The 55,828-nt window shown below is 70.5% G+C and carries 50 protein-coding genes (1 of these 50 cut by a window edge); 20 read left to right on the top strand and 30 right to left on the bottom strand.

The window, feature by feature from the left end:
* Positions 1-1,080: the 5' portion of a hypothetical protein gene (locus tag ACWC1K_RS11465; protein WP_450830442.1), read on the bottom strand. Its footprint begins 546 nt before the window's first position; 1,080 of the gene's 1,626 nt are visible here — the first part of the coding sequence; its start codon is at positions 1,078-1,080; its stop codon lies beyond the left edge, outside the window.
* Between the two features lie 190 nt (positions 1,081-1,270).
* The gene (locus tag ACWC1K_RS11460) at positions 1,271-2,656 is read right to left on the bottom strand and encodes a transcriptional regulator (RefSeq protein WP_450830441.1); all 1,386 of its coding nucleotides are present in this window, start codon (positions 2,654-2,656) and stop codon (positions 1,271-1,273) included.
* A 266-nt stretch (positions 2,657-2,922) separates the two neighbouring features.
* Here ACWC1K_RS11460 and ACWC1K_RS11455 point away from each other — a divergent pair, with 266 nt between their 5' ends.
* The 3 genes from ACWC1K_RS11455 (at position 2,923) to ACWC1K_RS11445 (ending at position 6,050) form a co-directional block, all read left to right on the top strand.
* Positions 2,923-3,576, top strand: coding sequence for a bifunctional DNA primase/polymerase (locus ACWC1K_RS11455; RefSeq protein ID WP_351478019.1), 654 nt, complete (start codon positions 2,923-2,925; stop codon positions 3,574-3,576).
* A 108-nt stretch (positions 3,577-3,684) separates the two neighbouring features.
* On the top strand, positions 3,685-4,458 hold the full coding sequence (locus tag ACWC1K_RS11450) for an ABC transporter ATP-binding protein (protein WP_450830439.1): 774 nt from the start codon (positions 3,685-3,687) through the stop codon (positions 4,456-4,458).
* Entirely contained in the window at positions 4,455-6,050 is a 1,596-nt protein-coding gene (locus ACWC1K_RS11445) for a transporter (protein ID WP_450830438.1), read from the top strand. The genes ACWC1K_RS11450 and ACWC1K_RS11445 overlap by 4 nt, the downstream gene beginning before the upstream one ends.
* Positions 6,051-6,224: 174 nt before the next feature.
* Here ACWC1K_RS11445 and ACWC1K_RS11440 read toward each other — a convergent pair whose 3' ends face one another.
* Entirely contained in the window at positions 6,225-7,100 is an 876-nt protein-coding gene (locus ACWC1K_RS11440) for an alpha/beta fold hydrolase (protein ID WP_450830437.1), read from the bottom strand.
* 602 nt (positions 7,101-7,702) lie between these two features.
* Positions 7,703-8,395 carry a metal-dependent transcriptional regulator gene (locus tag ACWC1K_RS11435; RefSeq protein ID WP_030941023.1) on the bottom strand — a complete coding sequence of 231 codons (693 nt, stop codon included), beginning with the start codon at positions 8,393-8,395 and terminating at the stop codon, positions 7,703-7,705.
* A gap of 225 nt (positions 8,396-8,620) precedes the next feature.
* Between ACWC1K_RS11435 and ACWC1K_RS11430 the strand changes: the two genes are divergently transcribed.
* Positions 8,621-9,376, top strand: a complete 756-nt coding sequence (locus ACWC1K_RS11430; protein ID WP_450830436.1) for an SIS domain-containing protein — start codon at positions 8,621-8,623, stop codon at positions 9,374-9,376.
* Between the two features lie 195 nt (positions 9,377-9,571).
* Here ACWC1K_RS11430 and ACWC1K_RS11425 read toward each other — a convergent pair whose 3' ends face one another.
* Positions 9,572-10,978, bottom strand: a complete 1,407-nt coding sequence (locus tag ACWC1K_RS11425) for a PAS domain-containing protein (protein ID WP_450830434.1) — start codon at positions 10,976-10,978, stop codon at positions 9,572-9,574.
* 135 nt (positions 10,979-11,113) lie between these two features.
* Positions 11,114-11,941 carry a GNAT family N-acetyltransferase gene (locus tag ACWC1K_RS11420; RefSeq protein ID WP_450830433.1) on the bottom strand — a complete coding sequence of 276 codons (828 nt, stop codon included), beginning with the start codon at positions 11,939-11,941 and terminating at the stop codon, positions 11,114-11,116.
* A 543-nt stretch (positions 11,942-12,484) separates the two neighbouring features.
* Here ACWC1K_RS11420 and ACWC1K_RS11415 point away from each other — a divergent pair.
* The gene (locus ACWC1K_RS11415; RefSeq protein ID WP_450830432.1) at positions 12,485-13,513 is read left to right on the top strand and encodes an isopenicillin N synthase family dioxygenase; all 1,029 of its coding nucleotides are present in this window, start codon (positions 12,485-12,487) and stop codon (positions 13,511-13,513) included.
* Positions 13,514-13,620: 107 nt separating this feature from the next.
* On the opposite strand, the gene ACWC1K_RS11410 is transcribed toward ACWC1K_RS11415, so the two are convergent.
* Entirely contained in the window at positions 13,621-14,721 is a 1,101-nt protein-coding gene (locus ACWC1K_RS11410) for a citrate synthase 2 (protein ID WP_450830430.1), read from the bottom strand.
* A 305-nt stretch (positions 14,722-15,026) separates the two neighbouring features.
* Here ACWC1K_RS11410 and pdxH point away from each other — a divergent pair, with 305 nt between their 5' ends.
* Positions 15,027-15,695: a pyridoxamine 5'-phosphate oxidase gene (pdxH, locus tag ACWC1K_RS11405; protein ID WP_450830429.1), complete on the top strand. Its 669-nt coding sequence runs from the start codon at positions 15,027-15,029 to the stop codon at positions 15,693-15,695.
* Here pdxH and ACWC1K_RS11400 read toward each other — a convergent pair.
* From ACWC1K_RS11400 to ACWC1K_RS11365, 8 genes are all read right to left on the bottom strand, one after another.
* Positions 15,685-16,308 (bottom strand): TetR/AcrR family transcriptional regulator, encoded by a 624-nt coding sequence (locus tag ACWC1K_RS11400; RefSeq protein ID WP_450830428.1) that lies wholly within the window; start codon positions 16,306-16,308, stop codon positions 15,685-15,687. The genes pdxH and ACWC1K_RS11400 overlap by 11 nt on opposite strands.
* Positions 16,296-17,030: an enoyl-CoA hydratase family protein gene (locus ACWC1K_RS11395; RefSeq protein ID WP_450830426.1), complete on the bottom strand. Its 735-nt coding sequence runs from the start codon at positions 17,028-17,030 to the stop codon at positions 16,296-16,298. The genes ACWC1K_RS11400 and ACWC1K_RS11395 overlap by 13 nt, the downstream gene beginning before the upstream one ends.
* A complete protein-coding gene (locus tag ACWC1K_RS11390) occupies positions 17,027-18,604 on the bottom strand; it encodes a 4-coumarate--CoA ligase family protein (RefSeq protein WP_450830424.1) in 1,578 nt (525 codons plus the stop codon). Before ACWC1K_RS11390 ends, ACWC1K_RS11395 begins: the two co-directional genes overlap by 4 nt.
* 26 nt (positions 18,605-18,630) lie before the next feature.
* On the bottom strand, positions 18,631-19,767 hold the full coding sequence (locus ACWC1K_RS11385) for an acyl-CoA dehydrogenase family protein (protein WP_450830423.1): 1,137 nt from the start codon (positions 19,765-19,767) through the stop codon (positions 18,631-18,633).
* Positions 19,768-19,849: 82 nt separating this feature from the next.
* Positions 19,850-21,703 (bottom strand): ATP-binding protein, encoded by a 1,854-nt coding sequence (locus ACWC1K_RS11380; protein ID WP_450830421.1) that lies wholly within the window; start codon positions 21,701-21,703, stop codon positions 19,850-19,852.
* A gap of 5 nt (positions 21,704-21,708) precedes the next feature.
* A complete protein-coding gene (locus tag ACWC1K_RS11375; protein WP_450830419.1) occupies positions 21,709-23,307 on the bottom strand; it encodes an acyl-CoA carboxylase subunit beta in 1,599 nt (532 codons plus the stop codon).
* The gene (locus ACWC1K_RS11370) at positions 23,304-24,995 is read right to left on the bottom strand and encodes an acyclic terpene utilization AtuA family protein (protein WP_450830418.1); all 1,692 of its coding nucleotides are present in this window, start codon (positions 24,993-24,995) and stop codon (positions 23,304-23,306) included. Before ACWC1K_RS11370 ends, ACWC1K_RS11375 begins: the two co-directional genes overlap by 4 nt.
* Complete coding sequence (locus ACWC1K_RS11365) at positions 24,992-25,789, bottom strand: TIGR03084 family metal-binding protein (protein WP_450830417.1); 798 nt, start codon at positions 25,787-25,789, stop codon at positions 24,992-24,994. Before ACWC1K_RS11365 ends, ACWC1K_RS11370 begins: the two co-directional genes overlap by 4 nt.
* Positions 25,790-25,893: 104 nt before the next feature.
* On the opposite strand from ACWC1K_RS11365, the gene ACWC1K_RS11360 reads away from it, so the two are divergent.
* The 3 genes from ACWC1K_RS11360 to ACWC1K_RS11350 are packed head-to-tail and all read left to right on the top strand — an operon-like array spanning position 25,894 to position 27,375.
* The gene (locus tag ACWC1K_RS11360; RefSeq protein WP_450830416.1) at positions 25,894-26,754 is read left to right on the top strand and encodes a helix-turn-helix domain-containing protein; all 861 of its coding nucleotides are present in this window, start codon (positions 25,894-25,896) and stop codon (positions 26,752-26,754) included.
* On the top strand, positions 26,732-26,929 hold the full coding sequence (locus ACWC1K_RS11355; protein ID WP_450830414.1) for a DUF397 domain-containing protein: 198 nt from the start codon (positions 26,732-26,734) through the stop codon (positions 26,927-26,929). The genes ACWC1K_RS11360 and ACWC1K_RS11355 overlap by 23 nt, the downstream gene beginning before the upstream one ends.
* Positions 26,930-26,976: 47 nt before the next feature.
* Positions 26,977-27,375, top strand: coding sequence for a DUF6234 family protein (locus tag ACWC1K_RS11350; RefSeq protein WP_450830413.1), 399 nt, complete (start codon positions 26,977-26,979; stop codon positions 27,373-27,375).
* Positions 27,376-27,440: 65 nt separating this feature from the next.
* Here ACWC1K_RS11350 and ACWC1K_RS11345 read toward each other — a convergent pair whose 3' ends face one another.
* From ACWC1K_RS11345 to ACWC1K_RS11330, 4 genes are all read right to left on the bottom strand, one after another.
* Positions 27,441-27,701 (bottom strand): hypothetical protein, encoded by a 261-nt coding sequence (locus ACWC1K_RS11345; RefSeq protein WP_450830411.1) that lies wholly within the window; start codon positions 27,699-27,701, stop codon positions 27,441-27,443.
* On the bottom strand, positions 27,698-28,060 hold the full coding sequence (locus tag ACWC1K_RS11340) for a DUF6247 family protein (RefSeq protein WP_450830409.1): 363 nt from the start codon (positions 28,058-28,060) through the stop codon (positions 27,698-27,700). The genes ACWC1K_RS11345 and ACWC1K_RS11340 overlap by 4 nt, the downstream gene beginning before the upstream one ends.
* An 87-nt stretch (positions 28,061-28,147) precedes the next feature.
* Complete coding sequence (locus tag ACWC1K_RS11335; RefSeq protein WP_450830407.1) at positions 28,148-29,077, bottom strand: EamA family transporter; 930 nt, start codon at positions 29,075-29,077, stop codon at positions 28,148-28,150.
* Positions 29,078-29,267: 190 nt separating this feature from the next.
* Entirely contained in the window at positions 29,268-32,228 is a 2,961-nt protein-coding gene (locus ACWC1K_RS11330; RefSeq protein ID WP_450830406.1) for an FAD-binding and (Fe-S)-binding domain-containing protein, read from the bottom strand.
* 161 nt (positions 32,229-32,389) lie between these two features.
* On the opposite strand from ACWC1K_RS11330, the gene serC reads away from it, so the two are divergent.
* On the top strand, positions 32,390-33,508 hold the full coding sequence (gene serC, locus ACWC1K_RS11325; RefSeq protein WP_450830404.1) for a phosphoserine transaminase: 1,119 nt from the start codon (positions 32,390-32,392) through the stop codon (positions 33,506-33,508).
* Between the two features lie 84 nt (positions 33,509-33,592).
* Positions 33,593-34,075 carry a hypothetical protein gene (locus ACWC1K_RS11320; RefSeq protein ID WP_450830402.1) on the top strand — a complete coding sequence of 161 codons (483 nt, stop codon included), beginning with the start codon at positions 33,593-33,595 and terminating at the stop codon, positions 34,073-34,075.
* A gap of 86 nt (positions 34,076-34,161) precedes the next feature.
* On the opposite strand, the gene ACWC1K_RS11315 is transcribed toward ACWC1K_RS11320, so the two are convergent.
* The 3 genes from ACWC1K_RS11315 to ACWC1K_RS11305 form a co-directional block, all read right to left on the bottom strand.
* Positions 34,162-35,757, bottom strand: a complete 1,596-nt coding sequence (locus ACWC1K_RS11315) for an alpha/beta hydrolase (protein WP_450830401.1) — start codon at positions 35,755-35,757, stop codon at positions 34,162-34,164.
* Between the two features lie 214 nt (positions 35,758-35,971).
* On the bottom strand, positions 35,972-37,480 hold the full coding sequence (locus ACWC1K_RS11310) for a cellulase family glycosylhydrolase (RefSeq protein WP_450830400.1): 1,509 nt from the start codon (positions 37,478-37,480) through the stop codon (positions 35,972-35,974).
* Positions 37,481-37,592: 112 nt separating this feature from the next.
* Positions 37,593-38,576: a WD40 repeat domain-containing protein gene (locus ACWC1K_RS11305; RefSeq protein WP_450830398.1), complete on the bottom strand. Its 984-nt coding sequence runs from the start codon at positions 38,574-38,576 to the stop codon at positions 37,593-37,595.
* Positions 38,577-38,715: 139 nt separating this feature from the next.
* Here ACWC1K_RS11305 and ACWC1K_RS11300 point away from each other — a divergent pair, with 139 nt between their 5' ends.
* The 3 genes from ACWC1K_RS11300 (at position 38,716) to ACWC1K_RS11290 (ending at position 40,780) form a co-directional block, all read left to right on the top strand.
* Positions 38,716-39,390, top strand: a complete 675-nt coding sequence (locus tag ACWC1K_RS11300) for an SGNH/GDSL hydrolase family protein (RefSeq protein WP_450830396.1) — start codon at positions 38,716-38,718, stop codon at positions 39,388-39,390.
* A 116-nt stretch (positions 39,391-39,506) separates the two neighbouring features.
* A complete protein-coding gene (locus tag ACWC1K_RS11295; RefSeq protein ID WP_450830394.1) occupies positions 39,507-40,094 on the top strand; it encodes a Uma2 family endonuclease in 588 nt (195 codons plus the stop codon).
* Between the two features lie 80 nt (positions 40,095-40,174).
* Positions 40,175-40,780, top strand: coding sequence for a DinB family protein (locus tag ACWC1K_RS11290; RefSeq protein WP_450830392.1), 606 nt, complete (start codon positions 40,175-40,177; stop codon positions 40,778-40,780).
* A gap of 7 nt (positions 40,781-40,787) precedes the next feature.
* Here the strand turns inward: ACWC1K_RS11290 and ACWC1K_RS11285 are convergent, their stop codons facing one another.
* Both ACWC1K_RS11285 and ACWC1K_RS11280 read right to left on the bottom strand, forming a co-directional pair.
* Positions 40,788-41,660 carry a DUF2637 domain-containing protein gene (locus ACWC1K_RS11285; protein ID WP_450830390.1) on the bottom strand — a complete coding sequence of 291 codons (873 nt, stop codon included), beginning with the start codon at positions 41,658-41,660 and terminating at the stop codon, positions 40,788-40,790.
* 15 nt (positions 41,661-41,675) lie between these two features.
* A complete protein-coding gene (locus tag ACWC1K_RS11280) occupies positions 41,676-41,879 on the bottom strand; it encodes a hypothetical protein (RefSeq protein ID WP_344399661.1) in 204 nt (67 codons plus the stop codon).
* Between the two features lie 277 nt (positions 41,880-42,156).
* Here ACWC1K_RS11280 and ACWC1K_RS11275 point away from each other — a divergent pair, with 277 nt between their 5' ends.
* A complete protein-coding gene (locus ACWC1K_RS11275) occupies positions 42,157-43,149 on the top strand; it encodes an aldo/keto reductase (RefSeq protein WP_450830388.1) in 993 nt (330 codons plus the stop codon).
* 209 nt (positions 43,150-43,358) lie between these two features.
* Here ACWC1K_RS11275 and thpR read toward each other — a convergent pair whose 3' ends face one another.
* Positions 43,359-43,931, bottom strand: a complete 573-nt coding sequence (gene thpR, locus ACWC1K_RS11270; RefSeq protein WP_450830387.1) for an RNA 2',3'-cyclic phosphodiesterase — start codon at positions 43,929-43,931, stop codon at positions 43,359-43,361.
* A gap of 110 nt (positions 43,932-44,041) precedes the next feature.
* Here thpR and ACWC1K_RS11265 point away from each other — a divergent pair, with 110 nt between their 5' ends.
* Entirely contained in the window at positions 44,042-44,629 is a 588-nt protein-coding gene (locus ACWC1K_RS11265) for a Uma2 family endonuclease (protein WP_450830385.1), read from the top strand.
* A 14-nt stretch (positions 44,630-44,643) separates the two neighbouring features.
* Here ACWC1K_RS11265 and ACWC1K_RS11260 read toward each other — a convergent pair whose 3' ends face one another.
* Both ACWC1K_RS11260 and ACWC1K_RS11255 read right to left on the bottom strand, forming a co-directional pair.
* Positions 44,644-46,002, bottom strand: a complete 1,359-nt coding sequence (locus tag ACWC1K_RS11260) for an MFS transporter (RefSeq protein ID WP_450830383.1) — start codon at positions 46,000-46,002, stop codon at positions 44,644-44,646.
* Positions 46,003-46,053: 51 nt separating this feature from the next.
* On the bottom strand, positions 46,054-46,491 hold the full coding sequence (locus ACWC1K_RS11255; protein WP_030941110.1) for a MarR family winged helix-turn-helix transcriptional regulator: 438 nt from the start codon (positions 46,489-46,491) through the stop codon (positions 46,054-46,056).
* A gap of 154 nt (positions 46,492-46,645) precedes the next feature.
* Between ACWC1K_RS11255 and ACWC1K_RS11250 the strand changes: the two genes are divergently transcribed.
* Positions 46,646-46,828, top strand: a complete 183-nt coding sequence (locus tag ACWC1K_RS11250; protein WP_115907461.1) for a ribbon-helix-helix protein, CopG family — start codon at positions 46,646-46,648, stop codon at positions 46,826-46,828.
* Here ACWC1K_RS11250 and ACWC1K_RS11245 read toward each other — a convergent pair.
* Positions 46,821-48,272, bottom strand: a complete 1,452-nt coding sequence (locus ACWC1K_RS11245) for an NCS2 family permease (RefSeq protein ID WP_450830382.1) — start codon at positions 48,270-48,272, stop codon at positions 46,821-46,823. The genes ACWC1K_RS11250 and ACWC1K_RS11245 overlap by 8 nt on opposite strands.
* Positions 48,273-48,383: 111 nt before the next feature.
* Between ACWC1K_RS11245 and ACWC1K_RS11240 the strand changes: the two genes are divergently transcribed.
* Both ACWC1K_RS11240 and ACWC1K_RS11235 read left to right on the top strand, forming a co-directional pair.
* Positions 48,384-48,665 carry a DUF2530 domain-containing protein gene (locus tag ACWC1K_RS11240; protein WP_450830381.1) on the top strand — a complete coding sequence of 94 codons (282 nt, stop codon included), beginning with the start codon at positions 48,384-48,386 and terminating at the stop codon, positions 48,663-48,665.
* Between the two features lie 95 nt (positions 48,666-48,760).
* Positions 48,761-51,154, top strand: coding sequence for an HAD-IC family P-type ATPase (locus ACWC1K_RS11235; RefSeq protein ID WP_450830379.1), 2,394 nt, complete (start codon positions 48,761-48,763; stop codon positions 51,152-51,154).
* A 27-nt stretch (positions 51,155-51,181) separates the two neighbouring features.
* Here ACWC1K_RS11235 and ACWC1K_RS11230 read toward each other — a convergent pair whose 3' ends face one another.
* Complete coding sequence (locus ACWC1K_RS11230; protein WP_450830378.1) at positions 51,182-52,066, bottom strand: hypothetical protein; 885 nt, start codon at positions 52,064-52,066, stop codon at positions 51,182-51,184.
* Between the two features lie 176 nt (positions 52,067-52,242).
* Here ACWC1K_RS11230 and ACWC1K_RS11225 point away from each other — a divergent pair, with 176 nt between their 5' ends.
* Entirely contained in the window at positions 52,243-52,473 is a 231-nt protein-coding gene (locus tag ACWC1K_RS11225; protein ID WP_450830377.1) for a DUF7683 domain-containing protein, read from the top strand.
* Between the two features lie 13 nt (positions 52,474-52,486).
* Here ACWC1K_RS11225 and ACWC1K_RS11220 read toward each other — a convergent pair whose 3' ends face one another.
* Entirely contained in the window at positions 52,487-55,645 is a 3,159-nt protein-coding gene (locus ACWC1K_RS11220; RefSeq protein ID WP_450830375.1) for a sacsin N-terminal ATP-binding-like domain-containing protein, read from the bottom strand.
* Between the last annotated feature and the right edge of the window lie 183 nt (positions 55,646-55,828).

The raw sequence follows: 55,828 nt of genomic DNA, 5'->3' as shown, positions 1-55,828 counted from the left end.
CAGCGCGCCGGCGCCGATGCCGAGCACGACGATGCCGACACCGATCGCGGCGATGAGCGGCACCCGTGAGCGGCTGCGGCCGCTGCTGCCGCCGTCGCCGGGCGGGGCGTACGCGGCCTGCGGGGGCGGCGGCGGCTGCTGGAAGCGCGGCATCTGCTGCGTGGCCTGAGCGGGGCTCTCGGCGCCCGGCCCACTGCGGAAGAGGCTGTCGAACTCGGCCGGCGGCTGCCGGTCCCCGCCCTGCGGCATGCCGTACGGCGCCTGCCCGGTCACGGGCGGTATGTACTGGGTGGCCTGGGAGTCGGGCCCGGCCGCGTGCGGCGCATGCCCCAGGAACTGGGTCGCCTCGGAGAGGGATCCACCGCCCACCTCGGGCGGCAACGCGCCCGGCGTGACGGGCGGAATGTACTGCGTCGCCCCTTCACTGTCGGAAACAGCGGTGACGGACGGTATGTACTGAGTGGCCCCCTCGTCCACAGCGGGCGGAAGAGGCGCACCACCGGGGACAGCGGGAGGCAGCGGCGCGGCCGGTCCTCCCTGAGCGGCGGGCGGCAGCGGGGCGTTCGCCGGGGGCTGCGAGGCGGCGGGCTGCCCGCCGTACGACGGGGCCGGGGCGCCCTGCGGGGGCAGCGCTCCGGACGCGGGCGCACCCCACTGGTCGGGGGGCGGCGACTGCTGCTGGTCGGGCGCTCCCCATGCCTGGGCCGGCGCCGTCGGCCAGCCCTGGCCCGGCGGCTGGGCCGGGCTCTGCTGCTGGTCGGGACCCCACGGCGTCCCCCAGGCCTGACCGCCGGGCGGGGCCGGGGCCTGCGGGCCGCCGTACGAGCCGGGCTGCTGACCGTCGTACGAGCCGGTCTGCTGACCGCCGTACGAGCCCGCCTGCGGGCCGTTGTACGGGCCTGACTGCTGCCCGGCGGGGTTGCCGGCAGGCGGTCCGCCGTAGGGGCCGGGCTGCGGGCCGGCCGGAGCCTGGGCCCCCAGCATGCCCGGCAGCAGGGGCTCGCCGCCGTCGGAGGGCAGCACGATGCCTTCGCGCGCTTCGCGCGGCGAGGGCTCCTCGCCCTGTCCACTCTGCGTCACCGGGACTCCTACGAATGGGGGACCTTCGGAATCGTCGGCTCACGCTACCGGGTCCCCCGAGCCGGGTGCCACGCAGCTCAGGGCGCAACCTCCTTCCCTGTGACAGCAGTAACAAAACCGCTCTACAGACCGCTGTATCTGTCACCCATTCCAACCGCCCCCACACGGCAACCGGCTGTTTCCCGCTGGTTCATGCAGCGGCCTGCAGATCGAGCCGCGCCCCGAACTCCCGCACCACCGGCTCGTCCCGGTACGGCTCAAGGCGTTGCTGGAAGTCCTCCAGGTAGTCGGCGCCCCGGTTGGAGCGCAGGGACTCCAGGAGTTCCACGGCCTTCAGTCCCGTGTTGCACGCCTGCTCGATCTCCCGCTGCTGCACCTGCGCGGTGGCCAGCAGCACATACCCGATGGCCCGCCTGCGCGCCTTGGTCTCGGGGAGCCCGGCCAGGGACTCCTGCGCGCGCCGCGCCGCCGCCTCGGCCTGCCCGAGGTCCCGGTGGCAGTGCGCCAACTCGTCGGCCAGATACGCCTCGTCGAAGTGCGTGATCCACGCCGGGTCGTCCCCGGAGGCGGCATCGGCGGACTCCAGCGCCGTGACCGCCCGCCCGGACGCCACCTGGGCCGCCCGCGCATCGCCCAGCAACGCGTGCCCGCGCGCCTCCGCCGCATAGAACATCGCCTCCGCGCGCGGTGTCACGCGCCCACGCGCCCCCTCCTGCGCCGCCCGCGCCAACTGCGCGATCTCCCGCGGGTTTCCGAGCTGCGCGGCGAGGTGGCTCATGGAGGCGGCGAGGACGTACCCGCCGTAACCGCGGTCCCCCGCGGCCTGGGCGAGCCGCAGCGCCTGGATGTAGTACCGCTGGGCCAGGCCCGGTTGCCCGGTGTCGACGGCCATGTAGCCCGCGAGCTCGGTCAGCCGGGCCACCGCGGCGAACAGGTCACGGCCGACGGCCTCCCGGTACGACCCCGCCAGCAGCCCCGAGACGACACTGTTGAGGTAGTGCACGACCACCGGGCGCACATGCCCGCTGCCGTACTGATGGTCCAGGTCCACCAGCGCCTGTGTCATCGCGCGCACCGCCGCCACGTCGGACTGTCCCACCCGCGGTCCCGCCGAGCGCGACACCTGCGAGTCGGGCGAGGAGATCAGCCAGTCCCGGCTCGGCTCGACCAGCGCGGACGCGGCGACGGACGAACCGGACAGGAAGTCCCGGCGCCCCACGTCACTGCGCCACAGCTCGCAGACCTGCTCGATGGCTCCCAGTACCGTCGGCGAGAACTGGAGCCCGACACCCGAGGCGAGGTTCTTCCCGTTGGCCATGCCGATCTCGTCGATCGTGACCGTACGGCCCAGCTTGCGGCCGAGCGCCTCCGCGATGATCGCCGGGGCACGCCCGCGCGGCTGCTGCCCGCGCAGCCATCGGGCCACGGACGTCTTGTCGTAGCGCAGGTCGAGGCCGTGCTCGGCGCCGCACATGTTGACCCGACGGGCGAGCCCGGCGTTCGAGCACCCCGCCTCCTGGATGAGCGCCTGCAACCGTTCGTTCGGCTGTCGCGCGACGAGAGGCCTTGCGGCCATGGCGTACCCCCTGGGAACAATTCCCTGAAGCGAAAAGATCCGGCCGTGAAGATCAATGCCCCGCCGACAGACGTAAAATGCGAGGCTTGCGCGGATTGCCGGGGTAAAGGCGTAAGCCGACCCCAGACGTGGCTACCCAGCTCACGCCGAGGTTCCTCCCGCGCGCCCCCACACATGCATCCATGCGCCCCAGATACGGAATCAATGCTCCTCCCCCGCGCGCGCTACCCCCGTAACTCCAGGTGGATGCGGGAGTTGAGTTCACCGTGGAAGAGACGATCGCCGGCCCCGAAGCCGCTCAGATTCCGAAGCAGCGCGGGGAATCGCTGCAGGAGACCGCCGTCCGCTACGCCGAGGAGCGCCACTGGGACGTCTTCCCCGGCACCTGGCTGGAAGCCGTCGACGGAGTGTGGCACTGCTCCTGCGGCGACACCGCGTGCGCCGCACGCGGCGCGCATCCGGCGGACGACGACTGGGAGGCGCTGGCCACGGGCAGTGCGACCGTCGCCCGCCGGATGTGGCAGAAGCATCCGACGGCGTCGATCCTGCTGCCGACGGGCCGCACCTTCGACGCGATCGAGGTCGCCGAGACCGCGGGGTTCCTCGCGCTGGCGCGCATGGAGCGCATGGAGTTGACGCTCGGTCCTGTGACGTTGACGCCGGATCGCCGGATGCACTTCTTCGTGCTGCCCGGGGCGGCGGTGAAGATGCCCGAACTGGTGCGGAAGTTGGGCTGGTCGCCCTCTTCTCTGGATCTCGTTGCCCTTGGGGAGGGTGCGTATGTGGCTGCGCCGCCTACGCGGTACGGGGCGCGGGGGGCCGTTCAGTGGGCCTGTCGGCCCACGCCCGCCAATCGGTGGCTGCCGGATGCGGAGGAACTGATCTCTCCGCTTGCCTATGCGTGTGGGCGGGATCGGTAGTTCGGCGGGTGCGGGTTGTGCATGGCTGGTCGCGCCCACGCGGCGGAGCCGCAGATCAGCACAGCCCCGCGCCCCTATAGGGCGGCTGCGGCGCCGTAGGGTTGATCCATGACGTCAGCCGCCGTGCGCGTACAGGGACTGTGGAAGCGGTTCGGGCAGCAAGTTGCCGTTGCCGGGATCGATCTGGAGTTGCCCGCGGGGAAGTTCATCGGGCTCGTCGGGCCGAACGGAGCGGGGAAGACCACGACCCTCTCCATGGTGACCGGATTGCTGCGACCCGATCAGGGGAGCGTCGAGGTCGTCGGGCACGACGTGTGGCGGGATCCGGTGGCGGTGAAGGCGCGGATCGGGGTGCTGCCGGAGGGGCTGCGGCTCTTCGAGCGGCTGTCGGGGCGTGAACTGCTCGCGTACAGCGGGCGGTTGCGCGGGCTGCCCGGGGCCGAGGTCGACAAGCGGGCCACACAGCTTCTCGACGTGCTCGACCTGGCCGGCGCCCAGCACAAGCTGGTCGTCGACTACTCGACCGGCATGCGCAAGAAGATCGGCCTCGCCGCCGCGCTGCTCCACAACCCCGAAGTGCTCTTCCTGGACGAGCCGTTCGAGGGCGTCGACCCGGTGTCCGCCCAGACCATCCGCGGGGTCCTGGAGCGGTACACGGCGTCGGGGGCCACCGTCGTCTTCTCCTCCCACGTCATGGAGCTCGTCGAGTCCCTGTGCGACTGGGTGGCCGTGATGGCCGCCGGGCGCATCCGCGCCCACGGCACGCTCGCCGAGGTGCGCGGGGAGGCGGCCTCGTTGCAGCAGGCTTTCCTCGAACTCGTCGGCGCGGGCGGCCGCGACAGCGGGGCGAACCTGGACTGGCTGGGCGGCGGCGCACGATGACGGGCGAAGTCAACCTCACTGCCGTCTTCGTACGGCTGAAGCTGTCGCTGCTGCGCAACGGGCTCAGGCAGTCCGGCGGACGGCGGGCCGCCTATGTCGTCTCGGCCGTCGTCGTGGTGCTGTTCGGGGCGCTGCAACTGCTCGGGCTGATCGCGCTGCACGGCAACGCGCACGCCCTGCCCGTGGTCGCGCTGCTGGTCGCCGTACTGGCGCTCGGCTGGGCGGTGATGCCTCTGTTCTTCCCCAGCGGCGACGAGACGCTCGACCCGACCCGGCTGGTGATGCTGCCGCTGCGGCCACGGCCCCTGGTGCGGGCGCTGCTGGCGGCCTCGCTGGTGGGCATCGGGCCGCTGTTCACGCTGCTTCTGCTGGCCGGCTCGGTGATCGCGGTCGCGCACGGCGGTGCGGCGTACGCCGTCGGTGTCCTCGCCGTCGTCCTCGGGCTGCTGGTGTGCGTGGCCCTGGCGCGGGCCGTCGCGGCTGCCAACATCCGCCTGTTGACCAGCCGCAAGGGCCGCGACCTGGCGGTGCTGAGCGGCCTGGTCATCGCGATCGGCGCGCAGCTGGTCAACTTCGGGGCGCAGCACCTGGGTTCCTCGGGGCTCTCGCAGCTCGACCCGGTGGCGGACGTCCTGAAGTGGGTGCCGCCCGCGTCGGCCATCGGCGCGGTGGACTCGGTGAGCGACGGCTCGTACGGTGTCGCCTCCCTCCAACTCGCCCTGAGCCTTGCCGCGTTGATACTGCTGCTCGCCGTGTGGTCACGCCATCTGACCCGGCTGATGACCTCGCCCGACGGCTCCACCCTCCAGGCCGCCGAACCCGCCGCCCGTGAACGGACCACCGGCGGTCTCGCCCGCCTCCTGCCGGCCGGCCGCACCGGCACGGTCATGGAACGCAGCCTGCGCTACATCTGGCGCGACCCCAAGACCAAGGCGGCCTGGGTGACCTCGCTCGCGATCGGCCTGATCGTGCCCGTGTTCAACGCCCTTCAGGGCACCGGCTCGATCTACTTCGCGTGCTTCGCCGCCGGGATGCTCGGCATCCAGATGTACAACCAGTTCGGGCAGGACACCTCCGCGTTCTGGATGGTCGCCACAACCATCTCCTCCGCACATGACGCCTACGTCGAACTGCGCGGGCGGGCCCTGGCCCTGCTGGTGATCACCCTGCCGTACGCCACCCTCGTGACCGTCCTGACCACCGCGATGCTCGGCGACTGGCCCAGCCTGCCCGAGGTGCTCGGCCTGTCCTTCGCGCTGCTCGGCGCGATGCTGGCGACCGGCGCATGGACATCCGCCCGTTTCCCGTACTCCATCCCCCAGGAGGGCTACAAGAACGTGGCCCCCGGCCAGGCCGGCCTCGCCTGGATCTCCATCTTCGGCGGCATGGTGTCGGCGGCCCTGCTGTCCGCCCCCGTCATCGCCGCGACGATCTGGGCCAACGTGGCCAAGGACGGCGACCAGTGGAGCTGGCTCCTGCTGCCGGCGGGCGCGGCATACGGAGCGGGCATCACCCTGGCGGGCCTACGCCTGGCGGCCCCACGGACAGCAGCCCGCCTCCCGGAGATCCTGACAGCGGTGAGCAAGGGCTGACGGCCCTTGCTGACCCGCCTGACGGCGCCCTTCTGACGCGGGGGCCTGCACCGTGCTAAGGGGCGCGGGGCTGTATCGATATGCGGCTCCGCCGCGTGGGCGCGACAAGCCACATCCGGCCCGCACCCGCCAACGACGGGAACCCCCCGAGCCATGAGGCGCCCCGGCCCAGCCTCACGCAGTGGTGCGCACCGCATCCAGGAACGGTTCGACCGCAGCCCGCCAAGCCGCCGGCTGGTCATAGTGCACAAGATGCCCCGCGTCAGCCACCTCCGCATACTCACCGAGAGGCAACACCCGCACCATCTCCTGCGCCTCGGCCCGCCCCAGCTCCCCGTCGAGGCCGCGCACAACCAGCGCGGGACACTGCACCTGCGCAAGCTCCTCCCAGTGCGCGTCGTACACCCAGGTCTCCCGGGAGCGCAGCATCTGCTCGTAGTCGAAGACGGGCCGCCAGCCGTCGGGCGACTCGTGCATCACCTCGGCGTAGAACTCCCCCCGCGCCGGATTCGGCCGCTCCACCCACGGATCGTCCTCGCCGAACCACTTGCGCACATCGGCGAGCGTGGCGAAGGGAACGGGCCAGGCCTTGAACCAGTCGGCCCACTCGCGCTGCGAGGCGGCCCCGAGCGCGGAGGCCCGCATATCGCAGATGATCAGGCCCCGGACCAGTTCGGGGCGCTTGGCGGCGAGCTGCCAGGCCGTCAGCGCACCCATCGCGTGGCCGATGAGAACGGCCGGGGCGAGGCCCAGCTGCTCGAGCGCGGCCTCGGCGTCCTCGACGTACGCCTCACGGGTGAAGGAGGCCTGCGGGGGCTTCTCGCTCTGCCCGTGGCCGCGCTGGTCGAGGGCGACGGCGCGCTGCCGGCCGGAGAGCCAGCGGGCGGTGGACGCCCAGTGCGAGGCGCGGCCCATCAGGCCGTGCAGTAACAGCACGCCCGGGGTGTTCTCGGGCGCGGGTTGCCCCGGGTCGGTCTTGGGAGGGTCGCCGAACTCCCAGGCCGCGAGGCGTAGGCCGCCCGCCCCGGTCACGTCGATGCGTTGCGCCATCGTCCTGGCACCCCCCTAGCTCCGCTCGGACCGCCTCGCTCCCGCTCGAGCCGGCCGGTCCTGTGAACCGTGTCCTGCCGTGCCGTGCAGCTGCCTTTTCGTGTGAGCTCAGTTCCTGTGCGCTTGGTTGTTATGCGCTTGGTTCTCGTGCGCCCGGTGCTGGTGCGCCCACTCCTGAAGCGCACATTCCGCGTGACGCGTCACCGAAGACTATCGAATGGGTATTCGAAAATGCTGTGTCTGCGGGCAACACCCCTCGTACGAGTGACCTCGCCCGAGGAATGATCGCCGCCGCCGAGGGGAGATCTTCAGCGGGAGGCGGACCGCTCGGGGAAAACGGTCCGAAGGGGATGACCCTGAGAGCTCGGGGCTCCGGGTCAGCACAGGGGAGGACAGGCCCCGGCGCCACACGGCGCCGGGGCCCTCCACACGTCTGCGGCACATCCTCCCGGCCCCCTCAGGTCATATGCCTCACGCGACAGCCTCGCACGCGAAACGCCCGAGCGCTGCGATTTCGACGCACCGGATCCAGGCGCCGAAGACATCGACGACCGGCCCGCAGGACGCCTCAAACTCCCCTGGAACAGGGGAAGTTGACGGTTTCAGCGCTTGGCGACGAACACGTGGGAGGCGACATCCGCCTCCAGCTCGGCCGCCTCACCGCCACTGCCCACCAGCACACCGCCCGCCGACTCCGTCACACTCACCACGGAACCGGGCTGCACACCCGCCCGCCGCAGTGTGTACATCAGCTGCGCGTCCGTCTGGATCGGCTCACCGATACGGCGCACCACGACCGTCTTGCCGTCCGCGCCCGGGTCGAGATCGGCCAGCGACACCATGCCCTCGTCCAGGAACGGGTCCGCGCCGTCCTTCTCGCCCAGCTCCTCCAGACCCGGGATCGGGTTGCCGTACGGCGACTCCGTCGGGTGCCGCAGCAGCTCCAGCACGCGCCGCTCCACGGCCTCGCTCATCACGTGCTCCCAGCGGCAGGCCTCCGCGTGCACCTGCTCCCACTCCAGGCCGATCACATCGACCAGCAGACACTCGGCGAGCCGGTGCTTGCGCATCACGCGCGTGGCGAGCCGGCGGCCCTCGTCCGTGAGCTCCAGATGACGGTCCGTCGCGACGGACACCAGGCCGTCCCGCTCCATCCGCGCCACCGTCTGGCTGACGGTCGGCCCGCTCTGGTCCAGCCGCTCGGCGATCCGGGCGCGCATGGGGACCACACCTTCCTCCTCCAGCTCGAGGATGGTGCGGAGATACATCTCCGTGGTGTCGATCAGTCCGGACATACGTGCCCCTCGATGAGATCTGCCGGAAGCACGACAGCTTCACGGCGCGTGCGCTGGCCCTGGCTTCAATTCTGACGCATACCACTGACAACCGTGCCTCGCCGTTGGAACCACGGCGTTACGCCCCGGCACTCACCCCCCGTATTGACACGGCACTGGTCCAGACCGCACGGTGATCCGCGACACATCCGCGCCCGGCCCCCACACCGCCCCGGAAGGACCCGCATGAGCGACGGCAAACTGGCCGACCAGTTCTTCGACGCCGCGATCGACCTCCTGCAACGGGTCCGGGACGAGGAGGCACAGTCCATCACGGCGGCCGGCGCCCTGCTCGCCGACACCGTCACCGGCGGCGGCCGGCTCTTCGCCTTCGGCGCCGGTCACTCCTCCCTCGCCGCCCAGGACGTCGTCTACCGCGCGGGCGGACTCGCCCTGATGAACCTGCTCGCCGTACCGGGCGTCGTCGGCGTCGACGTGATGCCGGCCACGCTGGGCTCCGCCCTGGAGCGCGTCGACGGCCTCGCGACCGCCGTCCTCGACTCCTCGCCGCTCCGCGCCGGCGACGCCCTGGTGATCATCTCCCTCTCCGGCCGCAACGCCCTCCCCGTCGAAATGGCCATCCACGCCCGCGAGCTCGGCGTGAAGGTCATCGGCGTGACCTCAGTGGCGTACACGACCGAGACCCGGTCCCGGCACAGCTCCGGCACCTATCTGCGCGACCACTGCGACATCGTCCTCGACTCCAAGATCCCGATCGGCGACGCCACCCTCACCCTCGACACCATCCCCGCCCCCTTCGCCCCGGCCTCCACGGTCGTCACCAGCGCACTCCTCCAGGCCGTCATGGCCACGGCAGCGGGCGCCCTCGCCGAGCGGGGCATCGAGCCGCCACTGCTGCGGTCCGGCAACGTGGACGGCGGCCACGAGTGGAACAGCCGCGTGATGCAGGAGTACGGGGACCGGATCTTCTACCAGCAGTAGCGAGCACCCCGCGTCGCCGGCCTGCGGGCAACCGTCCCCACCCCGGCCTGCGGGCAGCATCACCGCCCCAGCCTGCGGGCATGCGTGCCGCCTGGGGCGGCTCCCGACCCAAAGAGAGGCGGCACCCCGCAAGCGCGGGCGAGCGAAACCCACCCCCGCTCACCCCACCGCCGTGCCCCGCCAAGCAGACGCCGGCTACCCCCGCCCCACAACCCCCGCCAAATCCAACGCCGCAGCAATCCGTACGGCGACATCCTCCGCGTACACCGCGTCCACCCGCTCGAACTGACTCCGCCCGCTCCCCCGCAGAAACGTCACGACGCCCAACGTCCGCCCCCGGCTCCGCAACACCGCACACAACGCGTGCACGGCATCCGCCGGCCACTGCCGAGCCGCCGCCCACTCCCGCGCCTGCTCCGCCGGCACCGCACCCACGCTCGCCCGCACGGACCCCGTCCGCTCCACGCACTGCAACGCCGGATGCCCCTGCCCGTACCGCACCGGCAACCCCGCCTGCCCGGTCAGCAGGCTCGGCCCCGGTGTCCCGGACGGCGTCGCGGCGACCCGCACCAGCCGTACGGGACCCTCCTCCGCCCCGTCGGCCACCGCACCGCCCGCCACCCGGTCGATCAGCGCATGGTCGGCGAACCCGGCGAGCGCAAAGTCCAGATGGACGGTCGCCGCCTCACCCGGGTCCTCGCACTCCGCGGCCGCCCGGGCCGCCCGGTGCAGCTGATTGGTCCTGAACCGCAGCAGCGCGGCCTCCTGCTCGCCCTGCTTGCCCTCCGTCACGTCCTGGAAGAGCCAGGCGACACCCAACGGCACCGGCTCCTCCGCGAGCGGCGACGCCAGCCGTACGAAGCCGCAGCGCCAGCACCGCCGCTGATCGCCCTCCGGCGTCCGCACACTCACCCAGATCTCGGCCGGCGCCGGCGGCGCACCCTCCGCGAGCACATGCGTGAGGGCGCTCTCCAGCTCCTCCACGCCCTGGGCGAGCAACTCCCCCAGCGGCCGCCCGAGCGCCGACGTACGCCCGATACCGAGCGCCCGCGCCGCATGGGCGTTCACCACCGCGGGCCGCAGATCGGCATCGACCAGCACGACCCCCCAGCTCGCGTCCTCGAACAACGCCTCGCTCAACGCGATCGACCGCTCCAGATCGATCTGCGCATGCACCTCGCTGAAGGCGCAGTACACCCCCGCGGGCTTGCCGTCGGGCCCGCGCACCGCCGCGGACTGCGTCCGCACCAGCACCCGCCCGCCGTCCTTCGTCAGCAGCGCGAACTCGTGCACCTGCCGCCCCGGGGCCTCCATGGCGGACATCAGCCGCCTCTCGACCTCCTCGGCATCCGCGGGTCGCACAGCCCACCCCGCGAAACCGTGCCGGCCCACCGCCTCGGCCGCGGTCCACCCCAGAATCCGCTCGGCCTCACGATTCCAATGGGTGACGACCCCGCCCGCGTCGAAGGCACACAGCGCCGCATCCATCCCGTCGAGCAGCGCGGCCAGCAGATCGGAGCCGTCAGGGCCCACCGGACCGGCCCGCTCGGGCTCATCAGGCCCTAGCTCGTCGGTGGTCCCACTACGCCGGGAAGCACTCACCTGGACCCCCTGCCAAGCTGCGTCCGCACGTACGGCGCGTCGGTTCGCTCACTCGCAATCATCTAACTGGAACGTGACGCAGCACACACCGAGTTCCCCCAAGATTGAGGGAATCGTTGCAACACCCGCCGATCCCTATGATCCGGCCATCACCAGCCGAAGATCAATCCACAGATCGCTCTCACCATCCAACACATACCGCTCGGTCTCCACGAAACCGCACTTCTCGGCGAACCGCAGCCCGCCCTCGTTCGCCGCCAGCACACACGTCTCGACCACCCCGGCACCCAGCACACGCGCGTGCGCCAGCCCCTTCTCGTACAGCGCCCGCCCGAACCCCCGCCCCCGGAACCCGGGCAACACCCGCGCGATCACCGTGGCCACACCCTCGTCACCCGCCGGCGGCCGCACGGTCGAACACCCGACGAGAACATCCCCCAGATACGCGTTCGCCAGCCGATTACGCCCGAGCCGCTCCCGCGCCTCGTCCAGGGACATGGCGGCAGGCGGCACGACCGCGTTGTGGACGAACCGCCACTCCTCCAGCATGGCCTCGGAGCCCACGGCCTCGATCCGCAGCGCCGGGCGCCGCGCGTACACCTCGATCTCGATCCTCATCCGGGGATCCGCAAGCCCGACCACCATCATGGTCGCCGCCGGCCGCACCTCCCCGAACGCCCTGCGCAGCACCGGCCAGCACGGCTCGAAGTCGTCCCTCTCGGGCAGCAGATACCGCACCCGCACGACATCGCCCAGCCCGCACCCCGCCTCCGCGAGCGCCGCCCCGATGTTCCGTATGCACTGCTCGGCCTGCTCGACGACGTCGTCCGAGATCGTCATGGCCGTGTAGTCGAACCCCGTGGTCCCGGACACATGCACCCAGTCCCCGTCGACCACGGCCCGTGCGTAACCGATCCGCTCCTCGAAGGTCGATCCGCTGAGGATCGCGCGTCGCTCCGTCATGGTCGAAAAGCTAGGTCACCGGCCTCCGGCAAAAAAGTGGTTGATCGTGCGCCGAGCGGTTCCTAGGGTGTGGGCTACACGAGAAGGGAGGTGGTTCGGCAGATGTATGAATACCGGACGCGTGAGGTGACTGCGGGCTAGCGGCTCGCCACCACACCGAGTGCGGTGCCGGACCAGCACGGGAGAGAACCGTGCAGCCGGCCCAATCCCAAGCAGTCACCCGACCCGCGAGCTCGCCGGTACGTCCGGCCGGCTCCCCCGCCGCAAGGCAGGGGAACCCGAGCTCGGGGGTCGTCTGCGTTCTCGGGGGGGGCGGGAGATCTGCGGCAGTGAGCAGCACCACGTACAGATTCTTCGGCGAGCAGTACCCTGAGCACATGCTTCTGCTCGTTCGACGCCGCCATGTGGACTACGTCCGCGTCACGAGCACGGGCTGTCGGCGCTCCGCCTGACCCAGCCCCCTTCGTCTTCACCCTTTTCGGCACCGGGCCCGCCCCACCCTCGGCGGACGCCCCTGCCCTGCACACCCTGCGGACGCACACCATGACGCACAGCGCGACGATCCCGTCGTACCAGCAGCTCCCGATCATCGACCTCTCGGCCGCCGACCGCGGACCCCAGGCCCGTGCACTGCTCCACGCCCAGCTGCACAGCGCCGCCCACGACGTGGGTTTCTTCCAGCTCGTCGGACACGGAGTCGGCCCTGACGAGACCGGCGAACTCGTGCGGGCCATGCACGCCTTCTTCCGGCTTCCGGAGGCCGACCGGCTCGCCCTCGACAACATCAACTCGCCGCACTTCCGCGGCTACACCCGCACCGGCGACGAGCGCACCGCAGGCGCCCGCGACTGGCGTGACCAGCTCGACATAGGCGCCGAACGCCCCGCCCGGACGCCCGGCCCCGAGGAGCCCGCCTACTGGTGGCTGCAGGGCCCCAACCAGTGGCCCGCCGCCCTGCCCGAACTGCGCACCGCCGCGCTCGCCTGGATCGACCGGCTGAGCGCCGTCGCCCAGCGCCTGCTGCACGAACTGCTCACCGCGATCGGCGCCCCGGCCGACTTCTACGACCCGGTCTTCGGCGCCCACGCCCACCCGCACCCCAAGCTGGTCCGGTACCCGGGAACCGCTGGTGACGGCGCCGACCAGGGCGTCGGCGCCCACAAGGACTACGGTTTCCTGACCCTCCTGCTGCAGGACCAGGTCGGCGGCCTGCAGGTGCAACGGGAGGACGGCGTGTTCCATGACGTGCCGCCCCTGGAGGGCGCCTTCGTCGTCAACCTCGGCGAACTGCTGGAGGTGGCGACCAACGGATACCTCGTCGCCACCAACCACCGGGTGGTGAGCCCGGCGGGTGCCACGGAGCGCTTCTCCGTGCCCTTCTTCTACAACCCTCGCCTGGACGCGCGCATCAAGCCCCTGCCCTTCCCGCACGCCTCCACCGCACCCGGCGTGACCGACGACCCGGCGAACCCCCTCTTCGCCGAATACGGCTACAACGAGCTCAAGGGCAAACTGAGGGCCCATCCCCTGGTGGCGGAACGACACCACGGGAACTTGCTGACTCCGGCGTGAAAAGCGCCCCATAAGGGGCGCGGGGCTGCATCACCATGCGGCTCCGCCGCATGGGCGCGACAAGCCGCCTCCGACCCGCAGTCGCCCGCGCTCCCAAGCCACCCCACTCAGTGGGCGATGCCCTCGTAGCCCTCGATCTCCGAAGGACGGCGCACGCCCGGACCCACGTACCGCGCGGACGGTCGCACCAGCCGGCCCGTCCGCTTCTGCTCCAGGATGTGCGCCGACCAGCCGGCCGTACGGGCGCATGTGAACATCGAGGTGAACATGTGCGCGGGCACCTCGGCGAAGTCGAGCACGATCGCCGCCCAGAACTCGACGTTCGTGGCGAGGACGCGATCCGGGCGCCGCGCGTGCAGCTCCGCCAGCGCGGCCTTCTCCAGTGCCTCGGCGACCTCGAACCGCGGTGCGCCCAGCTCGCGGGCCGTACGCCGCAGCACGCGCGCGCGTGGGTCCTCGGCGCGGTACACGCGGTGTCCGAAGCCCATCAGCCGCTCGCCCTTGTCGAGGGCCTGCTTGACGTAGGCCTCCGCGTCGCCGGTCCGCTCGATCTCCTCGATCATGCCGAGGACCCGGGAGGGCGCGCCGCCGTGCAGCGGGCCGGACATCGCTCCTACGGCCCCGGAGAGCGCCGCGGCGACATCCGCCCCGGTGGAGGCGATGACGCGGGCCGTGAAGGTGGACGCGTTCATGCCGTGCTCGGCGGCGGAGGTCCAGTAGGCGTCGACGGCGGCGACGTGCTTGGGGTCGGGCTCGCCCCGCCAGCGGATCATGAAGCGCTCGGTGATCGAGTGGGCCTTGTCGATCTCCCGCTGCGGAACCATGGGCCGGCCCTGGCCGCGGGCCGACTGGGCGACGTAGGAGAGGGCCATGACGGCGGCTCGGGCGAGGTCGGCGCGGGCCTGCTCGGCGTCGATGTCCAGGAGGGGCTTGAGACCCCAGACGGGTGCCAGCATGGCCAGCGCCGACTGGACGTCCACGCGGATGTCGCCGGAGTGCACGGGGATCGGGAACGGCTCGGCGGGCGGCAGGCCGGGGTTGAAGGCGCCGTCGACGAGCAGCCCCCACACGTTCCCGAAGGAGACGTGACCGACCAGGTCCTCGATGTCGACGCCCCGGTACCGGAGGGCGCCGCCCTCCTTGTCCGGTTCGGCGATCTCCGTCTCGAACGCGACGACTCCCTCGAGTCCGGGTACGAAGTCGGACATCAGGCGGCTCCTCGTGATGTGTACGACGGATGGGTACGGCAGATGTACTGCAGAAACGGCGGCTCGGCCGCTGGATCCCCGGTCGGTTCGTGCGACTCGCGGTCCTGGGTGGCCACCCTGGTCATGCCCCGCGCGGCTGGTCGCTCAACCAGAACGCACCCAGCACGATATCCCTGAGTGCCATTTTTGGGGAGGCTTCGCGGCACTCAGTGCCACGGTCGCTCGTCGTATACGACGAGTGCCCCTGCCGAAATCATGACGGACACCATGCGGAACGGCACCTGCGCATACGGCAGGATGACCGGGTGACCGACCGAGACGCCGTCCCCCTCGAGCCCGCCTCCATGCGCAAGCAGTACCGGGCCGAGGGCCTCGCCGAGTCCGATCTGGCCGCCACTCCGGTGGCGCAGTTCGCGCGCTGGTTCCAGCAGGCCGCGACGCAGGCCCATCTCTTCGAGCCGAACGCCATGGTCGTCTCCACGGCGAACGCCGAGGGCCACCCGACCTCCCGCACCGTACTGCTGAAGCACTTCGACGAGCAGGGTTTCGTCTTCTACACCAACTACGACTCCCGCAAGGCCCGCGACCTGGCGGAGAACCCGTACGTCTCGCTCCTGTTCCCCTGGCATCCGATGGCCCGCCAGGTCATCGTCACGGGCATCGCGCGCCGCACCGGCCGCGACGAGACCGCCGCCTACTTCCGCACCCGTCCGCACGGTTCGCAGCTCGGCGCCTGGGCCAGCGCCCAGTCGAGTGTGATCTCCACCCGCGCCGACCTGGACGCCTCGTATGCCGAGCTGGCCGCCCGCTACCCGGAGGGCGAGCAGGTCCCGGTGCCCCCGAACTGGGGTGGTTTCCGGGTCGCCCCGCAGGCGGTGGAGTTCTGGCAGGGCCGCGAGAACCGGCTGCACGACCGGTTGCGGTATGGGGCGGAGGCGGACGGGGGGTGGCGGGTGGAGCGGCTCAGTCCCTGAGTTCCCGGTCCAGGATGGCCGCCCACTGGGCGACGACCCGCTCCCGGCGCCCGGTGTCGTCCGTGAGCAGGTTGGCGAGACCGAGGCCGCGGGCCATGTCCAGGAGGCCCTGGACGGTTTCGCGTACGCCGGGGCGGGATTCGTCGGCGGCGAGGAGGTCCACGGCGATGCGGTGGGTCTCGCGGCCGACGTGCGCCTCCAGTTCGGTGACGCGCGGACGGAGCTGTTCCTCGTTGGAGGCGGCGACCCACAGATGCAGCGCCGCCCGGAACAGCGGGCCGGTGTAGAGGTCGACGAGGGCCGACACGACCGCCCGTCGGTCTCCGGCCGCTCCCTGCGGGAACAGGGCGCGCAGCGCCGTCGAGCGTTCCTCGGCGACGTATTCGACGGCTGCCGTGAAGAGGTCCTCGCGGGTGGGGAAGTGGTGTTGGGCGGCGCCGCGGGAGACGCCGGCGCGTTCGGCCACGACGGAGACCGTGGAGCCTGCCCAGCCGTGTTCGGCGAGGCAGGCCACGGCGGCTTCCAGGAGGCGCTGCCGGGTGGCCCGGCTGCGGTCCTGCTTGGGTACGCGGTCGGCGCGGTCGACGCCGTTGTCGGTGGTCACAGCACCCATGTGGGATCCCGTCGTTCCAGGAAGGCCGTCATCCCCTCGCGGGCCTGCGGGGAGGCGAACAGCCGGGCCGAGAGCGCGGTGAGGTCGGCCGCGTCCCGGTCGAATGTTTCGAGCACCTTAGCTGTGAGCAGCGCTTTCGTCTCGGCCAGGCCCTGCGGGGCGGCCCGGCGCAGTCCGTCCAGGATCTGTTCCAGTACGGCGTCCACGTCGTCGCCGGTGGCGGTCAGGAGGCCGATGCGGGCCGCCTCGGTCGCGTCGAGACGTTCGCCGGTGAGGTAGTAGCGGGCGAGGGCCCGGGGGTCGGTGCGGGGCAGCAACGGCAGGGAGATGACCGCGGGGGCCACTCCGATGCGTACCTCGGTGAACGCGAAGGTGGACTGCGTCGAGGCGGCGGCGATGTCACAGGCGGCCAGCAGGCCCAGGCCGCCTGCGCGCACATGGCCGGTGACGCGGGCCAGGACCGGTTTGCGCAGCTCGACGATCTGCCGCAGCAGTCCGACCAGGGCGTCGGGGGCCGGAGGGTCGCGGAGGTCGGCGCCCGCGCAGAACGTGTTGCCGGTGTGGGTGAGGACGATCGCGCGTACGTCGGTGTCCTTGGCGCAGTCCGTCAGTGCGTCGGCCAGCTCTCCCACGAGCGCTGCGGAGAGTGCGTTGCGGTTGGCCGGGGAGTCGAGGCTGAGGGTCTCGATGCCACGCGCGCGTGTGCGTCCGATCAGCGTCATGTGCGCTCCTGGAGTTCCCGGAGTTCGCGGCGGAGGATCTTGCCGGAGGCGGCCCGCGGGATGCCGTCGATGAAGGTGACCCGGCGGACGCGTTTGTAGGGGGCGACGCGTTCGGCGACGTACATCATGACTTCTCCTTCGGAGAGGTCGGTGGCGGTGGGCCGGCGGACGACGTAGGCGTGCGGGACTTCGTTGTTGTCGTCGTTGTAGACGCCGATGACGGCCGCGTCGGTGATGCCCGGGTGGGTGAGCAGGAGGGCTTCGAGTTCGGCGGGGGCCACCTGGAAGCCCTTGTACTTGATGAGTTCCTTGACGCGGTCGACGACGAACAGCCAGCCGTCGCTGTCGACGTGGCCGACGTCTCCGGTGTGCAGCCAGCCGTCCGGGTCGATCATGGCGGCGGTGGCGTCGGGGCGGCCGAGGTAGCCCTTCATGATCTGGGGGCCGCGGATGAGGATCTCGCCGGACTCGCCGGCGCCGAGGTCCTTGCCGGGGTCGTCGAGGGAGACGATGCGCATCTCGGTGCCCGGGATGAGTTTGCCGACGGTGCCGGGGGGCGCCTCGTGCATGGCGTCGAGGGGGACGACATGGGTGCCGGGTGACAGTTCCGTCATGCCGTAGGCCTGGCCGACGGGTGGCAGGCCGAGCCGCTCGGAGCAGGCGGCGGCGAGCTGGGCGTCCAGGGGGGCGGCGGCGCTGATGACGTGCTTAAGGGACGAGAGGTCGTACTGGGCGACCAGCGGGTGCTTGGCGAGGGCCAGGACGATGGGCGGGGCCACGAACAGGCTGGTGATGCGGTGGTTCTGGATGGCCGCGAGGAAGGTTTCGAGTTCGAAGCGCGGCAGGACGACGACCGTGGCGCCCTGCCTGAGGGGGGCGTTCATGAGGGCCGTCAGGCCGTAGATGTGGAAGAAGGGCAGGACGGCGAGGATGCGTTCGCCGGGGCCGGACGGCATGACGGGTTCGAGCTGGGCGAGGTTGGTGGCGATCTGGCGGTGCGTGAGCATGACGCCCTTCGGGATGCCGGTGGTGCCCGAGGAGTACGGCAGTGCGGCGACGTCCTCCGCCGGGTCGATGGCGACCTCCGGTTCGGGAGCGGCGGAGGCCAGCATGTCGATCAGCGACCGGTGTCCGGGCGCGCTGTCGCAGACGAAGATCTCCTCGACGCCGCCCGCGAGTTCGGCGGCCCTGCGTGCCGTTTCCAGCAGGGGTGACACGGTGACGATCCAGCGGGCCGCCGAGTCCTTCAGCTGCTTGGCGAACTCCTCGGCGGTGGCCAGGGGGTGCACGGTGGTGACGGTGGCACCAGCGCGCGTGGCCGCGTAGAAGGCGGTCGGGAAGGCGACGGTGTTGGGGCTGTGCAGGGCGAGCACGTCGCCCTTGCGTACCCCGGCCTCGGCGAGCGCGGCCGCCATGCGCCGGTGGAAGCGGTCCAGTTGCTCGTACGTGAGGGTGGTGCCGTCGGTTCCGTCGATGAGGGCGGGCGCGTCACCGTACTCGGCGGCCCGGCCCAGCACTGCTTCGTGGATGGGGAGCTCTACGGGCGAAACGTCTGCGTACTCGCTGCGGAACACGGTTCCTCCAAGGCGGCCACGACGGTCTAGTACGACTTGGGAAGGCCCAGAGTCTGGTGGGAGACGTAGTTGAGAATCATCTCCCGGCTCACCGGAGCAATACGAGCCACGCGTGCGGCTGTTATCAACGAGGCGAGTCCGAATTCACGGGTCAGGCCGTTTCCGCCGAGGGTGTGCACGGCCTGGTCGACGGCCCGGACACAGGCCTCGCCGGCCGCGTACTTGGCCATGTTGGCGGCCTCACCTGCGCCGACGTCGTCTCCGGCGTCGTACAGGTGGGCTGCTTTCTGCATCATCAGGCGGGCGAGTTCGAGGTCGATGTGCGCCTGGGCGAGGGGGTGGGCGATGGCCTGGTGGGCGCCGATGGGGGTTTTCCAGACGGTGCGGTCGCGGGCGTAGGTGATCGCTTGCGCGAGGGCGTAGCGGCCCATGCCGATGGCGAAGGCGGCGGTCATGATGCGTTCGGGGTTGAGGCCGGCGAAGAGCTGGAGCAGGCCTGCGTCCTCGTCGCCGACGAGGGCGTCGGCCGGGAGGCGTACGTCGTCCAGGGTCAGCTCGAACTGCTTCTCGGCTGCGTGGAGTTCCATGTCGATCTGGCGGCGGGTGAAACCTTCGGCGTCGCGGGGGACGATGAACAGGCAGGGTTTCAGGTTGCCGGTGCGGGCGTCTTCTGTGCGGCCGACGATCAGGGTGGCGTCGGCGATGTCGACGCCGGAGATGAAGACCTTGCGGCCGGTGAGGAGCCAGTCGCCGGTGTCGGGGTCGCGGCGGGCCGTGGTCGTGATGCGGTGCGAATTGGAACCGGCATCTGGTTCTGTGATGCCGAAGGCCATGGTTCGGGTGCCGTCGGCGAGGCCCGGGAGCCATGTGCGTTTCTGGTCCTCGGTGCCGAAGCGGGCGATCACTGTGCCGCAGATCGCCGGGGACACGACCATCATGAGGAGGGGGCAGCCCGCGGCGCCGAGTTCTTCCAGGACGATGGAGAGTTCGGCGATTCCGCCGCCTCCGCCGCCGTGTGCCTCCGGCAGGTTGACGCCTAGGTAGCCGAGCTTTGCTGCCTCTGACCAGAGGGTTTCTCGGTCGAAGGTGCGGCCGTGGCGTTTGCCTAGGGCGGCGACCGCTGAGCGGAGGGCTTTTTGTTCTTCGGATTCGATGTGGGCCATCTCGACTCCTTCGGGGTGCGGGTTGTGTGTGGCTGGTCGCGCTCACGCGGCGGTAGCCGCATATTGATGCAGTCCCGCGCCCCTACGTCTCCTCCACCACTGCCAGCAATGAGCCGACCGTCACCTGTTGGCCAGGTACCACCTGCAGAGCCGTCAGCGTGCCGGTGACCGGCGCTGTGATCTTGTGCTGCATCTTCATTGCCTCCAGCCACAGGAGGGGCTCTCCGGCCTGTACCGGCGCTCCTGCGGCCAGCCCCTCGGCGACCTTGACGACCGTGCCCGGCATGGGCGCGAGGAGGGAGCCCGGGGCGTGCTGGGTCGTCGGGTCGGGGAAGCGGGGCAGGGCGGTCAGGCGCGTGGTGTTCACGTACACCTCGTCGCCGTACCGTGCCACCTCGAACTTCCGCTGTACGCCGTCCACTTCGAGTACGACGAGACGCGCGTCCGCGTGGACGACCCGTACCCCGTCCGCCTCCAGGCCCGCCCGCGTGTGGCGGTAGCGGACCTCGTGTTCCTCGCCCGCCATGGCGTACCGCTTGGTCTGCGGCTGGGAGGGGAGGTTGCGGAAGCCGCCGAAGCGGGAGGGGTGGGAGCGGGCGTCCGCGAGGGCGGCGGCCAGGGGGGCGCAGGGGTCACCCGTCCCCATGCGGGTCAGTTCGGGGAGGTGGTGGTCGTAGAAGGCCGTGTCCATGGCGGCCGAGGTGAACTGCTGGTGGCGCAGGGAGCGGACGAGGAGGTCGCGGTTGGTGGTGGGGCCGTGGATCGTGGTGCGCTCCAGGGCGCCGGCGAGTCCGCGGACGGCCTCCGCGCGGGTGGGGGCGTGGGCGACGGCCTTGGCGAGCATGGGGTCGTAGTGGACGCCGATGTCGTCTCCGTCGCCGTAGCCGGTGTCCAGGCGGATGCCTTCGGCGGCGGTCAGGCGGTGCAGGGTGCCGGTCTGCGGGGTCCAGTCGTTCGCCGGGTCCTCGGCGTAGAGACGGGCCTCGATCGCGTGGCCACGCGCGCGTGGGGGGTCTTTCTCCAGGCGGTGGCCTTCGGCGACGCGGATCTGCAAGGCCACCAGGTCGATGCCGAAGACCGCCTCCGTGACGGGGTGTTCGACCTGGAGGCGGGTGTTCATCTCCAGGAAGTGCGCGCGGCCGTCGGCGACCAGGAACTCGACGGTGCCCGCGCCCTCGTAGGCGACGGCGCACGCGGCCTGTGTCGACAGCGCGTACAGGTCCTCGACGAGGCTGTCCGGGAGGCCGGGTGCCGGGGCCTCCTCGATGACCTTCTGGTGGCGGCGCTGGAGGGAGCAGTCGCGGGTGCCCAGGGTCCAGATCGTGCCGTGGGTGTCGGCGAGGACCTGGACCTCTACGTGACGGCCGTGCTCCAGGTACGGCTCGACGAAGACCTCTCCGTCGCCGAAGGCGCTCGCGGCCTCGGCCCGTGCGCCCTCCAGGGCGGCGTCGAGGTCCTCCAGGCGGCGCACGATGCGCATCCCGCGCCCTCCGCCGCCCGCGGCCGCCTTCACCAGGACCGGCAGATCGGCCTCGGTGATCCGCCCTCGTTCCAGGGAGGCGATGCCCATGAGCTCCTTGGCGCGCGTCTTGGACGCCATCGCCTCGATCGCCTCGGGGGGCGGTCCGATCCAGGTCAGGCCGGCGTCGATGACGGCGCGGGCGAAGTCGGCGTTCTCGGAGAGGAAGCCGTAGCCGGGGTGGACGGCGTCCGCGCCGGAGGCGACGGCCGCCTTCACGATCAGGTCGCCGCGCAGGTACGTGTCCGCGGGCGCCGCGCCGGGCAGCCGTACCGCCGTGTCGGCCACGCGCGCGTGGAGGGCGTTTTCGTCGGCGTCGGAGTGCACCGCGACCGTCCGGATTCCCAACTCACGGCAGGTGCGGAAGACACGGCAGGCGATCTCGCCGCGGTTCGCCACCAGAACAGACGTAATCATGAGCCTCACATCCGGAAGACGCCGAAGCCGCCGCGCGCACCCTCGTACGGAGCGGTGTGGATGGCGGACAGGCACAGGCCCAGGACCGTGCGGGTGTCGCGGGGGTCGATGACGCCGTCGTCGTAGAGCCGCCCGGACAGGAACATCGGCAGCGACTCGGACTCGATCTGCTGCTCCACCATGGCGCGCAGGGCGGCGTCGCCGTCCTCGTCGTACGGCCGGCCCGTCGCGGCCGCCGACTGCCGGGCGACGATGGACAGGACGCCGGCCAGCTGCTGCGGGCCCATGACGGCCGACTTGGCGCTGGGCCAGGCGAACAGGAAGCGGGGGTCGTAGGCGCGGCCGCACATGCCGTAGTGACCGGCGCCGTAGGAGGCACCCATCAGGACCGACAGATGGGGCACCTTCGAATTGGAGACCGCGTTGATCATCATCGCGCCGTGCTTGATGATGCCGCCCTGCTCGTACTCCTTGCCGACCATGTAGCCGGTGGTGTTGTGCAGGAACAGGAGCGGGATGTCGCGCTGGTTGGCCAGCTGGATGAACTGGGCGGCCTTCTGGGACTCCTCGGAGAAGAGAACCCCTTGGGCGTTCGCCAGCACCCCCACGGGATAGCCGTGGAGCGTGGCCCAGCCCGTCGTCAGACTCGCCCCGTACAGCGGTTTGAACTCGTCGAAGTCGGAGGCGTCGACGATCCGGGCGATGACCTCGCGCGGGTCGAAGGGGGTCTTGAGATCCTCCGGAACGATGCCCAGCAGCTCGTCGGCGGAGTACTTGGGCGGCTCGGCCGGTCCCGGATCGCCGTACGCCTTGCGGTGGTTGAGGCGGGCGACCACCCGGCGGGCCTGGCGCAGCGCGTCCGGCTCGTCGACGGCGAAGTAGTCGGCGAGACCCGACACGCGCGCGTGCATCTCGGCGCCGCCCAGCGACTCGTCGTCGCTCTCCTCGCCGGTCGCCATCTTGACCAGGGGCGGGCCGCCGAGGAAGACCTTCGCGCGTTCCTTGACCATGATCACGTGGTCGGACATGCCGGGGATGTACGCGCCTCCGGCGGTCGAGTTCCCGAAGACGACGGCGACGGTCGGGATGCCGGCCGCCGACAGCCTCGTCAGGTCCCGGAAGATGGCACCCCCGGGGATGAAGATCTCCTTCTGGGAGGGCAGATCGGCGCCGCCCGACTCCACCAGGCTGATGCAGGGGAGGCGGTTGGCGAGCGCGATGTCATTCGCCCGCAGGGCCTTCTTCAGCGACCAGGGGTTGCTGGCGCCGCCGCGTACGGTCGGGTCGTTGGCGGTGATCAGGCATTCGACCCCCTCCACCACGCCGATGCCGGTGACGAGCGAGGCGCCCACCGCGTACTCGCTGCCCCAGGCGGCGAGCGGGGACAGCTCCAGGAAGGGCGTGTCCGGGTCGAGGAGCAGTTCGATGCGCTCGCGGGCGAGCAGCTTTCCGCGCCTGCGGTGCCGTTCGACGTACTTCTCGCCGCCGCCCGCAAGGGCCTTGGCGTGCTCGGCGTCGAGGTCGGCCAGCTTGGCGAGCATGGCCTCGCGGGCCGCCCGGTAGTCCGGGCCGGTGGTGTCCAGGGTGGTCGGCAGAACGGTCACAGGAGGGCCTCCGGGATGTCCAGGTGGCGGGAGCGCAGCCATTCGCCGAGGGCCTTGGCCTGCGGGTCGAAACGGTGCTGGGCGGCGACGCCCGCGCCGAGGATGCCCTCGACGACGAAGTTGAGGGCGCGCAGGTTCGGCAGCACGTGCCGGGTGACGGGCAGCTCGCGGCACTCCGGGAGCAGCTCGCGGAAACGGTCCGCCGTCAGCTCGTGGACGAGCCACCGCCAGGCCTCGTCCGTCCGCACCCACACGCCCACATTGGCGTTGCCGCCCTTGTCGCCGCTGCGGGCGCCGACGACCAGGCCGAGCGGGGCGCGCCGGGTGGGCCCGTCCCGGAGCGGTTCGGGCGACTCGGGGCTCGGGAGGTCTTCGAGTACGAGGGTGTCCTGTGCCGGAGCCACAGGAACCCGGCGCCCGTCGTAGAGGACTGCCACGTGGTCGACGGCACCATGGGGGACGTACACATCCTCGAAAACCCCATAAGGCGCGCCCTTTCCGGGTGGCGCCAGCACATGGAAGCCGGGGTAGCTGGCCAATGCCAGCTCTACGGCCGCTCCGCTCAGCGCCCGCCCCACGAGCCGCTCGTCCGGGTCCCGCACGACGAGCCGGAGCAGCGCGCTCGCCGTCTCCTCGGTCGGGGCGTCGGGACGGTCGGTGCGGACGAGGTCCCAACTCGCCTCATGCGGCCGGGACTTGGCGTCTGCGAAGGCGGCCTCCATCTGTTCCCGTACGAGGGCCGCCTTGGCCTCGATGTCGAGGCCGGTGAGGACGAAGGCGACCTCGTTGCGGAAGCCGCCGAGGCGGTTGAGGCCGACCTTGAGGGTGGGCGGCGGGGCCTCGCCGCGCACGCCTTCGACGCGGACGCGGTCGGGGCCGTCCTGGGTGAGGCGGACGGTGTCCAGGCGGGCCGTCACGTCCGGTCCCGCATAGCGGGCGCCGGCCGTCTCGTACAGCAGCTGCGCGGTGACCGTGCCGACGTCGACGAAACCGCCGGTGCCGGGGTGTTTGGTGATGACGCAGCTGCCGTCCTCGTGGATCTCGGCGAGGGGGAAGCCGGGTCTCCGGAGCTCACCCGCGCGTTCACTGAAGAAGGCGTAGTTCCCGCCGGTGGCCTGCGCCCCGCACTCCAGCACATGCCCGGCGACGACGGCCCCCGCGAGCCGGTCGTAGTCCGTCCGGGCCCATCCGAAGTGGGCGGCGGCGGGCCCGGTGACCAGCGCCGCGTCCGTCACGCGCCCGGTGACGACCACGTCCGCGCCCTCCCGGAGGCAGGCCGCGATGCCGAAGCCGCCGAGATAGGCGTGGGCGGCGAGGCTGTGGGGGTAGCGGGCTTTGAGGTCGTCGCCCTCGACGTGGGCGACGCGAACGGGGATGCCCAGCCGGTCGGCCAACTGCCGTACAGCGTCGGCGAGTCCGGCGGGGTTGAGGCCGCCGGCGTTCGTGACGATCTTGACGGAGCGTTCGTGGGCGAGGCCGAGGCACTCCTCCAGCTGGCGCAGGAAGGTGCGGGTGTATCCGGCGGCGGGGTCCTTCAGGCGGTCGCGGCCCAGGATCAGCATGGTCAGCTCGGCGAGATAGTCGCCGGTCAGCACGTCCAGCTCACCGCCGGTGAGCATCTCGCGCATGGCGTCGAAACGGTCGCCGTAGAAGCCGGAGGCGTTGCCGATGCGCAGGGTCGCCGTCATGCGGTGCCGCCGCCCTTCGGCGGGCGTCCGTCACCCGGCGGGCCCGCGAAGGCCTGGGCGATGTCCAGCCAGCGGTCGGCCTCGGAGCCCTCTGCGTGCAGGGCCAGGTCGGTGCGGTGGGCGCGCTGGGTGACCAGGCGGCAGAAGTCGAGGGCGGGGCCGGTGACGCGGCCGTCGGCGTCCTCAGGCCCGTACACCCACAACTCGCCGCTCGGGGCGGTCAGTTCGACACGGAACTCCTCGAACGGCGGAGTCAGTCCGTGCACGCCGAAGGCGAAGTCGCGGGTACGGACGCCGAGGCGGACGATGTGCCGGAGCCGGTCGGTGGGGGTGCGCGCCACACCCAGCGCGTCCGCCACGTCCCCGCCGTGCGCCCAGGTCTCCATGAGGCGGGCGGTGGCCATGGAGGCGGTGGACATCGGGGGGCCGTACCAGGGGAAGCGGGCTCCGTCGGGTGCGGCCCGGAGTGCGTCGGCCAGAGCCTTGCGCCCGGCCCGCCAGTCCGCGAGCAACTGCTCGGGCGGCTTCCCGGCGCCCTCCTCCGCGCCGTTGTCGACGAAGTCGCCGGGCTGGGCCAGCGCCTTCTCGACCTCGCGGGCGAAGGCGTCCTGGTCGGTCACGGCCAGCACCGAGGAGTGGTCGGTCCAGGCGAGGTGCGCGATCTGGTGGGCGACGGTCCAGCCGGGCGCCGGGGTCGCGAGCGCCCACTGCTCCGGGCTCAACTCGGCCACGAGCAGGTCGAGTTCCTCGCTCTCCGCGCAGAGATCGTCGATCACGGGCGTCGGGTCAGCCATGGGGCGAGCATGGCAGCGCCACCAGAAACAAGCAAGCATGCTTGCATTAATTTGTTTTCCACAGGCCTGGGACCTGTTTGCAGTCGAGTGACTACTCTTAGTGAATGGAGGTGGTCGCCGTGCATATCCGCGAACTTGATCCCAGTGCGTCACCGCTGGACTACTACGGCTTCGAGCTACGGCGCGCTCGGGAGGCGGCGGGGCTGACCCAACAGGCGCTCGGTTCGATCGTGTTCTGTACGGGGTCGTTGGTCGGCCAGGTCGAGACGACGCTGAGGGTGCCGACGCGGGAGTTCTCCGAGCGGGTGGATGCGGCGCTGGGGACGGACGGGACGTTTTCGCGGTTGGTGGGGCTGGTTCTGCGGAATCAGTTGCCGAGTTGGTTTCAGCCGTATGCGGAGATGGAGGCGCGGGCGGCGTACATCTCCACGTATCAGTGCCAGTTGATCTATGGACTGCTGCAGACGGAGGAGTACGCACGGGCTGTCATCGGCGTGGAGCACACGGAACGGCTCGATGAGTTGGTCGCTGCGCGCCAGGACCGACAGCACATCCTGCAGCGGAAGGAGCCGCCTGTGCTGTGGGTCGTATTGGACGAGGCCGTGCTGTACAGGGAGATCGGCGGCCGAGAGGTCATGCGTAACCAACTGGCGTATCTCCTCAGCCTGTTCGGCCGCCCATGGCTGGAGATCCAGGTGCTGCCGTTCTCTGCGGGACAGCATGCAGCGATGATGGGCTCGTTCAACCTCCTGCGCTTCGAGAACGACCCGGATCTGCACTACTCCGAGAGCTACGACCAAGGGCACATGACGGCCAATCCGGCAGTGATCAAGGAGCGTTCGGTCGGTTACGCTCGCTTGCAGGCCGCTGCCCTCTCGCCTAGGGACTCGGCCGCCCTGATCGCCCGCGTGATGGAGGAACGCTATGGGGAGCAACCTGGACGTGACGCGAGTGCAGTGGCGTAAGTCGTCGTACAGCGGCAGCAGCGGCGGTGATTGTGTGGAGGTCGCCGACCTCACCCCCCACAGAGCCGCGATAGCCGTCCGCGACTCCAAGAACCCCCCGGCAGGGATCCTCACCCTCAGCCCCGCCGCCTTCTCCGCCTTCGTCCGAGGCACCGCCGAGAACCCCCGCGCCTGAGTACAGGTGCTCATGCGTGTCGCCGCCCGGCGCGGCACGCTGCACGCATGACCGACACCCTCGTACGCCCGGCCCGCCGACTCCCCTGGTCGCGCAGAACGCGGCTGGGCGTGGACCTCGCCCTCGCGATCCCGCTGTTCCTGCTGGAGGCCGGGTGGCTCGTGCTGGACTGGATATACGGCTACGGGCTGGAGGTATGGGCGGCGCAGGGCGACCAGGCGCGGATCGACGCGGCAGCCCTCGCGCACATGGAGCGGTTGCGGGAACTGCTGATCGCCGTACTCGTCCTGGCGGTCGTCGCGGGCGTCTTCCGTGCCCGCTGGACGGTGGTCGCGCACCTGCTGGTGGCGCTCCTGGCCGGCGGAGCGCTGACGGCCGCGCAGCGCGAGTGGAACCACGACCACTCCCCGCCGCCCGGTTGTGTCCGCTACAGCGCGGGCTGTTGAACGTGAATTGCTGGACGCGAAACGCTGAACATAAGGCGCGCTACGCCCGGCGCGCCGCCACCCCTTCAGCTGAGCGGATCAGGGGTCACTTGCCAGATGGTGATGAGTTCCGAACGCGGAGTGATCATGTAGACGAAGAAGCCGCTGGCCACGAAAGCGTGCTTCGCCCCCTCGTCCGCTCCCTGATAGTCCGGCCCGTGGAGATAGAGGGCTTCGGCGGCCCGGACCAGTTCATCGGCTTTCTTCTCCACCTCGGCCAGGAACGCGGGCGGCGCCCCGGCCGCCACGGTTTCCTCGTCCGGGACGTACTCCCAGTGCCAGTTCACTCTGCGCGCACCGCTTCGGCCGCGGCGCGATAGATGTCGCTGGCGACGGTCAGGTGTTCGCGGGCCGCAGTCGGCTCTGCCGCGATGTGGCCGAGATACTCGGCGCGGTGGTACGCCTTTGCCGCCCCGGGATGTCGCTCGATCTCGATCAGGGCCGCCCAGTGGGCAAGGTACGCGTGAACGGGCCCCAACGAGCCGTGTGCGACGGCTTCCGCAAGTGCCTGGTCCTTGGCTTGGTCGTACGCGGCCACCAGCTGAGGAGCAACGACGGCACAGGCAGCGCGCAACGCTGCCGGGGTGCGCTCGGGTCGGGGGATCAGCGGCGCGTCTCCCGACGCCTCGGTGTGCTGCAGACTCATGCGCCGTTCTCTCCTCGACCCGCGTCCTCGTTCCCCACCACGAGCCCGACTCTAATGCCGCCGCACACAACCATGCCCCGTCAACCTTCAGAAATCCACCTCTGGCGCCTTCACCCGCCCCCGCCCCACCTGCGTCCGCACCGCCCCCATGCTCGCCCCGATGACCAGGGCGATCGCGGCGGCCTGCCAGGCGGAGAGGGACTGGCCGAGGATGAGGAATCCGGCGGTCGCGGCGAGGGCGGGCTCCAGGCTCATCATGATCGCGAAGGTGGATGCGGGGAGGCGGCGCAGGGCCAGGAGTTCCAGGGTGTACGGGAGCACCGAGGACATGATGGCCACCGCCGAGCCCAGCGCGATCGTCGTCGGGTCGGTGAGCTTCGCGCCGGATTCGGCGATCCCCAGCGGGAGCATGAGCAGCGCCCCGACCGCCATGGCCAGCGCCAGCCCGTCCGCCTGCGGGAACCGTCGGCCCGTACGCGCACTGAAGACGATGTACGCCGCCCACATGGCGCCCGCGCCCAGCGCGAAGGCGACGCCGAGCGGGTCGAGGCCGTCGAAGCCTCCGCCGCCGAGCAGGAAGACGCCGGTGAGGGCGAGTCCGGCCCAGACGACGTTGAGCGCACGGCGGGAGGTCAGGACCGACAGGGCGAGCGGGCCGAGGACCTCCAGGGTGACCGCCGGGCCGAGCGGGATGCGGTCGACCGCCTGGTAGAAGAGGCCGTTCATCGTGCCCAGGGTGATACCGAAGACGATCACCGTGCCCCAGTCGGTGCGCGAGTGGCCGCGCAGCCGGGGCCGGCAGACCAGCAGCAGCACCACGGCCGCGGCGAGAAGGCGCAGGGTGACCACGCCGAGCGCGCCCGCCCGCGGCATCAGGTTCACCGCCAGGGCGGCGCCGAACTGCACCGAGACGCCCCCGGACAGGACCAGGCCGACCGGGCCGAGGGAGCCTCGTCGGTGCGGGGCCGTCGGGGTGTGCACCGCTGACGGAGAGGTGGTGGCGCTGGGGCTGGTCACGGGCGGTCCAGGTGCTCGGCTGCGGATTCACGACTTGTTCATCGAGATGTACTGCCAGGTCCAGGGTAGTAGACTCAGTCAGGCGTGTGAACCCGTTTTGCAGCTGTCCTGAATGGTGGACACGGCAGCCACAGATGCCGGGCCAGGGCTCCTTCTCGTGGAAGAAGGGCGGCCGTCGGGGAAACCGCTCCTACAGTTCCTCCGCCAAGCTCTCCGCCAACACCTCGGCCAGATGCCTCCCACGCACCCCGGCCAGCTGCTCCAACTGCGTCCGGCAGGAGAAGCCGTCCGCCAGTACGACCGTCCCCTCCGCCGCGCCCCGCACCCCCGGCAGCAGCTGTTCCTCCGCGCAGGCCGCCGACACCTCGTAATGGCCCTTCTCGAAGCCGAAGTTGCCCGCCAGACCGCAGCAGCCGCCCGCCAACTCCCCAGTCAGCCCCGCGGCTTCGCGCAGACGGCGGTCCGCACTGTCACCGAGGACGGCATGCTGGTGGCAGTGGGTCTGGCCGGTGACCGGACGGTCGAGCCGCGGTGGGGTCCAGTCGGGGGCGAGGCGTTCCAGGGCCTCCGCGAAGGTCATGACCGAGGCGGCGAGGCGGGCGGCGCGCGGATCGTCGTGCAGCAGCTCCGGCAGATCCGTGCGCAGGGCAGCGGCGCAGCTGGGCTCCAGGACGACCAGGGGCGCGAAGGTCTCGGCCGCGACGGGGGCGACCAGGACGTCGAGCTGGTCGAGGGTGCGGCGCAACACCTCGCGGGCGCGGTCGAGTTGGCCGGTCGAAAGGTACGTCAGCCCACAGCAGACGGGGTGGCGCCGGGCCGGCCGCAGACGGAGGGTGTACGAGATGACGCCGTCCTCCTCCTGGGTCTCCTTGCTGTGCCGGGGCAGCTTCGGCAGCGGGACCGGCGTCAGTCCGGCCGCCTCCAGGACCCGCACGGCCGCCTTCCCCACCTCCGGCGAGAGGTGCTCCGTGAAGGTGTCCGGCCACAGCAGCACAGGCCTGCCCATGGGCTCTTCGTACGCCAGCCCCAGCTCGCGGATCATCCGCCGTTCCCGCGCCCTTGCCCGGCGCCCGAACCACCGGCTGAACGTCTCCGGCGCCACCCGGGGAAGCTCCCGCTCGGGCGCGATCCCGCCCAGCCGTTTGGCGAGCGCCGCGGGCGGGCCCACCGAGGCGAGGAAGTTGACCAGCCGGGCGGTGCGCGTGCGGGCCACCAGCCGCAGCCACACCGGCAGCCGTCCCATGCTGTAGTGCGCGGCCGGGCGGCGCCGCCCCGCGTAGTGGTGGTGCAGGAACTCCGCCTTGTAGGTGGCCATGTCGACCCCGACCGGGCAGTCGGAGCGGCACCCCTTGCAGGACAGGCACAGGTCGAGCGCGTCCCGCACCTCCGCCGACCGCCAGCCGTCGGTGACGACCTCGCCGGCCAGCATCTCGTGCAGCAGCCGGGCACGCCCGCGCGTGGAGTGCTCCTCCTCGCCGGTCGCCCGGAAGGACGGGCACATGACGGACGCCCCGGGCGCCGAGGTCGTACGGCACTTGGCGACGCCGACGCAGCGCCGGACCGCCGCCGAGAAGTCGCCGCGGTCGGCCGGGTAGCCGAAGGCCACGTCGACGGGCTCGCGCGGCAGCACGGAGAAACGGAGGTTCGCGTCGAGCGGGGCCGGACGGACCAGCATGCCGGGGTTGAGGAGGTCGTCCGGGTCCCAGACGCCCTTCACCCGCCCGAAGAGGGCGACCATGTCCTCGCCGTACATCCTCGGGAGCAGTTCCGCCCGCGCCTGCCCGTCCCCGTGCTCCCCGGACAGCGATCCGCCGTGCGCCACGACGACGTCCGCGAGCTCCTGCGAGAACCGCCGGAACCGCCCGACGCCCGCCTCGCTCAGCAGGTCGAAGTCGATACGGACATGGATGCAGCCGTCCCCGAAGTGCCCGTACGGGGTGCCGCGCAGCCCATGGGAGGTCAGCAGCCGCCTGAAGTCCCTCAGATAGGCGCCGAGCCGCGCGGGCGGCACCGCGCAGTCCTCCCAGCCCGGCCAGGCCTCGCTCCCGTCCGGCATCCTGGTCGCCGTACCACTGGCGTCCTCCCGGATCCGCCACAGCGCCCGCTGCCCGCCCGGATCGGTGACGACGAGCGAGTCGACGACATCGGCGGCCCGCACGATCGCCTCGGCACGCGCGCGTGCCTCCGCCTCCGTCTCCCCGCCGGTCTCCACGAACAGCCAGGCCCCGCCCCGCGGCAGCCCGGCCGTGGACGGCACCAGATCGGCCGCCATCCCCTCCACCGTCAGCGGCCCTCCCCCACTCTCGGCTTCGCTCGAGCGGGGGGACCCCCATGGCAGCAGCCCGGCCGCGGCCTCCGCCGCCGCACTCTCATCGCCGTACGCCAGCACGGCCAGCGCACGCGCGCGTGGCGCCTCGACAAGCCGTACGACGGCCTCGGTCAGCACCCCCAGCGTGCCCTCGCTCCCGCAGAAGGAACGGGCGACATCGGCCCCCTTCTCCGGCAGCAGCGCGTCCACCGCATACCCGGAGATACGGCGGGGCAGCTCCGGAAACCCGGTCCGCAGCCGAGCCAACTCCCCCTCGACCAGCCCCCGCAAGCCGTCCGGCGCCCCGGCCCACCCCTGCCCGAGCCGCAGCCGCTCCCCGCGCCCGGTGATCACGTCCAGCTCCCGCACGCTGTCCGCGGTGGTCCCCCACGCCACCGAGTGCGAGCCGCACGAGTTGTTGCCGATCATGCCGCCGAGCGTGCAGCGGCTGTGCGTGGAGGGATCGGGCCCGAACCGGAGCCCGTACGGCGCGGCGGCCTCCTGGAGCCGGTCCAGGACGAGCCCCGGCTGGACGACGGCGGTACGGGCCTCGGGGTCCAGCGACACGATCCGGTCCATGTGCCGGGTGAAGTCCAGCACGACACCGGTACCGGTCGCCTGTCCGGCGATCGAGGTGCCGCCACCACGCGGCACGACGGGCACGCCGTGCGCCCGGCAGACCTCCAGCACGGCGGCCACGTCGTCGGCGTCCCTCGGGGCAACCACCCCCAGCGGGACACGCCGATAGTTGGACGCGTCCATCGTGACCAGCGCCCGGGCGGCAACGTCAAACCGCACCTCACCCCGGACGACCTCGCGCAAACGTGCCTCGAGATCCACCATGGGGCCAGCCTCTCAGCCCGTCCGGCGTTTGAGGACGAGGCCGTTCAGGCCGAAGGAGGGGGTCTGGGGGCGCAGCCCCCAGTTCCGACGCGCACGACACCGCCGTCTCACCCGACGGACGAGGTTTCACCCATGTTTCCCGAAACAGCTAACCTCACCCCGTGGCTGAGATCCAGATTCCCGCTGACATCAAGCCCGCCGACGGACGTTTCGGCGCGGGCCCCTCCAAGGTGCGGACGGAAGCGCTGGACGCGCTGGCCGCGACCGGTACCTCCCTCCTCGGCACCTCCCACCGCCAGGCCCCGGTCAAGAACCTGGTCGGCAAGGTGCGCGAGGGCATCAGTGAGCTGTTCTCCCTGCCCGAGGGCTACGAGGTGATCCTCGGCAACGGCGGCTCCACCGCGTTCTGGGACATCGCGACGCACGGCCTGATCGAGAACAAGTCGCAGCACCTCAACTTCGGCGAGTTCTCCTCCAAGTTCGCCAAGGCGGCCAAGCTGGCCCCCTGGCTGGCCGAGCCGACCGTCATCGCGAGCGACCCGGGCACGCATCCGGAGCCGGAGGCCGAGGCGGGCGTCGACGTCTACGCCTTCACCCACAACGAGACCTCCACCGGTGTCGCCATGCCGATCAAGCGCGTGGCCGGCGCCGACGAGGGCGCCCTGGTCCTGGTCGACGCCACCTCCGGCGCCGGCGGCCTCCCGGTGGACGTGTCCGAGACGGACGTCTACTACTTCGCCCCGCAGAAGTCCTTCGCCTCCGACGGCGGCCTGTGGATCGGCGTCTTCTCCCCGGCAGCGATCGAGCGCGCCGAGCGCGTCCACGCCTCCGGCCGTCACGTGCCCGAGTTCTTCTCGCTCCCCACGGCGATCGACAACTCCCGCAAGAACCAGACGTACAACACCCCGGCCCTCGCCACCCTCTTCCTGCTGAACCAGCAGCTGGAGTGGCTGGGCGGCCAGGGCGGCCTGGACTGGTCGGTCCGCCGCACGGCGACCTCCGCCCGCACCCTCTACGGCTGGGCCGAGGACATCAAGTACGCCAACCCGTTCGTCACCGACCCGGCCAAGCGCTCCCAGGTCATCGGCACGATCGACTTCACCGACGAGGTGGACGCGGCCGCCGTCGCCAAGGTGCTGCGCGCCAACGGCATCGTCGACACCGAGCCCTACCGCAAGCTGGGCCGCAACCAGCTGCGCGTCGCGATGTTCCCGGCGATCGACCCGGCGGACGTCGAGGCACTGACGAAGTGCATCGACTACGTGATCGAGAAGCTGTAACTCCCGCGTCAAACCCCATAGTTCCGCAGCTTGTTGCAGGGCCCTGTCGGTGACAGGGCCCTGTGCGTGGGGTACGGCTGGGGCATGAACAGACCGACACCGGGCACCGTGCAGGTCGCGGTGCGCCACATCCTCAGCGACAGGACGACGGGCTTCCTGACCAGGACCCGCAGGATCACCTGGCGGGACAGCGTCTACCGGGTGCGCCGGCCTGCGTCGGGCAAGCACACCGTCGAGCTGACCTGCCCCGAGTGCGAGGCGTCCCTGCTGGCACAGGTCCGCGACGAGGGCCACACCCGAAGGACCGCGGCCATTCTGCTGGTGCTGGCCGCCCTGTCCGTGCTGGTGCTGCTCATGGCGTTCGGCTACGCCGTCCACGAGGGCGGAAAGACTCTCCCCGAGGGCCAGTCCCTCCCCACGCTCTTCCCCATCAGCGTCGTCTCGATCTTCGTCACCTTCGTCGCCGCTCCTGTGCTCTTCCTCCGGAGCCGCCGCTACAACGGCGTCAGCATGCTGGACGCCCCCAAACCACGCCGGCTGCACGGGATCATGCCGGTGCGCGGCTGAGCTCCGACCACGACGACGAGGGCGCCCGGCTAGCTACCGGGCGCCCTGCTTGTTCGGTCCTGCAGTGCTGATTCAGCCTTGTCTGCTCAGCCGCGGAAGCCGAGGAGATCGTGCAGACCGGCCCCGCTCGGCGCCGTGGCCGGCTGTCCGGCGGTCGCCGCGGACATCACCGAGGCCGCGGCCTCCGGCTTGGGGTCGGGGGTCTTCTTGCAGACCGCGTCGGCCACACCGCTGCCGCGCGGCACCGTGCCGTCGGTGAGGTACTTCACCAGGTACTTGTCGAGGCAGGCGTTGCCGCTCAGCGAGATGCCGTGGTTGCCGCCGCCCTGCTCCACGACCAGGCTGGAGTGCTTGAGCAGACGGTGCACGGTGACACCGCCCTGGTACGGGGTGGCCGCGTCGTCCGTCGCCTGGAAGAGGAGCACCGGCGGGAGCTTGGAGTTGGCGACGTTCACCGGCTTCAGGGTCTTCGTGGGCCAGAACGCGCACGGCGCGTTGTACCAGGCGTTGTTCCAGGCCATGAACGGGGCCTTGGAGTACACCTTCCAGTTGTCCTTCTGCCACTGCTTCCAGTCGCGCGGCCAGGAGACGTCACGGCACTGGACGGCGGTGTAGATGCTGTAGCCGTTGTCACCGGAGGCGTCGATGGCCGCGATGCTCTCGTACGCCTTGACCAGCGGGGCGGTCTTCTTGTCGTTCACGTAGGACGCGAACGCCTCGGCCAGCGTGGGCCAGTAGCCGTTGTAGTACCCGCCGGGGATGAAGATGTCCTCCAGCTCGGAGGCGCCGACCTTGCCGCCGGCCGGCGTCTTGGCGAGTTCCGCCCGCATCGCGTACCACTTGGCCTCGATCTTGGCCGGGTCGGTGCCGAGCTTGTACGTGCTGTGGTACTTGGCGATCCAGGCCATCAGCGCCTTGTGCCGGGCGTCGAAGGCGTAGTCCTGCCCGATGTTGTCGTCGTACCAGACTCCGTCGGGGTCGACGATGGAGTCCAGCACCAGGCGGCGCACCCGGTTCGGGAAGAGCTTGCCGTAGACCTGGCCCAGGTAGGTGCCGTACGAGTAGCCGAAGTAGTTGATCTTCTTCGCGCCGAGGGACTTGCGGATCGAGTCCATGTCCTTCACGGCGCTGATCGTGTTGATGTACGGCAACACGTCCTTGTACTTGGTGCCGCAGGCCTTGGCGAAGGACTTGGCGCGCGCGAGGTTGGCCTTCTCGATCGCGGCCGTGCTGGGCACGGAGTCCGGGCGGACCGGGTTGAAGTAGCCCGGCACGCAGTCCAGGGCGGGCTTGCTCTTGCCGACGCCGCGCGGGTCGAAGCCGATGACGTCGTACTGGCTCGCGACCTGCTTGGGGAGCGCGGACGCGACGAAGCCGGCGAGGGTCAGGCCGCTGCCGCCGGGGCCGCCGGGGTTGACCAGCAGCGGGCCCTGGTAGTGGTGTGCGGTGTGCGGCACGCGGGACAGGGCGAGGGTTATCTTCCGCCCCTCGGGCTTGGCGTAGTTCAGGGGCACCTTCACCGACGCGCACTGGAGGGTCGGGTAGTCGTCCGTGCCGCACTTCTTCCAGGTGAGGCTCGACGCCTGCGCGGACTGCGGGACGTCGGCCTGGGCCGGGACGGCGGTGAGCGAGCCGGCGAGGACGACGGTCGCACCGCACAGCACGGCTGTACTTCTTCTCATGAAGGTCCTTCAGAGCATGGGGGGTTGGGCAAGTATCAGAAGGTTGGCGGTCCTGGCGTGATCTTTGCGGAAAAGTGTGCCGCCGGAGAACATCCCGACCGAAAATTTGAACCAGCTGTGATCCGACGGCCCCGGCCGCGTGGACGACACGGAGGGGGCACCCGGCACTCGGCCGGGCGCCCCCTCGCTCATGCCACCGTACGGATCGCGCCGTTCATGTCGCCGTGCAGGTCACGGTCGGCACGCTCCCGCCTCCCGGCGCCCCGCCGAACCCGAGGCTCGCCGAACCGCCCACGGCCACCGTCCCGTTGTGAGCGGCGTTCGTGGCGGTCACCGTCGTCCCGGACTGCGTGTACGACGCGTTCCACATGTTCGTGACCTTCTGTGACCCGCTCCAGGTCCAGGTCACCTTCCATGCACTGATCGCGGTGGTCCCGGTGTTGGTCACCTTCACCTCGGCGTTGAAGCCGCCGCCCCAGTCGCTGCTGACGGTGTAGGCGGCGGTGCAGGCAGCCGTGCCGCCGCCACCCCCGCCCCCTCCTCCGCCGCCGCCCGGCGGGAAGCCCGGTGCCTTGACACTCGCCAGATACCCGTCCTTGACGGTGTCCACGGTCTGCCAGTCGTCCTTCAGAATCCCGCCCGTGTCACCGGAGTTGGGGTTCCAGGACCAGAAGGTCCAGTGGAAGGAGTCCGAGCCGTACGTCGACGTCGGCCGCAGATAGTCCACGAGGGCCGCCAGCCACTTCTGGTCGACGGTCGACTGGAGCGTCGTACCGAACTCGCCGACCCACACGGGCGCGATGTTCTGCTTGAAGATGTAGCCCCAGTACTTGTCCCAGACGCCCGGCATGTTGGCGGGGAACGCCGGATCGCTGAACCAGGGCTGCTGGGCCACGCTGGTCGCGTAGTCATGGGCCGAGTACACGACCCGGTTCGCCACGTCGAGCCGGACCGGGTACTGGGCGACGCCCATCAGGTTGCCGCCCCACCACCCCGACACCCCGGCGTACGTCTGCACACCCTCGACGAAGATCAGCAGGTCGGGGTTGACCGAGAGCACCGCGTTGCCGGCCCGCTCGGCCGCCAGCCGCCAGTCGGTGGCCGTGTCGCCGCAGCCCCAGCAGGCCGGATCGTGGGGCTCGTTGTGCAGGTCGATGCCGATGACGGTGTCCTGGCCTTTGTAACGGGCCGCCAGTGCCTTCAGATCGGCGATCCATGTCGACTCGGGGACGGCCGCCGTGTACCAGAGCGCCGACTGCCCGCCCGAGTCCGGCCGGTGCCGGTCGAGGATGACCTTGAGGCCGTCCTGGCCTGCGTACGCCACCAGCTTGTCCATGACCTGGAGGGAGCTGAGCCCCTGCAGATCGGCGTTCTTGCCGCTGCTGAAGTCGATGCTGTTGGGGACAGTGGACGACTTGAAGATGTCGTCGCTGTAGGGCAGCCGGATGGTGTTGTAACCCAGCGATTTCATCTGGTCGATCATGGACTTGTAGTCGCGGGACCAGAGTCCGTGGACGACGTGGTTGCCGGTCTCGAAGCCGAACCAGTTGATCCCGGCGATCCGTACCGGCTGCCCGGCCGCGTCGAGGATCTGGCGGCCGCTGGTGTGCCAGTGGCCGGCGCCGGGGGCGGCGGCCGCGTGTGCTGTCGAGGCACCGAGCCCCAGCGGTAACAGGAGCGCCGCGGCAACGGCGCACAGCGCTCTTCGCAGGCTGCGGAACATGTCGCTGCTTCCTCTCGGGAGGCGCGGGCCCGGAACGAGTGGGAGCGCTCCCACAACCCGGCACCTCCATGGAAGCCATGTCACATGAACACGTCAAGGACTACGACGTCGGTCAGCGGCGCAGCAGCCGCCGGATCCCGAAGACCACCGCTGCCGCGACGGCGACGGCGAGCGCACCGACTTTGAGGTTGCCGCCCACACCGCCACTGCTCCCGCCCGAGGCACTGGAACTCCCGCTCGCGGAGGGCGGCTTGGAACCCCCGCTCCCGCCCGGCGCGTCCTGCGCCTGCACGGAGCTGTCGGCGCCCTCGCTGCCGTACAGGAGCTTCGAGCCGTCGACGGAGTAGGTGACGGACTCGCCCTGCCCCTGCAGCGGAACGTTCAGCCGCCCCTTGCGTGTGATCCTGCCGCCGTTCCAGTCGTAATAGATCCCGCCGAGGTAGCCGCGTACGGCGAGCTGCTTGCCGTTCGGGGAGAGCGCGGCGTCGGTGGCCCAGAGGTCGACGGTGGCGACGGGCCTGAAGTAGTTCGTGCCGGAGGCGGAGAGCGTGGCCGGCCCCTCGTACAGGTGCCCGCCGTTCTCGTTCTTGTCGATGATGTAGGCGCGCCCGGTCCTCGGATCGACGACGAGCGACTCGGCGTTGCGCGCCCCGTCCGAGTACTTGACCACGTACTGCGTGGCCCGCACGGTCTGGTCGACCAGTTTCTTGGGCTCGGGCAGCCGGTAGATCCACACATACGGCCACTTGCCGCCGAGGTTGTCGCCGATGTCGCCGACGTAGATCTGGTTGTCGGGGCCGATGGAGATGGCCTCGACGTCACGGGGTGAACCGATGCCGCTGAGGGTGACGCGGGCGACCGTCTTCCCGGTGCCGCTGTCGACGGCGTAGAGGTACGGCCCGTCGTCGCTGTCGTTGTGGGTCCAGTAGATGCCGGGGTGCAGACGGGAGGCGGCCAGGCCGCTGGACTCGGTGATGCGCGAGTCCTTGATGGTGAACCCCTGGTCACCCTTGCCGTCGCCGTCGGCGGCGGATGCGGGCACGGCGAAGGCGCCCACGAGAAGGACCCCGGCGAGGAGAGCGAACGGTCGGCGCATGCCCCAAGCCTGCCATCCCGGCCCGGTGTTCACCGGCGGGGCGCGGGGAGGGGGCGGGAAGGGGCGCGTGGCAGGCCTCACACCCCACCCGTCCCATTGGTCCCTCCCTGAACCCTCCCCGATCGTCCATCATGAGCGGATGCTTAGGTTCATGCCGGTCGGTGACTCCATGACGATCGGAAGCGCGGGCGAGCACACCTGGCGTTACCGGATGTGGGAGCACCTGCGCGAGACGTACGGCGCCCCGTTCGCCCTGGTCGGCCCGCGCGAGACGCTCTACGACAAGGCGGCGGACGCGCCGGTGTCGTACGAGTACGCCGAACCCGACTTCCCGCGCGCCCATCTGGCGGGCTGGGGCGAGGGCTGGCTGCACATGGCGCCGCTGATCGGGGAGGCGGTGCGCTCCTGCCGCGCGGACGTCCTGCTGGTCTCCCTCGGCCTGATCGACCTGGGCTTCTACACGAACGCGGAGCAGACGGCTCAGAACGTGCACGGCTTCGTGGCGGCGGCCCGCTCGGCCAACCCGCGCATCCGTATCGTCGTCCTGCCGGTGATCCCGAACGTCCGCGCCACCTCGGACGTCCCCTTTGCCGGGCAGGTGACCCGCTTCAACGAACTCCTGGCCAAGGCGGTCGCCGACCTCGACGAGCCCCGCTCCCCGCTCCTGCTGGCCTCGCCCCCGCCGTCGTACGACATCGATCTCGACACCTACGACGGCACGCACCCGAACGCGAGCGGTGAGCACAAGATCGCGGGGGCGTTCGCGGACGCGATGTACCAGGCGTGGGACTTCGGGGAGCCCTACGAGGGCTGACCCTCGAAGGCGCCGGGATCGGGCATGTGTTCCTCTCCGCGTGTCCTGGTCACCGTGCGTATCGTTGTACTGCGCGGCTGCACCTGTCCGTGGGGCAGCCGGGGAGGAGCGCCACGATGACCGTCCTTGAAGACAGGATCGAGATGGCCGAATACAGCGGCAAGCTGACTCTGGACAGCCTGTTCGAGTCGCTTGAGCGGGCCACCCCCGAGGGCTACAAGGTCGAGATCGTCGAGGGGACCGTCTTCATGGCGCCGCAACGGGATATCCACTGGAAGATCATCCGCAGGATCGTCCGGGCTCTCGAGGATGAATTCGGCATGGACGTCAACGTCCTGTCGGACGTTCGCATCGACTTCCCGGGCAGTCTGAACGGTTATGCCCCGGATGTGGCAAAGATCCGGGAGGGCGCCAAGAAGGACTCCAAAGGCCTCTGGTCCCACCAGGACGTCGAGTTCGTCGCCGAGGTCATCTCGAAGGGCACGGCCCCGAACGACTACGGCCCCAAGAAGACCGCCTACGCCGTCGCCGAGGTCCCCGTCTACCTCATCGCCGACCCCTACCAGGGCAAGTGCCACCTCTACACCCAGCCGAAGGACGGCGAATACGTCGTCGAACTGTCCGTCGCATTCGGCGGCGACGTCGACATGACCACCACCCTTGTGGGCCTCACCCTCAAGACCGAAGAGTTCCCCCGCGACTGAACCCGGCGACTCCCGCAGGCAGCGGAAAGCCTGCGGGAAATGCCGGTGACCAAAGATCGCGCCGTCGGCAGACTGCCCCCATGACCTCCCCCACCCCTGACGCCAAGGCCGACCTCCGCTTCTACCTGCAGTCCGCCCGCGATGCCCTGCTCTGGAAGCTCGAAGGGCTCTCGGAGTACGACATCCGCCGCCCGCGCACACCGACCGGCACCAACCTCCTGGGCCTGGTGAAGCATGCGACCCGCGTGGAGTTCGGCTACCTCGGCGACACCTTCGGGCGGCCGTTGTCCGGCGGGCCGCTGCCCTGGACGGCAGCGGACGGTGAACCCGACGCGGACATGTGGGCCACCGCCGACGAGTCCCGGGAGTACGTCGTGGACCTCTACCGCCGGGTGTGGGCACACGCGGACGCGACGATCGACGCGCTGCCGCTGGACACGGTCGGCAGGGTGCCGTGGTGGCCCGACGGCAGGGACGAGGTGACCTTGCATCACGTCGTGGTCCGTGTGATCGCCGATACGCACCGGCACGCCGGGCACGCCGACATCCTCCGCGAACTCACCGACGGCGCGGTGGGGATGGAGAAGGGCAACGACAGCATGCCGTCGGGCGACGCGGCCTGGTGGGAGAGCCACCGGGACCGGCTGGAGCGTGCGGCGCGGGAGGCCGACGGTAAGTCGGCCTGATCCCCGGTCAGGTTCGGGACGACGCCGTGCCCCCGCCGCTGGGGCGCGGCTTCGAAGTGGTCGAACCACTCTTGGACGCTGGGGATTTGGCACTTGAGGGCGTCTGGCGATGACGGTGGCGGGAGATGTTCCTGCGTGGGGGCCGGGTCAGCGTGATCTGGCGGACCAGTTGCTGGAAGCAGGCCAGGGACGCGAGCGTCGGCAGGGCCGCCGCGGCGACCCCGGTGAAACTCCTGTCGGCCTCGGCCACGCAGAGTGACATCGCAAGGAAGGAGAAGAGCAGAACGACGAACCAGGAGTGCACGGCCCTGCGTTGGTGAAGGGCGCTGCGCAGGATGGAGAGCGAGGCCACCATCCAGGGGCCGTAGACCAGAAGCGGCCACCAGGTCAGTATTCCGCCCTGCGTGGCCGAAGCGACGTGCCGCAGAGGTGCGTAGGCCACCATGCCGCCGAACACGCTCACCATCGAGACGATCACGGCGGCGAGTGCGGCGATCAGAAAGCTGACGGTCTGCAGCCATGTGAAGCGGAAGCGCAGCCGGAACCGCACTTTCCGGTGCCGGACGGTTCGGCGCCGGATGGGGGGCAACTCGGCGGTGATCCTCGCCAGGTTGTCCATCGACTCGCCCGTGTAGTCGACATCGGACGGCGGCGGCTCGCGACGAGGCGGTGGCGACACGCTGCCCGCCTGCTCCGCCGTCACGGCGTTCTGCAGGAGGGACGTGAGTTCCTCGACCGGGTCCCAGCCCTCCACCAGGGGGCCGGTGGCGTACATGTCCTCTGCGGGGCCCCGGTGCCGGCCGGTGGCCAGCCCGGTGGGGTAGTCACCGGGATACCGTTCGTGCGGGGTGAAGGACAGATCCAGGTATTCGTCGTTCATGGAGGTCCGTCCCCGTCATGTAACCGCGTGGCAGCCGGACCGTCCCTGATCGTTCCACCGCCGCCCGAGTTCCTCCTGCGCCGTGTCCAGGATTCCCAGGAACTCACTGAACAGGGTCCCGGTGACCTGCAGTTCGATCCGCGCACCGTCCCCGTGCAAGGTGCCGCAGGCATCGGCTGCCGAGTAGGCCGCGGCGGGAGTGAAGGTGTAGCGCCCCACGCTCACAGCACGGGCGGGAAGATCCTCCGCAGTCGCTCCGGAACGGTACGGGTTAAGGAACCTTGCTTTCGCCATATTCCGCTAACGCCGCGTCCCCTCCTCCGGATGCGCGGCAAACGAGTGAGGCCAATTCGACGAAAACATCGACTAGAGCGTTTGTAATCCAGCAGTTTGTCTTTTGAATTCTTCTCCCACAGCGAAGATCATTTGGGGGGGTAGATCATTTTCTGCGGAATCCCTTGCCTAGAGCGCACTCAAAGTCGTTGGCTGGGTGGTCATGAAGTACACGCAGCTCGGACGCACCGGACTCAAGGTCAGCCGACTGGTCCTCGGCACGATGAACTTCGGACCGCAGACGAACGAGGCCGACAGCCACGCGATCATGGACGCGGCGCTGGACGCCGGCATCAACTTCTTCGACACCGCCAACGTGTACGGCTGGGGCGAGAACAAGGGCCGTACGGAAGAGATCATCGGCAACTGGTTCGCCAAGAGCGCGACCCACCGCGACAAGGTCGTCCTCGCCACCAAGGTGTACGGCAACATGGCCGCCGACGGTGAGGTCTGGCCCAACCACGACAAGCTCTCCGCGCTGAACATCAGGCGCGCGGTCGACGCCAGCCTGAAGCGGCTGCAGACCGACCACATCGACGTCTACCAGTTCCACCACGTCGACCGCCGCACCCCCTTCGAGGAGATCTGGCAGGCGATCGACGTCCTGGTCCAGCAGGGCAAGATCCTCTACGTCGGGTCCTCGAACTTCCCCGGCTACAAGATCGCCCAGGCGAACGAGATCGCCGCCCGCCGCGGCGGCACCATCGGTCTCGTCAGCGAGCAGTGCCTCTACAACCTGGCCGAGCGCCGCGCCGAGATGGAGGTCATCCCGGCCGCGCAGGAGTACGGCCTCGGGGTCATCCCCTGGTCACCGCTGCACGGCGGCCTGCTCGGCGGCGTGATCAAGAAGGAGGTCGAGGGCGGGCGCCGGGCGAGCGGCCGGGCCGCGGACGCCCTCGCCAACACCACGATCCGCGCCCAGATCCAGGCGTACGAGGACCTGCTCGACAAGCACGGCGTGGAACCGGGCGAGGCCGCCCTGGCCTGGCTCCTGACCCGCCCCGGCGTCACCGGCCCGATCGTGGGCCCGCGCACGGCCGGGCAACTGGAGTCCGCGATCAGGGCGGCGGAGCTGGAACTGAGCGACGAGCTCCTGGCCGGCCTGGACGAAATCTTCCCGGGCCCGGGCCCGACCCCGGAGGCCTTCGCCTGGTAGCGCCCTGAGCAGGAGCGCCCCTATAGGGGCGCGGGGAACTGCGCGACAAGCCACATACGGCCCGCACCCGGCAACGAACGCGCAGTTCCCCGCCGCTCCCCCGCAAAGCCCTACCTACCGAGGGCAGCCGTCACCGCAACCACGACGAACAAAAGAACAAGCGCACCGGCCATGATCCGGTTCCGGGTTTTCGGGTCCACGCATCGAGCCTAACCGGCGCCCCCGAGCCCCCAACGGGCGACCGCCTCATAACGCGGCTGCTCCCCCGGCTGCCCGGACCTCGGCAGCCTGCTCCGCACCAGCACCAGCTCGCCCACCGTCCATGTACGGCTGGTGAACTCCCCGAGGGCGGCGACATACGGCCGTACGTCCACCGCGTCCCGGCTCCGCGCCACCGTCAGATGCGCTTTGTACCGCCGGTGCTCCCCCATGTCCACGCCCGCCTTCCGCCCGGCCGCCTCGGTGCGGTCGGCGAACAGCCGCAGGGCCGGCAGATCCCCCTCCGCGCCCACCCACAGCGCCCGCCCGTGCCCGAACTGGCCACCGCCCCGCAGGGCCAGCTCGAAGGGCTCGGATCGTCGTGCCGTCCGCTCCAGCCGGGCCGACAGCTCCGGTACGAGGCCGTCGTCGACCTCTCCGTAGAAGGCGAGCGTGAAGTGCCACCCTTCCCGGGCCGTCCAGCGCAGCGCCTCCGCTCGCGGCAGCTTCTTCAATTCCGCCACCTCGGTGGCGAGTTCGTCGACGACCCCCTCGGGGGGCAGCACGGCGGCGAAGAGTCTCATGAGGCCAGTCTGCACACCGCGCCGCCAACCCGGCGTGTCCCGGTCACCGTGCGTATCGTTGTACTGCGCGGCTGTCCGTGACCGAGCGGCAGCCGGGGAGGAGCGCCACGATGACCGTCCTTGACGACAGGATCGAGATGGCCGAGGAGCGCGGCGAGCTGACGCTGGACGTCCTGTTCGAGTGCCTTGAGAAGATGCCCATCCCCGAGGGTACGAAGATCGAGATCGTCGGGGGGAACATCTTCATGTCACCGCAGCGGCAGAACCACTGGGAGATCATCTTCGGGATCCTGGAGCAGCTGCGCGCCAAGTACCCACGCAAGCGGCTGGCGTCGGACGTGCGGATCGACTTCCCCGGACATCTGAACGGCTTCGCCTCCGACGTGGCGGCCATGGCCGAGCGGTCGGTCAAGGACAGCAAGGGCCGCTGGCGCTACCAGGACGTCGAGTTCGTGGCCGAGGTCGTCTCCAAGGACACGGCGGGCAACGACTACGGCCCGAAGAAGGACACCTACGCCGCGGCCGAGGTGCCGGTGTACCTGATCGTGGACCCGTACACCGGCGAGTGGCACCTGCACACCCTGCCGAAGGACGGCAAGTACCACAGCGACGTCAGCTTCTCCTTCGGGGAGGACATCGACCTGACCGGCACTCCGGTAGGCCTGGTCCTCAAGACGGACGAGTTCCCCCGCGACTGACCCGGCCGGTCGCCTCACGCCGCCGCGGCCAGCTCCTCCCGCCGCTCCCGTGGCACGAACCGCACCTGCGGGTGGCCACGGTTCCAGCCGACCGACAGCCGCAGTCCGCCGACCCTGGCAAGGATCACGCCGATGGTGACGGCCGCCGCCGTGGCGATCGCGCCGCCCACGGCCAGGCCCGCCCGAACGCCGTACGCGTCCGTGACCCAGCCCGCGATGGGTGCGCCGATCGGGGATCCGCCGAGGAAGACCATCATGTAGAGGGCCATCACCCGGCCGCGCATGGCGGGGTCGGTGGCCATCTGGATGCTGGTGTTGGCGGTGACGTTGATCGTCATGCCGAACATGCCGATCGGGGCCATCAGCAGGGTGAACAGCCAGAGAGAGGGTGCGGTCGCGGCCACCAGTTCCAGGGCGCCGAAGGCCGCCGCCGCCCCGATCATCACCCGCATCCGGGCCGTGCCGCGCCGTGCGGCCAGGAGTGCGCCCGCCAGGGAGCCGACCGCCATCACGGTGTTGAAGGCGCTGTAGGACCCGGCGCCCGCGTGGAAGACGTCGTCCGCGAAGGCCGAGAGGTAGACCGGGAAGTTGAAGCCGAAGGTCCCGATGAACCCGACCAGGACGATCGTCCAGATCAGGTCGGGGCGCCCGGCGACATAGCGGAGTCCCTCCCGCAGCTGGCCCTTTCCGCGCGGTGCCCGCTCCACGACGTGCAGCTCGCGCGCCCGCATCAGCAGCAGGCCGGCGACCGGGGCGACGAAGGACAGGCCGTTGAAGAGGAAGGCCCAGCCGGTGCCCACGCCGGTGATCATCAGGCCGGCCACGGCGGGGCCGACCAGCCGGGCGGACTGGAAGTTGGCGGAGTTGAGGCTGACCGCGTTCTGCAGCTGGTCCGGGCCGACCATCTCGGAGACGAAGGACTGGCGGGCCGGGTTGTCGACGACCGTGGCGAGGCCCACGGCGAAGGCGGCGAGGTAGACGTGCCAGACCTGGACGTGGCCGGAGAGGGTGAGCGCGGCGAGCGCGATACCGGTGACGGCCATCGAGGTCTGCGTGAAGAGCAGCGTGCGGCGCCTGGGCAGGCGGTCGACGAGGACCCCGCCGTAGAGGCCGAGGAACAGCATCGGCAGGAACTGCAGAGCCGTCGTGACGCCGACGGCCGTGGCGGAGCCGGTGAGGCTCAGGACCAGCCAGTCCTGGGCGATGCGCTGCATCCAGGTGCCTATGTTGGAGACGACCTGGCCCATGAAGAACAGGCGGTAGTTCCTGACCCTCAGCGAGCTGAACATCGAGGACTTGCGGGAGATCGGGGGTGAAGCGGGGGTAGTAGGTGTCGGTGCGGGGGCGGAATCTGCTCCGGATCCCGTACTCAAAAGGGTTCGCCTCCTCGTGACTGCGACTGCAACGGACGCCGGAGGAGCCGCTTACAGGTGGGCCAGCTTCTCCAGCACGGGGGCGGCGGCGCGCAGTTTCGCCCACTCGTCCTCGTCGAGGCCGTCGACCAGGTTGGCCAGGAACGCGTTCCGCTTGGCGCGGCTCTCCGCGAGCATGGCCTCGGCCTGTTCGGTCTTGGTGACGACCTTCTGGCGCCGGTCCTCGGGGTGCGGCTCCAGCCGGACCAGCCCCTTGGCCTCGAGCAGCGCGACGATGCGGGTCATCGACGGCGGCTGCACGTGCTCCTTGCGGGCGAGCTCGCCCGGTGTGGCGCTACCGCAGTTGGAGAGGGTGCCCAGCACCGACATCTCGGTGGGGCTGAGCGACTCGTCGACCCGCTGGTGCTTGAGTCGACGGGACAGCCGCATGACAGCTGATCGCAGGGAGTTCACGGCGGCAGCATCGTCGCCATGGCTGAGGTCCGACATGTTCTTTAGAATAACTCATTACTCTCGCTAAAGACCAGGCGGGACGCGCCGAGCGTCCGTGACACGCGCCACTGAAGGGGAACATCACTCATATGGGTGATCGAAACGCGGAACGTGACACACCGCGCCGAAGAGTGCCGCGACCCTCGTAGGCATGGGGACCAGTGTGCTCAGCCTGCGGATAGACGGAGAGCTGCTCGAACGGCTCCGGCACCACGCCGCCAAAAGAGGAATGAGCGTCCAGGACTATGTCGTCCGGACGCTCATTCGGGATGACTTCGACGAGCGCTTCCAGTCCGCCGTGGAGGAGACCGAGAGGTTCTACGGCGTCACGTGAGACCGAGCGCGGGCATCAGGTAGTAGAAGCCGAACACCGCCGCGACGACGTACATCGCCACCGGGACCTCCCGGCCCCGGCCGGCCGCGAGGCGCAGCACCGCGAAGGTGATGAAGCCCATGCCGATGCCGTTGGTGATCGAGTAGGTGAACGGCATCATCACCATCGTCACGAAGGCCGGGATGGCGATCGTGTAGTCGGCCCAGTCGATCTCCTTGATGGAGCCGGCCAGGATCAGGAAGCCCACCGCGAGCAGGGCCGGGGTGGCCGCCTGGGACGGGACCATGGTGGCGACGGGAGTCAGGAACAGGGCGATGGCGAACAGACTGCCGGTGACGACGTTCGCGAAGCCCGTACGGGCGCCCTCGCCGACGCCCGCCGTGGACTCCACGAACGCGGTGGTGGCCGAGGAGGAGCTGGCGCCGCCGGCCGCGACCGCGAGGCCGTCGACGAACAGGACCTTATTGATGCCCGGCATATAGCCCTGGGCGTCGGTCAGCTTGGCCTCGTCGCTGACGCCCATGATCGTGCCCATCGCGTCGAAGAAGCACGAGAGCAGCACGGTGAAGACGAAGAGGATGCCGGTCAGCACACCGACGTGGGAGAAGCCGCCGAACAGGCTGACCTTGCCGATCAGGCCGAAGTCCGGGGTGGCGACCGGGTTGCCGGGCCACTTGGGCGTCGTGAGGCCCCAGGTGGGGATCTTCGCCACGGAGTTGATGATCACCGCGAGGACGGTCATCGTGACGATCGAGATCAGGATCGCGCCGGAGACCTTGCGCACGATGAGCGCGAGGGTGAGCAGCGCGCCCAGGATGAAGACCAGGACCGGCCAGCCGTTGAGGTGGCCGTCGGCGCCGAGCTGGAGCGGGACGGTGGTCTGGGCGACGTCCGGGATCCGGGAGACGAAGCCCGAGTCGACCAGGCCGATCAGCATGATGAACAGACCGATGCCGATGGAGATCGCCTTGCGCAGGCTGTAGGGCACGGCGTTCATGACGCGCTCGCGCAGTCCGGTGGCCACCAGGAGCATCACGATGAAGCCGGCCAGGACCACCATGCCCATGGCGTCCGGCCAGGACATCCGGGGAGCGAGCTGGAGCGCGACGACCGAGTTCACACCCAGACCGGCGGCGAGCGCGATCGGCACGTTGCCGACGACGCCCATGAGGAGGGTGGTGAACGCCGCCGTCACGGCCGTCGCCGTGACCAGCTGGCCGTTGTCGAGCTGGTGCCCGTACATGTCCTTCGCGCTGCCCAGGATGATCGGGTTCAGCACGATGATGTAGGCCATCGCGAAGAAGGTGGCGAAACCGCCGCGGATCTCGCGCGGCAGGGTGCTGCCCCGCTCGGAGATCTTGAAGTAGCGGTCGAGGGCGCCGGAGGCGGGCGCCTTCCCCGGGTGTTCGGGGGTGGGGACCTTGGCGGGGGCCGAGGTGGACATTGGAGGTTCCTACGAGCAGAAGTGGACGTGCGCAAACGGTTTCAGTATGAACATATGACTCCGGTGGCGCTATCTCCGCGCGTAGACCCGTCCGCCTCGTAAGCTGTGCGCATGGCGAAGTGGACCCCCCAGCACGAGGCGCCGGAGCCCCTTGAGGGCCCCGTGGTCGCCACCATCACCGGCGGCACGATCCTCTGGTTCGTCCTCTTCCTGGTGCAGCTTCCGTTCTACGGCTGGTTCGACGACCACGGGCATCTGTGGTGGCTGTGGACATGCCTCGCGGGGGGCGTGCTCGGGCTGTACGGCGTCTGGTTCGTCCGGAAGCGGGACGCGGCAATCAAGCGGGCGGCGGCACTGAAGTCGGAGTCCGCCGAACAGCCCGTACCCGAGTAGGCCGTACAACCACCGCACGAGTCGACTCATCCCCAGGTCGGATCTTCCGGGCACTCGGCGGGTGAAGGCGTAAATCCGCACGTACCGTCGAATGCATGACGCACATCGACGCGGGCGCGGAGCTCGACCCTGTGCACCCCGTTCCCGTTCCGGTGCCGGCGCGGGGGCTGACCGCGGCCGAGGTGGCCGAGCGGGTGGCGCGGGGGCAGGTCAACGACGTTCCGGTGCGCAGCAGCCGGTCGATGGGCGAGATCGTCCGGGCGAACGTCTTCACCCGGTTCAACGCGATCATCGGCGTGCTCTGGCTGATCATGCTGTTCGTCGCGCCGTTCCAGGACAGCCTGTTCGGATACGTGATCATCGCCAACACCGGAATCGGCATCATCCAGGAGTGGCGTGCGAAGAAGACCCTCGACTCGCTCGCGGTGATCGGGGAGGCGCGGCCCACGGTGCGGCGGGACGGGGTGGCCGGCGCGATCAGTACGTCGGAGATCGTCCTTGACGACGTGATCGAGATCGGGCCGGGGGACAAGGCCGTGGTCGACGGGGTGTGCGTCGAGGCCGACGGGCTGGAGATCGACGAGTCGCTGCTCACCGGTGAGGCCGACCCGGTGGTCAAGAAACCCGGGGACCAGGTCATGTCGGGCAGCTTCGTGGTGGCCGGCGGGGGCGCCTTCAAGGCCACCAAGGTGGGCCGCGAGGCCTACGCCGCCCAACTCGCCGAGGAGGCCTCCCGCTTCACCCTGGTCCACTCCGAGCTGCGCACCGGTATCTCGACGATCCTCAAGTACGTGACGTGGATGATGATCCCGACCGCGCTCGGCCTGGTCGTCAGCCAGCTGGTGGTGAAGCAGCACGGCTTCAAGGACTCGGTCGCGCGGACGGTGGGCGGCATCGTCCCGATGGTCCCGGAAGGGCTGGTGCTGCTGACCTCGGTCGCCTTCGCGATAGGAGTCATACGACTTGGCCGAAAACAGTGCCTCGTCCAGGAGCTCCCCGCCATCGAGGGCCTCGCCCGCATCGACACCGTCTGCCTGGACAAGACCGGCACCCTCACCGAGGGCGGCATGGACGTCACGGAGCTCAGGCCGCTGCAGGGCGCCGACGAGTCGTACGTCCGCAAGGTCCTCGGCGCCCTCGGCGAGTCCGACCCGCGGCCCAACGCCTCCCTCCAGGCGATCATCGACGCCTACCCGGACGTCGAGGACTGGCGCTGCACGGAGTCCCTGCCCTTTTCCTCCGCCCGCAAGTACAGCGGTGCCACCTTCAGCGAGGGCAACGGCGAGTCGAGTACATGGCTGCTGGGGGCGCCCGACGTGCTGCTGGCCGCCGGCGATCCGGCACTCAAGGAGACCGGACGGCTCAACGAGCAGGGCCTACGGGTGCTGCTGCTCGCCCGGGCCGGCCGCGACCTGGACGATCCCGAGCCCGCGAACGGAGCGAGGCCCACCGCCCTCGTCGTCCTCGAACAGCGGCTGCGCCCCGACGCGGCGGACACCCTGCGCTACTTCGCCGACCAGGACGTCCGCGCCAAGGTCATCTCCGGCGACAACGCCGTGTCGGTCGGCGCGGTGGCCGCCAAACTGGGGCTGACCGGCACGACCGTGGACGCCCGGCACCTCCCCTCCGAGCAGGAGGAGATGGCGAAGTCCCTGGACAAGGGCACGGTGTTCGGGCGGGTCACCCCGCAGCAGAAGCGGGACATGGTGGGCGCCCTGCAGTCCCGCGGGCACACGGTCGCGATGACCGGCGACGGCGTGAACGACGTGCTGGCCCTGAAGGACGCCGACATCGGCGTGTCCATGGGCTCGGGTTCGGAGGCCACCCGGGCGGTCGCGCAGATCGTGCTGCTGAACAACAGCTTCGCGACGCTGCCGTCGGTGGTCGCGGAGGGCCGGCGGGTCATCGGCAACATCACGCGGGTGGCGACCCTGTTCCTGGTGAAGACGGTCTACTCGGTGCTGCTGGCGGTGCTGGTGGTGTGCTGGCAGGTGGAATACCCGTTCCTGCCGCGCCACCTGACGCTCCTGTCGACCTTGACGATCGGCGTCCCGGCCTTCTTCCTCGCCCTCGCCCCCAACAAGGAACGGGCGAAACCCCACTTCGTACGGCGGGTGATGCGGTACTCGGTCCCGGGCGGGGTGGTGGCCGCGGTGGCGACCTTCGTGACGTATCTGATCGCCCGTCACCACTACACGGGGCCGGGCCAGTTGGACGCGGAGACCAGCGCCGCCACGCTGACCCTGTTCCTGATCTCCATGTGGGTCCTGGCGATCATCGCCCGCCCCTACACCTGGTGGCGGATCGCCCTGGTGGCCTCGATGGGCGTGGCGTTCCTCTTCGTGCTGATCGTGCCGCAGCTCCAGCACTTCTTCGCGCTGAAGCTGGTCGGCGAGACGATGCCGTGGGTCGCGGTCGGCATCGCGGCGGTGGCGGCGGTCGCCCTGGAGGTGCTGTGGAAGTGGGTCGACCGCCGCGTTCCTGCCTAGACCTGCTCAGTCACTACTGACTACTGACTACTGCACGTCGACGAAGTCGCCCGTGGCGTTGACCGCCGGGGTGGTCAAGGTGCCCGCGAAGGAGTAGCGGTAGTAGCCGTCGACCGTGGCGGTGGTCGTCGTCTTCAGGTCACCCGTGGTGCTCGTCTTGATGGTCTTCAGCGTGGTGTAGGTGCTGGAGCCCTTCTTGCGGAACTGCAGCTTCACCGGCTGGGTGCTGTAGCCGTGGTACTTGTTGTCCTCCCAGTTGGCCCGGGAGAGCTTGCCGACCACGGTGATGGTCTTGCCCTTCTTGACCGGCTCCGGGGTGGCGTTGACCGTCAGCCTGGAGTTGCGCTGGACGAGGGTGCTGCCCAGGTCGCCCTGCACGGAGAAGTCCCCGGTGCTGTACTGCAGCGCGATCGCGCCGGCCGACCACGTGCCCGCGTCCGAGTTGAGGAGGTCACCGGCGGTGCCGTCCTCGTTCTGCGGGAAGATGTCGATGTTGCCCGTGCAGGTGGCGGTGGTGTCCGAGGTGGCCGTGCAGGTGGCGGGCAGTTCGCCGCCGAGCACGTTCTCGGCGCTGTTGATCGAGCTGCCCTTGTAGATGAGGGGGCCGCTGTCGAAGTCGCTGGAGTTGATGTCGTAGTTCGCCCCGTGGGTCAGCGTGTAGGTGACCGTGGTGGCGACGTGGTTCGTGGTGCCGACCTTGACCGCCTTGGCGATCTTGAGGTCGGAGAAGGTGACACCCAGGTCCGCGGCGGCGGCGTCGCTGCTGAACGCGGTCTTGCCGGAGTGCGCGGCGAGAATCTTCGCGGCCTCCGTCTTGAACGACGGGGCGTCGGCGGCGTGCGCGGCCGGCAGGGCGAAGGCGGAAAGGGCCAGGGCGCCGGAGACGGCGGCCACGGTGGCACGTATGCGCATGTGTTCCCCAAGTGGAGAAAGTGATCGTGGAGCCTGTTGGCTCATGGGGTGAGATCCGTGACGGTTGTGAAAAGTTGTACGGACGAAGACGATTTTTGGCGGGGATTGCAAATCCCTTGCCAAGCCGGAAACCGGCCGCCCCGGAGTTCCCTCCGGGGCGGGATACCGAAGCCGCCATGAGGTTCCTCGTCACCCGCTACGCCCGGGACGAGGACACACCGCGGTCGGTCACCGACGTCTCGCCGGTGGGCGCCGACGCCTTCGCGGGGCTGCTGGAGGTCCCCGCGGCCCGGCTCACCGACGTGTATCCGCTTCAGCGCAAGCACGCGGACGGGTTCCGCCGGCTGACCGGCCTCGCCCTCGACCTGGACCGCTTCGAGTACTTCCTCGAAGTGGAAGCGGACTGACAGGGCGGGCCCGTCAGTCGAACCAGCGGTCCCGCGCCAACTCCTCCGTCCGGGACGGGTCCTCCAGCAGGGCCGCCACCTCGAAGCGGCGGGGCCACTGGCCCGCTGCCCAGGCGAGGCCGGCGGCCACGCCCTCCAGGGTGGCCGCGTGCAGCACCCCGTCCGCCGTCAGCCGCCAGTCCAGCTCCACGCCGTCGACGACGAGTTCCTCGTGTTCGACGTAGGTCGCGGGGGTGCCTGCGCCCAGCAGGACCCGTACCGAGTCCGGTACGTCGTGTTCGGTGCCCTCGGAGGTGACTTCGCCCGTCACGGACTCGCTCAGGCGCCGCACCTGGAACAGTTCGGCCAGTTCGGCGGCCCGGGACGGGCGTACCGGCAGCAGGGGCACGCCCTCGGTGAAGGGCAGCAGGTCCGGGGAGTCGACGACCACGGCGTCGGCGGCGTCCACGACCTCGACCCGGCCGTCCACGACGGCCCGCAGCTCGTCCGGCAGGGTCACCTGCTCGGGGTCCAGGTCGGCCAACGCCCCGTAGAGGGCGTGCAGTTGGGCTCCCGTGACCTCACGCTCCGGATCGGCCAGGCGGTCCAGGAGTTCGGCGGCGCCGCCCGGCTCGTCGAGCAGGGCCGGCACCGAGGTCCGTACGCCGAGCGCCCGCAGTACCTGTTCGTCCTCGAAGCCGGTCGCGTCGGCCTCGTCGTACAGGCCCCGCAGGAGGGGGTCGCCACCGGAGGCCAGCAGGCCGGCGGGACGGCGGCCGTCGAGGACCGGGTGGCCGCGCAGCCACCAGGCCGTGTAGGGCCGTACGACCTCGTGCGTGCCGTCGGGCAGCAGGATCCGCACCGGCTGGGTGAGGGCGTCGCGCAGGGGTGGCTGGGCGAGCAGGGCGAGGGCCTGCGGCCACTTGTCGTCGTCGACCAGGTCCAGGTCCCGTACGGCGACCAGTTCGGTGGCGACCGGCGGTACGGGTGTGTCCGGGAAGCGGTCGAGGACGTCCTCGCTCCACACGTCCACGGCGTCCAGCAGCCCCGCGTCGTCGGGTTCGGCGTAGTCGCCTTCGCGCGGCTCCAGTTCGTCGGGGTCCAGCACCACGTCCGTGGCCCGTACCAGGGCGAAGTTGGCGAGGACACCGCAGGCGGCCAGCGGTTGTTCGCCCCACTTCTCGGCCAGTTCGGCGTCCACGGTGGCGAGTTCGTCCGCCCGCATGACCTGGTGGAAGGGGCTGCCGGGGAGGACGAGTTCACCGGCGGGGGCGAGTTCGCCGTCCTCGTCGGGGAGGGCGAGGGCGCCGAGCCACGGCTCGTCGCCCGGTTCCAGACCGGCGTCCCGTACGAGCGCGAGAACCGTGTCGGCCAGCTCCTCCGCGTCGGGCGCGTCCTGCTCCCAGTCGAGTGCGCCGTCGTCGTCGAGGGAGGCGGCCACGGCGGCCCGTACCTGCGGAGTGGTGAGGACGGCGCGGGGTGTCGCGGGGAGGGCGCCGAGCTTCTCCAGGAGGGGGTGGGCCGCGTCCGGGTGGGCGACCTTCAGGCCGAGCCGGGCGAGCACCTCCGGGTCGATGCCTGCGGCGTCGGCGGTGGGCAGGAGCACCTGGCGGGGGCCGATGGTGGTACGGCCGTCGGCGAGCGGCACGGGCAGCCCGGAGAGGCGGTCCGGGTCGACGCCGGCGAGGCTGTCGTAGAGCCGCCGCCACCAGCCGGGGTCCTTCTCAAGACCGGCGAGGCGGTCGATCGCGTCGGTGAGCGGGACACGGGCGACGCCCAGGGTCCGCAGCTCCACGCGCCGTTCGAGCCCGGCGGGCAGGAGGGTCGGGAGCACCTCGGCGAGGACCTGCACCGTGTCGTGGCCCGCGCCCTCGACGATCTCGGCGTCACGGGGGCGCAGGGACTCCGGGAGGTCGGAGTCGTGGTCGTGGTCGTGGTCCTTGCCGGGTTCGGCGGCGGGCGGGAGGAAAGAGGTGCGCGGGAGGCGGTCGAGGATCGCCTGGCGCAGTGCGCCGTCCAGCTCGCCCTTGCCCAGCGGGCCGGGGACGAGATCGATGATGCCCCCGGTCACCGGGCGCCAGTCGGCGAGGAGTTCGGCGTACGCGTCCGCCGCGCGCTGCACGAGGAAGTCGGTGAGGGGGCCGGGCGCCGCGTGCCGGCGGGTGGTGTCGAGGGGGAAGGAGGCGATGAGCAGGGCGGGGACGCCGAGGGGCTCGTCGCTGGGGGTGGGGGCGTGGACGACGGCGCTGGTGCGGGGGCGGGCAGGGGTGCTGTCGGTGGCGTCGACGGGTACGGCCCAGGTGAGGGACCAGTGCGGGCGGAGGCGTTCCTCGACGGGGCGGTCGGCGAGGAGGTCGGGGGTGAGGGGGCCGTGGGCGGCGGACGTACGCCAGTGGGTGGTGCCGCTGAGGGAGTCGTCCACGACGGTGAAGGAGCCGTTGGTGCGGCGGCTGAGGGTGCGGGGGCTGTCGCCGTTGATCTCGACGACGACCTCTTCGAGGCCCGGGAGGGCGAGGAGGAGTGCGTCGTCGACGGCGCCGAGGAGGCGTTCGGCGAGGTCGGTGGCGGCGGTGTCGCGCAGCGGCAGGATGACGGCGGTGTCGTACGGGTCCGGGGCGGTGCCCTCGGCGGCGAAGGGGAGCCGCAGGAGCGGGACGTGGCCGTCCCGGCGGCGGATCTCGTCCCCGAGGCCGGGGCTGTGCCGTGCCGTGTCGGCGGCGAGTTCCCGGGCCTCGGCGAGGGACCAGCGGACGCCGCCGTGGCGGCCGACCAGGGCGGGTTCGTCGGTGACGGCGAGTACGGCGGCGAAGCCGACGCCGAAGCGGCCGACGGCCGTGTCGTGGGCGTCGCGTTTGGCGGAGGCGCGGAGGGTGGACAGCGACTCGACGCCGGTCGCGTCCAGGGGGGCGCCGGTGTTGGCGGCGACGAGGACGCCGTCGCGGAGGGTGAGCCGGAGGCGGCCGGGGACGGCTGCGCGGGCTGCGGCGTCGGCGGCGTTCTGGGCGAGCTCGACGACGAGGCGGTCGCGGTAGCCGCCGAGGACGAGGTCCTCCTCGGCGTTGGCGTCCTCGCGGAAGCGGGCGGGGCTGGTGGCCCAGGCGTCGAGTACGCCTCGCCTGAGGCGGGCGGTTCCGAAGGGGTCCGCGCCCTCGGGTGCAGGCCGCACGAACTTGCTCACGTTGGCTCTCCTCATCGGCCCTCATCGGCGTGAGCTCGAAGGTACCGCGAGTTGTTCTCCGCCCCCGCCGCCCCTACCCGTCCCGACCCCAGGGGCGCTGCCCCTTCGACCCCACCGGGGCTCCGCCCCGGACCCCGATCGGCCTGAACGGCCTCGTCCTCAAACGCCGGACGGGCTGATTACGGCCGGTGCGCATCT

It is taken from the genome of Streptomyces sp. NPDC001492 (assembly GCF_053597275.1).
This window is presented reverse-complemented; position numbering and strand designations above follow the sequence as displayed.

Excerpts from the sequence above, each read along its gene's own strand:
- ACWC1K_RS11460 (WP_450830441.1), bottom strand. The coding sequence starts at position 2,656 with ATGGCCGCAAGGCCTCTCGTCGCGCGACAGCCGAACGAACGGTTGCAG.
- ACWC1K_RS11450 (WP_450830439.1), top strand. The coding sequence starts at position 3,685 with ATGACGTCAGCCGCCGTGCGCGTACAGGGACTGTGGAAGCGGTTCGGG.
- ACWC1K_RS11445 (WP_450830438.1), top strand. The coding sequence starts at position 4,455 with ATGACGGGCGAAGTCAACCTCACTGCCGTCTTCGTACGGCTGAAGCTG.
- ACWC1K_RS11440 (WP_450830437.1), bottom strand. The coding sequence starts at position 7,100 with ATGGCGCAACGCATCGACGTGACCGGGGCGGGCGGCCTACGCCTCGCG.
- ACWC1K_RS11435 (WP_030941023.1), bottom strand. The coding sequence starts at position 8,395 with ATGTCCGGACTGATCGACACCACGGAGATGTATCTCCGCACCATCCTC.
- ACWC1K_RS11430 (WP_450830436.1), top strand. The coding sequence starts at position 8,621 with ATGAGCGACGGCAAACTGGCCGACCAGTTCTTCGACGCCGCGATCGAC.
- ACWC1K_RS11420 (WP_450830433.1), bottom strand. The coding sequence starts at position 11,941 with ATGACGGAGCGACGCGCGATCCTCAGCGGATCGACCTTCGAGGAGCGG.
- ACWC1K_RS11415 (WP_450830432.1), top strand. The coding sequence starts at position 12,485 with ATGACGCACAGCGCGACGATCCCGTCGTACCAGCAGCTCCCGATCATC.
- ACWC1K_RS11410 (WP_450830430.1), bottom strand. The coding sequence starts at position 14,721 with ATGTCCGACTTCGTACCCGGACTCGAGGGAGTCGTCGCGTTCGAGACG.
- ACWC1K_RS11400 (WP_450830428.1), bottom strand. The coding sequence starts at position 16,308 with ATGGGTGCTGTGACCACCGACAACGGCGTCGACCGCGCCGACCGCGTA.
- ACWC1K_RS11395 (WP_450830426.1), bottom strand. The coding sequence starts at position 17,030 with ATGACGCTGATCGGACGCACACGCGCGCGTGGCATCGAGACCCTCAGC.
- ACWC1K_RS11385 (WP_450830423.1), bottom strand. The coding sequence starts at position 19,767 with ATGGCCCACATCGAATCCGAAGAACAAAAAGCCCTCCGCTCAGCGGTC.
- ACWC1K_RS11380 (WP_450830421.1), bottom strand. The coding sequence starts at position 21,703 with ATGATTACGTCTGTTCTGGTGGCGAACCGCGGCGAGATCGCCTGCCGT.
- ACWC1K_RS11370 (WP_450830418.1), bottom strand. The coding sequence starts at position 24,995 with ATGACGGCGACCCTGCGCATCGGCAACGCCTCCGGCTTCTACGGCGAC.
- ACWC1K_RS11365 (WP_450830417.1), bottom strand. The coding sequence starts at position 25,789 with ATGGCTGACCCGACGCCCGTGATCGACGATCTCTGCGCGGAGAGCGAG.
- ACWC1K_RS11360 (WP_450830416.1), top strand. The coding sequence starts at position 25,894 with ATGGAGGTGGTCGCCGTGCATATCCGCGAACTTGATCCCAGTGCGTCA.
- ACWC1K_RS11350 (WP_450830413.1), top strand. The coding sequence starts at position 26,977 with ATGACCGACACCCTCGTACGCCCGGCCCGCCGACTCCCCTGGTCGCGC.
- ACWC1K_RS11340 (WP_450830409.1), bottom strand. The coding sequence starts at position 28,060 with ATGAGTCTGCAGCACACCGAGGCGTCGGGAGACGCGCCGCTGATCCCC.
- ACWC1K_RS11330 (WP_450830406.1), bottom strand. The coding sequence starts at position 32,228 with ATGGTGGATCTCGAGGCACGTTTGCGCGAGGTCGTCCGGGGTGAGGTG.
- ACWC1K_RS11320 (WP_450830402.1), top strand. The coding sequence starts at position 33,593 with ATGAACAGACCGACACCGGGCACCGTGCAGGTCGCGGTGCGCCACATC.
- ACWC1K_RS11315 (WP_450830401.1), bottom strand. The coding sequence starts at position 35,757 with ATGAGAAGAAGTACAGCCGTGCTGTGCGGTGCGACCGTCGTCCTCGCC.
- ACWC1K_RS11310 (WP_450830400.1), bottom strand. The coding sequence starts at position 37,480 with ATGTTCCGCAGCCTGCGAAGAGCGCTGTGCGCCGTTGCCGCGGCGCTC.
- ACWC1K_RS11305 (WP_450830398.1), bottom strand. The coding sequence starts at position 38,576 with ATGCGCCGACCGTTCGCTCTCCTCGCCGGGGTCCTTCTCGTGGGCGCC.
- ACWC1K_RS11300 (WP_450830396.1), top strand. The coding sequence starts at position 38,716 with ATGCTTAGGTTCATGCCGGTCGGTGACTCCATGACGATCGGAAGCGCG.
- ACWC1K_RS11295 (WP_450830394.1), top strand. The coding sequence starts at position 39,507 with ATGACCGTCCTTGAAGACAGGATCGAGATGGCCGAATACAGCGGCAAG.
- ACWC1K_RS11290 (WP_450830392.1), top strand. The coding sequence starts at position 40,175 with ATGACCTCCCCCACCCCTGACGCCAAGGCCGACCTCCGCTTCTACCTG.
- ACWC1K_RS11285 (WP_450830390.1), bottom strand. The coding sequence starts at position 41,660 with ATGAACGACGAATACCTGGATCTGTCCTTCACCCCGCACGAACGGTAT.
- ACWC1K_RS11275 (WP_450830388.1), top strand. The coding sequence starts at position 42,157 with ATGAAGTACACGCAGCTCGGACGCACCGGACTCAAGGTCAGCCGACTG.
- thpR (WP_450830387.1), bottom strand. The coding sequence starts at position 43,931 with ATGAGACTCTTCGCCGCCGTGCTGCCCCCCGAGGGGGTCGTCGACGAA.
- ACWC1K_RS11265 (WP_450830385.1), top strand. The coding sequence starts at position 44,042 with ATGACCGTCCTTGACGACAGGATCGAGATGGCCGAGGAGCGCGGCGAG.
- ACWC1K_RS11255 (WP_030941110.1), bottom strand. The coding sequence starts at position 46,491 with ATGTCGGACCTCAGCCATGGCGACGATGCTGCCGCCGTGAACTCCCTG.
- ACWC1K_RS11250 (WP_115907461.1), top strand. The coding sequence starts at position 46,646 with ATGGGGACCAGTGTGCTCAGCCTGCGGATAGACGGAGAGCTGCTCGAA.
- ACWC1K_RS11245 (WP_450830382.1), bottom strand. The coding sequence starts at position 48,272 with ATGTCCACCTCGGCCCCCGCCAAGGTCCCCACCCCCGAACACCCGGGG.
- ACWC1K_RS11240 (WP_450830381.1), top strand. The coding sequence starts at position 48,384 with ATGGCGAAGTGGACCCCCCAGCACGAGGCGCCGGAGCCCCTTGAGGGC.
- ACWC1K_RS11235 (WP_450830379.1), top strand. The coding sequence starts at position 48,761 with ATGACGCACATCGACGCGGGCGCGGAGCTCGACCCTGTGCACCCCGTT.
- ACWC1K_RS11230 (WP_450830378.1), bottom strand. The coding sequence starts at position 52,066 with ATGCGCATACGTGCCACCGTGGCCGCCGTCTCCGGCGCCCTGGCCCTT.
- ACWC1K_RS11225 (WP_450830377.1), top strand. The coding sequence starts at position 52,243 with ATGAGGTTCCTCGTCACCCGCTACGCCCGGGACGAGGACACACCGCGG.
- ACWC1K_RS11220 (WP_450830375.1), bottom strand. The coding sequence starts at position 55,645 with ATGAGGAGAGCCAACGTGAGCAAGTTCGTGCGGCCTGCACCCGAGGGC.